This window comes from Faecalitalea cylindroides (genome assembly GCF_028321995.1).
Taxonomy (GTDB): Bacteria; Bacillota_I; Bacilli_A; order Erysipelotrichales; family Erysipelotrichaceae; genus Faecalitalea; species Faecalitalea cylindroides.
Window position 1 is genome coordinate 1 of the sequence record NZ_JAQLXG010000014.1, and the last position, 57,671, is coordinate 57,671.

Here is a 57,671-nt window from a genome sequence, read left to right on the forward strand (position 1 = left end):
GGATTCTATGGCTCACTCCAATGGATTGGCTGGCTCTCTCTATTGGACGAAGTGGCTCTCAACCATTGGAATACTCATTTTCTTGTATATCTTCTGTATTCTGTTTATTTTGAATATATGCTTCTATATTCTTTAACAATTTCTTTGCTCGCCTTTGTGCTCTTTTGTTATTCAATTTTTCCATCATTTTAGAACTTTTGCCTTCAACCGTAAATTCGCTGATAAAATCTTCTGAATATCTAACAGTGATCTTTTCGTCTTCTAACGATTCAATCTTATATGTCATGATATCGTATCCAGTCGATCCTTCAAATTTCACTTTATAAATCGAAGGAGCTTCAAATTCTTGGATAACTACTCTTGAATTTTCTTTCTTTCCAAAACTATTTTTGATTTTTTTGGAGTATGAAAAACCTTTCTTTAAATGGCTCTTTCGAATATTTTTTCCTGTTGCCTGACATGCATCATACACAACAGATTCAATAATCGTATCAAAGAAATCACTCGCACTCACATTCAACGTTTCACTAACTTCTACCATTTTTCCATCCTCCAACAGCATATATGACAAGTTTAATCCTTTCAATCTATCATTACAAGCTGATCCTTTTTAAATTCTATACTGAAAAGTCGAAGGATCACTTTTTGCAAATATTCAAGAGTATTTTTTTAAACTAAAATTTATAAATTAAGTTTCATATATATGGAAGTATCCATAGGACTATCATTATAACTGCTTATTTCATAAAATCCATATTTTTTATACATATGTATTGCACTTTTCAGGAACGGGAGTGTATCTAACAGCATGTACGAATACCCTATTTTCTTTGCATCATCTATGATTTTCTCAACTAACAGATTACCTATTTTTCGTCCTCTAAACTGAGGCCTTACATAGAGACGCTTCATTTCACAATTTTGACTGTCAATTTTTCTTAGCCCTATACAACCAGCTAATTTCTCATCACAATAAACCAAATATAATCTTCCATTAGGCAAACCATATTTGTTCTCCAAATGTTTCATTTCTTCACTATAATTTTGAATATCTAAATATTTTTGGAAAGAACTATCTTTTTCAATTAGCATAGCCGTATATTCTGTAAATAGTTTACTTACTTCTTCAGCTCGATTATAAGCATATACTATTTTTATTCCCACAACTACTTGTCCTCCTACATTGTTAATTCTAGTTATCAAAATCTTCCCTAGTCTCTTTTTTCATTGTGATACCTCCAACAAAAAATCCAATTTATAGAATTATTGTACTTTTATCCGTCTCTAATTACAGTATGAAACTTTTTAAAAAGATCACCCTTAAAAGGTGATCTTATTGAATTTGTGATTTTAGATAGGCAAAGATAAACTCGTCTAAGTCTCCATCCAATACGTTTTGTACCTGGCTTGTTTCACAACCTGTGCGAACATCCTTCACTAAACTATATGGATGCATGACATAACTTCGAATCTGGCTTCCCCACTCATTGGCTGCCTGAATGCCCTTAATTTCTGCCAGTTTCTTTTCTTGTTTTTCTATTTCTAATTGATAAAGTCTAGATTTTAAGATACGCATCGCTTCTTCGCGGTTTTCGTGCTGCGACCTTCCATTTTGGCAAGTTGAAACAATACCAGTTGGCTTATGTACGATACGAACAGCTGAGTCCGTTTTGTTAATATGCTGACCTCCAGCCCCAGATGCTCTTTTTGTCTCTATGATCAAATCTTCCGGCTTTACTTCAATTTCAATTTCATCATTGAACTGAGGCATTACATCCAAAGAAGCAAAAGAAGTATGTCTTCTCGCCCCAGAATCAAATGGTGAAATTCGTACTAAACGATGTACACCTTTTTCTCCTTTTAGATAACCGTATGCCTTATCCCCCTCAACCAGGAAAGTAACACTCTTGATTCCAGCTTCTTCACCTGGTTGATAATCTAAAACTGTAACTTTAAAGCCTTTCTTTTCCGCATATCGTGTATACATGCGATATAACATGCTGGCCCAATCACAAGATTCAGTTCCCCCAGCACCTGGATGCAATTCTAGGATTGCATTGTTTTGATCATATTCATGCGACAAAAGCACTTGAATTTCAAAATTCTCAAAGTCTTTTGCCATAGCATCATATTCTTCTTCTGCCAAAGCAATAAGCTCTTCATCGAATACTTCCTTAATGGCATCTGCCGTTTCATCCAAAGACTTTAAAGTATCATCTAAAGCCTGATAGCTGTCGACAATATTTTTTAGATTGTTACGTGTTCGAATTGCACTTTGAGCTTTCTTTTGATCGTTCCAAAATCCATCTTCCAAAGTTTTTTTGTCTAATTCTTCAATTTGATTTTTTTTATCAGCTAAGTCAAAGTGACTCACCTAGAGAATTTAACTTCTCCAGGTGAGTAGTCACTCCTTGTTTTAATTCATAAAGTTCCATTACGCTTTTGTCTCCCTACGAATTCTTACTTTTAATAAGAAGAAAGCAATTTCTCTATCGATACGTTTGTTCATATCTTCAAACATATCAAAACCTTCCTGTACATATTGCTGCAAAGGATTATTTTGTGCATAAGAACGTAAATAGATACCACTTCTTAATTTATCCATGCGGTCAATATGTTCGATCCAGTTTCTATCAATATTACGCAAGACAACAGTTTTTTCAAATGGCAAGAACTGCATCTTAACAGGTTCAATCTCTTTCTCATAATCATTCCAGATACGATCCAAACAATGAAGTTTGATTTCTTCATATTTCAAGCCTTCTAATTCCTGCGCATGAATAGCTCTATCTTCTGTTAAACCTGTCATCTCTAATGATTTACAAAGACCTGGAATATCCACTGTTTGTTTTTTCTCATCCAGAATATTTGCCTGTAATGTTTGATCCAATGTTTTTTCAAAAATCACATGTACCATTTCATGTACTTCTTCGCTTTCTAAGATGCGATTTCTTTGTGCATAGATGATTTCACGCTGACGACGTAATACATCATCATAATCTAACAATTGTTTACGCATATCAAAGTTATATCCTTCAACACGCTTTTGCGCCATTGTGATAGATTTCGTAACAGCTTTAGATTCGATTTGTTCATCCCCCATTTTTTCAAATAGTTTCTGAAGTTTTTCGCCACCAAAACGAACCATCAAGGAGTCTTCCAAAGAAACAAAGAATCGAGAGAAACCTGGATCACCCTGACGTCCGCTTCGTCCACGAAGCTGATTGTCGATACGACGTGATTCATGACGTTCACTACCAATTACCGCTAAACCACCCAATTTACGTGATTCTTCTGTCAATTTAATATCGGTACCACGACCAGCCATGTTGGTTGCGATCGTTACAGATTTTGGACGCCCTGCCATTGCGACGATTTCTGCTTCACGAGCATGGTTTTTCGCATTCAACACTTCATGTGGAATGCCTTCTTTTTTCAACATTTCACTGATCAATTCACTCGTTTCTACCGCAATCGTACCAACCAGAACAGGCTGCCCTTTTTCATAAAGTGCTTTAACTTCACGAACAAGTGCACGATATTTATCATCTTTATGGGCATAAATTTCATCTGGCAAGTCTTTACGAATTACTGGACGGTTTGTTGGAATGACAACAACACGCATATTGTATGTAGAAAGGAATTCTTCCTCTTCTGTTTTAGCTGTACCTGTCATACCTGCTAGTTTTTCATATAAACGGAAGAAGTTCTGATATGTAATAGTTGCCAAAGTAGATGTTTCTTCTTTGATTGGCACACCCTCTTTTGCCTCAATTGCCTGATGTAAACCATCTGAATAAGCACGTCCAGGCATCATACGACCTGTAAACTGGTCTACGATCACAATTTCCTGGTTGTCGCTAACTACGTATTCAACTTCTTTCATCATAATATAGTTAGCGCGCAAAGCTTGATTGATATGATGGACAAGTTGAGTATGGTTGATATCATACAAGTTATCTAATTTAAAATACTTTTCTGCTTTTTCCACACCAGCCTCACTTAACATGATCTGACGTGTTTTCTGATCAATATCATAATCACCTGAAATCAAAGTCTTTTCATGTGTAAATTTATCGGTTTCATATTCAGGAGCTTCTAAAGTCTTAACGAATTTATCGGCCTGGATATAAAGATTGGCAGTCTGTTTTTTACCCCCGGAAATGATCAATGGAGTACGTGATTCATCGATCAAAACAGAATCGACCTCATCAATAATTGCCATATGAAGACCACGCATTACACGATCTTTTACACTTGTTACCATATTATCACGAAGATAATCGAAACCTAATTCAGAGTTCGTTGTATATGTGATATCACATTCATAAGCTTCACGTTTTTCTCTTGCGTTTAATTCACGCTTATTTACACCTACTGTAAGCCCTAAAGCACGATAGATTCTCCCCATCCAGTCCGCGTCACGGCCAGCCAAGTATTCATTGACCGTAATAACATGAACACCTTTTCCAGCTAAGGCATTTAAATAAACACACATCGTTGCGGTCAAAGTTTTACCTTCACCGGTTTTCATTTCGGCAATATCACCTTTATGCATTGCGATTGCACCCATGATCTGTACTTTATATGGCTTTTCACCTAATTGACGATAAGCCATCTCACGAGCCGTTGCGAATGCTTCATATAAAATATCATCAATCGTTTCGCCATTTGCTAAACGTTCTTTATATTCTGTTGTTTTATCAGCTAATTCTTCATCACTTAATTTCTGCATCTCTGGTTCATAGGAAATGACTTTATCGGCCATTTTTTCTAAAGATGCCAATTCTCTTTGTTCTTCAGAGAACAACTTGCTAAATAATCCAGCCATAATTTTCCTCCCTTGAGTCTAAACTATTCTATATTCTATCACATAATTCAATTCAAAACTATCTCTGATACAGATTAACCATCGATTTTTACTTCATTTTAACAATATATTACCCTTTTATGACAATATTTTTCTATGATATACTTATCGATAGAGGAATTAAATATGAAGAAAAAAAGAATCATTATTTTTGCGATCATTTTGATCATTGCGACCACAGGATTTTTTTACTTAAAACCTAAACCTGAAACAACAGTCGACCAAGAGTGGTACACCATTGAAAATATTACGTTCGATCAAGAAAACAATAAAATATCAGGCACATCCATTTCCCCATACGAAGGAGAAATTGAAGTATATTTACCAGATGGTATCAATACATCAAAACTTAAAGATGGACAAAATGTTCAAGTCTTGGCTGGACCCGGTATGACCATGAGCCTGCCTCCTCAATTGATGAATTGTCAAAAAATAAAGATTATAGAATAAAAGAGCCAATTTTGGCTCTTTTTATCGTAAAAATATATGAATCAATTTATCATATAACTTGGAATATGGCTGATATCGAATTGGAAGATCCAGCCATGTTTTTTTATCTACGATGGATTTATAGTGCGTGAATGTTTTAAAACCTTCTTTGCCATGATATCCACCCATACCTGAATTGCCCACTCCACCAAAAGGCATATTGCTGGTGGCAAGATGAATGATCGTATCATTAATACATCCGCCTCCATATGGAACACTATGAGTTACCATATCAACTCTTGTTTTATTTGACGAGAACAAATACAAAGCTAAAGGAGATGGCTTTTCTTTTATAATATTGATACAGTCTTCAAAATTGGTAAACGTTAAGATTGGCATGATAGGCCCAAAGATTTCTTCCTGCATAACCGCATCATCCCATGAAACGTTATCCATTATCGTTGGTTCGATCTTCAATGTTTCACGATTTGTCTTTCCTCCATAAACGATCTTATTAGGATCTAAAAGTTTACTGATTCGATCAAAATGCTTCTCATTTATGATCTTGCCATAACTAGACAAATCTTGATATTGACGCTTAATTTCTTGAATTACTTCATGAATCAGTTTATCTTTAACAGAAGTATGAACATAAATATAATCTGGAGCTACGCAAGTCTGTCCAAGATTTAGATACTTACCAAAAACAATACGTCTTGCTGCCAGTTTTATATTAGCCGTCTCATCCACGATACAAGGTGACTTTCCACCTAACTCAAGAGTTACCGGTGTCAAATGCACACTTGCCTTGGACATCACCTCATGTCCTACATATGGAGAACCAGTAAAGAAAATGTAATCAAACTTTTCTTCTAATAAAGCCTGGTTTTCCTTTCTTCCTCCAAGTATTACACTCACATATTCTTTAGGAAAAACATTTGTCAGTATTTCCTCAATGATTTGAGAAGTATATGGAGAATATGCACTTGGTTTTACCATAACAGTATTGCCTGCCGCAATTGCATCAATAAGAGGATCAATGGTTAACATAAACGGATAGTTCCAAGGAGACATGACCAAAACAACTCCATAAGGGCATGGCATCTGATAACTAGAAGCATGAAACTGAGCAAGTGGAGTCATAACACGATGCTTACGGGCAAACTTTTTAGTATGGCGTATCATATATGATAATTCACTTAACACCATTCCAGTTTCACACATATAGCTCTCACTGGATGTTTTTCCAAGATCCTTATACAAGGCTTCATTGATTTGATCTTCTTTTTCTAAAATAACCCTTTTAAGTTTCTTTAAATATTCTATACGAGTATTTACATTTAAGGTCTTTCCGGAATTAAAGTAGTTTCTTTGGCTTTGAATGATTTCTTGGATCTGACTGGACTCCATACTACGCTCTCCTTCTTAACAATATCTAAATAAAATCTCTCCAGTTCTTTTTCATCAAAAAGTACAGGAACTGGATATAGAGGATTGGCTTCTTTAGAAGCATGATGGCATAATTCTGGAATATCTTCAACTTGAATTTCTTCGATCGATGAACCAATATCAAAGACATTGTTCATCTCTTCAATAGATTCAATCATACGTATAGCCGCAATTCGCTCATCGGTTGTTACATCTGCCAAACCCGCCGCTACTGCACAATCTTTTAAAGCTGGATACACTTTGGTTCCATATCCTCTCAACACAACAGGCAAAAGAATCGCATTGGCATAACCATGTGCAACACCATAACGTCCTCCCAGTGCATGCGCCAAAGCATGAACATAACCTACATACGATTTTGAGAAGGCCCATCCTGCAAGATACGCTGCATGTGCCATATTCTCGCGTGCCTTTAAATCATCCCCATGATGATAGGCCTCAAATAAATTTTCATAAATCAACGAAATCGCTTGAAGACTCGCTTCTCTTGTATCTTTGGTCGTAGACCTTCCAATATAAGCTTCAATAGCGTGGGTCAGCGCATCCATGCCTGTAGTTGCTGTTAAGAATGGTGGCAAAGACGTCGTCATTCTTGCATCTAACAAAGCATATTTAGGAATCAAGCAAAAATCTTCAATCGCATATTTAGTCTTATTTGCCGGATCACTGATCACAGCTGCAAGCGTACATTCGCTTCCTGTTCCTGCTGTTGTAGGAATAGCGATCAATACTGGTAATTTATGCAACACTTTTAAGACACCTTTCATCTTAGATAAAGGTGTGCGTTTTCTAACAACACGAATGCCTACGCCTTTTGCACAATCCATGCTGGAACCGCCACCTAGAGCAATGATCCCTTGACATCCATTTTCATGATAAAGCTTAACTGCTTCTTCCACATTTTCAACCGTAGGATTTACCTGTGTTTTATCATAAACACTGACTTGATACCCAGCATTGGTCAATGCTTCAATAATAGGCAAATGTAGACCAACTTTTATGATACCTGCATCCGTAACTAAAAGAACTCTTGAACATTGTTCTTTTTTTAAGACATCCGGTAATTTATCTAAAGACGAAATCGTTTCTGGTTTGCGATATGGCAAAACAGGAATTGCGATCTTAAAACAAGTTTGAAATACACGACAATATACTGACTTTAGTTTATTCATAACATGCCTCCTGTATGTTCACCAAGTAAACTGTTCACATTATAAACCTTTTGTCTTGCTTGTCAACAAAAAAGGTCTGTCTTAAAACAAACCTATAATGTATCTATCATTGAATGTGCCCATTCTTTTATGCGTTTTAAATCATCAAAGTCTGGATGACTCTTCGCTTTTTCAAAATTATCTAAACTAGCCAATATCCTTTCATCATTTGGATTCTTCTCTAACATCATAAGATATCGATTTTTTACAGAATCAGGCATTCTCCCCTGACAAAAATATGAACCCAGAAATTCATTTGATGAATCTATCAATTTCATCACCGTATCTAATAGACGTTTAAAATAAGCTTGAGATCCGCCAAATCCAGCCGTTTGGAAATAAGCAATCTTTTTATTCTTTAGACTTGAAAGTAAACTTTTAATTTCTTCACTACAGCATCCTTTATCTGTCCAAGAACCTACAAAATAAAGATCAGCATCAATGCCTTCCTGAAATTTTCCAAAATAAACTAAATCATTTTTCTGAACAACTTCTTTGATCCCTTGAGCAAGATATTCTGTATTTCCTGTATTACTTGAAAAAACGATGGCAATTTTCATAATACTCACCTCTTTAGATTAGATGATATCACAACAAGAATTAAATAGATACCTCAACAATCTTTTTTTCATGATCTGCAACTAAATTCGGACTTTGCAAGACCAGGGCAATTACAGACAAGACAACTTGAGTTGCTGGATAAGCACACCATACTCCAGTTAGTTGAAATAAAGATGAGAAAACGATCAAAAATACCGGTAATAATAAACAAGGTTCGATATAAACTAGAAATGTAGAATTTTTAGATCGGCCGGAGGCATAAAATACTGCTGAAGTAAGACGACTGATTCCAATAAAAGGAAAAGAAAGAGCTGTGATGATCAACGCCAGTTTTGTACCATCATATAGCGAATGAGAGACGCCAAATAATCCCGTTAAAGGTTCATTAAACAAATAAACACCCATAAATAAGATAACTGATACACCAAGAGAAACAAAGAAGGCTTTGCGATATAAATAATGGATCACATCTTTATTTCCTTTACCGTGATAATAGCTCAACAATGGCTGCACACCATCGCCGATACCCTGCAACAACAATTGAGCACTGGAAAGCACGTAAGAAATTACCGAATAAATTGTTAATGCATCGTTCCCACCATACATAATACATGTCCAATTGATCAAAACGATCATGATACATGGAATCATGGTTTGCCCAAAAGGTGAGATGCCTACAGTTACGATTCTTTTTATCAAAGATGCTGAGGGTACATAACAGTGCAATGAGATTTCTTTTAACTTTGATGCATATAAGAAAGCCAAACAACTTAGCGCAACAACTCCCTGTGCAATGATCGTTGCCAAAGCAGCTCCAGATAGTCCCATTTCCATCAGGAAGACAAAGATATAATCTAAAACAATATTAGTAACCAAACCACTGCTCATACAGATCGTCGCAACAATGGTTTTTCCATAATTACGAATCAAAGGACTTAACCCATTTCCTAAAACAGGTAAAAGGCCTCCACAAAGAATCACAAATATATAATCATAGGCATATTCATAAATAGTTCCAGAAGCTCCTAAAATCTCTAATAACGTTGGAGTCGCAAAAAATAAAACAATGGACAAAACAATACCGGCAACGATCAAAAGCGTAATTGTCGAACCTAAAGATCGATCTGCGCTCTTCGTTTCATCCCTGCCTGAAAAATAAGATAGCGCTACGGCTCCTCCAATTCCAATTCCAATTGCAGATGCATTTAAAATTACTTGGATTGGATAAACAAGATTGATAGCTGCTAAGGCATCATTCCCTACCGAATTTCCAACAAAAAGACCATCTACGATTGAATAAAAACCACTCAACAACATGGTGAACATAGATGGTAAAATATACTTCCAAAACTGTGAATTTAGATATTTACGCTCCATGATCATCCCTCCCAAATCAAGAGTATAAACATTGGAGCAACTCCAAGGTCAACTGTTTTTTATCGGCAAAAAAATTTCGGCATAATAGTGTTCATAATCTGTATAAAATGTAACCGGTATTTCACGAATAAGACAATGGTCCTTTAATTCAAGCCCATTTTCTTTGGCATATGCTTTCATCGGTTCAATATCTTCCTGACTTACCTTTCCATCTTTCATTCGTACAGCTCGATAGACACACTTTTGTTTATTGATCTTTGTTGAATTTTTCAATTCTTCTTTCATCTTCATTTTTTGAAGAAGCTGTGTTTCAATGCTGACAAAGGTTCGCTTTAGTTCCATCTGGTCTTTTTTTAATTCATAATGCGTGTAAAAAGCGCAAAGAACAAACTGATCCTGAGTCATATATTGAATATCATGAATAAAGAAATCTTCCTTGTCTTTTCCCTCAAATAATATAATCGATTCTTTAAAATCTTGAATAGAACATTCATTTTCATGATGTTCTATCATGTGAAACATCGATTTGATATGTGAAATCTTTTTTAATAACTGTTGTTCATAGTATATCTTTCGCTTGGTTTCTTCTTCCTTTTTCTCTATTAATTCAATTGTATAAGATGGTTTTAATGCCTTTGATAATTCATATATATCTGAAAGAGGAAAATCCAAATGACGATAATAAATAACATCTAATAATTCTAAGACATTCATCAATGTATACATGCGATAATTGTTTTCTGGATTCACATGAGGATGGACAAGTCCTTTTTTTTCGTAAAACCGAATTGTATCAGTACTTAAACCCAAAAGCTTGCTGATTTCACTAATCGTTGAATACTTTTTCATCTTCTGCTCTCTTTCTAGAAAACCATTTTTCTTTTCGAATACCCTGAACCACTCCTACGGCATCCGCTAAAAACCATCCAATTGGAATAGACCACCAAATCATGTGCTCGCCTAGAGTAGGCGCCAGTGCATAAGATAACAAAACTCTGGTTCCAAGAGATACGATCGTTAACACAACCGAAATGCCTGGCTTACCAACGCCTCTATAATATCCATACAACAAAAACAAAAGTCCGATTCCTAAATAACAAGCGCCTTCAATACGAAGATACTCCGCCCCTTTTAAGATGATTTCTGTCTGTTCCGGTTTAATGAATATCAACATCAATGTATCCGCAAAATTAAAAACAATAGTTGAAATCAAGAAACAAAATAAAGCTGCAACAATAACAGCTGATTTTGTTCCTTTACGTATACGTTCTTCTAATCCTGCGCCTTTATTTTGTGCAACAAAAGTTGAATAAGCATTTCCAAAATCCTGCACAGGCATATAGGCAAATGAATCTATTTTTACGGCTGCCGCAAAAGCCGACATAGTTACTAAACCAAAACTATTAACCAATCCCTGTATTAAAAGGATTCCAAAATTCATTACGGATTGTTGTACACACGTCAATAAAGAATAATCTTTGATTTTTTGAAATACACTTTTATCAAAATACCAATATTCTTTTTGTGGAAGTAAATCTCTCTGTTGAAAGAACACATACACAAAAAGCCCTATCGCACTTAAAGCTTGTGACATTGTTGTTGCGATAGCAGCACCTGCAACACCCATATGCAAACTAACAATAAAATAGATATCTAAGATTATGTTTCCAATTGCAGAAACACCTAAAAATAATAATGGTGTTCTCGAGTCCCCTAAAGCTCTTAAAAGTGAAGCAAAATAATTATACAAAAAAGTAAATAGAATGCCTAAAAATATATAAAATAGATAATCATGCGTGTCACTCCATATTTCTAAAGGAATCTGTAAAAAAGACAAAATAGGATCAATCAATAACAAGCATCCAGCCTCTAAAGCAACAGACAATAATCCTATACCAACAAAAGATATAAAGAACGCATTCTTCATCTTATCCATTTTTTTAGCTCCATATAACATGGAAAAAAGGACCCCACTTCCCATACAAAGACCTAAAATGATTGAATTCAAAAATGTCATCAGAGTAAAAGAGGAGCCAACTGCAGCTAATGCATTTGAACCTATAAATTGTCCAACAATAAAGGTATCTGCCACATTGTATAACTGTTGTAACATGTTCCCTAAAATCATAGGCAATGCGAATAACAATAATGATTTTGTCACTGATCCTTTAATCAAATTCTCATTCATGTTTAAAATTATACTAATATCAGCCTTCTTTTTAAAGAGCATAGAATCAAAGAACTATTCTAAAAAAATTTTTAAATTTTTTTGTCATTTTGGTCATTTCCGGTGTGATAGATAAGTGAGAGAGGATTGAAAAAACATAAATGCATGGTTCAATGACAATTCAAGTCTCTCATGATATATTGGAGGTGTGAAAAAATGATACAAAAAGAAAACAGCTTTGGTACGTTTGATCAGGAAATCAATACCTTCTTCAAGGATGCACATCACTTTGCCTGTCTGATCAATACCTGTCTCTATCAGGGTCAGGAGATCGTCAAACCAGAAAATCTGATGCTGGTGGATCCAAAGATACAGGCCTATACAAGAGATGTGCTGATGTTGTGGAATGGAAGATATGGTTCCTATTATCTGGGCATTGAAAATCAACTGATTGAGAACTATCCTATGCCGTATCGTATCCTACAGTATGACTGCCTGGTGTATAAGGATCAGATGGATATACTTGAAAAGGAACACAGGAAAAAGAAGGATCTAAGAAGCAGTGAGGAGTTTCTATCCGGGATCAAGGCAAGTGATAGATTGATTCCATGCATCACCATCGTGATCTATTATGGAACAAGACCATGGCAGACCAATTTCAGCATGAAAGATATGTTCGATGTGAAAGATGTAGAACACTTGAACGAATACAAGATGAATTTACTTGAAGTGCATAGTGATACGCATCGATATAAGGACAAGGAATTGGATCTGGTCTTTTCCATGACAAGAGATATATTGAATGCCAATTTTAATACGATAAGAAATAAATATAAACAAGGCATACCCAAGCAGGTAGCATTAGTTATTGCCAGCATGGCAAAAGATGAAGAACTGTATCAACAGATCAAGGAAGAAGAAAAGGAGGTTATTGTAATGTGTGAATCGTTAGACAGAATGAGAGAGGAAGCAAGAGCAGAGGGCAAAATCTTAGGTAAAACTGAGGGTAGAGAAGATGGTATTTTAATGATTTTAAAAAACTTATTAAGAAAAGGAATATCGGATTCTTATATCCTGGAGATCACCGGAGTTTCTTCGGAGTTATTGATGAAAGCTAAACAATCATTAAATTAGAATGTATAAAGAGGAAATTTTTAATTTATATCTTTCCTCTTTTTATTTATTTCCTTACTCAAACTGCAGCTAATGAGTATTTAATTACCTTAAAAACCAAAATCTAATAAACACCATCAAACATTAATTATGATTGATTAATTCGTATTTAATTGATTTAATATATTCTACAAAACATGTATAAATTATATAGGAAAGTTCAAATCATTCTTTAGAAGAATTCAGATGGTAACAAAACTGGCATTGTTGCGGTTTCGTTGTCTGCGCTGTTATGTTCTAGCAAAAAATCAGATGGTAACAAAACGATCGGTGTTAATGAAGTGTCTGATAAACGGTTATGTTCTAGCAAAAATTCAGATGGTAACAAAACATTTCGCTAGCTTTAAATTCATTTTCATAGGTTATGTTCTAGCAAAAATTCAGATGGTAACAAAACATATAAATTTTTCAAGTATCTCCAAAGGTAGTTATGTTCTAGCAAAAATTCAGATGGTAACAAAACGTTTACGTTTGTTATCTGCATTTAATGTACGTTATGTTCTAGCAAAAATTCAGATGGTAACAAAACGCTTTCAAGTTCGCTTTAGCTGCATTGATGGTTATGTTCTAGCAAAAATTCAGATGGTAACAAAACTTATTATAAGAATAGAAAAAAGAGGTGATCGTTATGTTCTAGCAAAAATTCAGATGGTAACAAAACGGGAAAGAGTCAAGAAAATAGAATTCGCTTGTTATGTTCTAGCAAAAATTCAGATGGTAACAAAACACGTCTTTTTTTCATATTTATTAGTAGCTTGTTATGTTCTAGCAAAAATTCAGATGGTAACAAAACCTCAAATAAATATTATCATAATTTGAGTATTTTTAAATATTAAGTTTATTTACTACCATATTTTATCAGTTCATCAATAATATCAATCTTTTTATAAGTGTATTTATCAATTATGTATTGTTTCATATATAACCTCACTTCCTCAATAGGTAGTATATTAGATGATTTTTGGTAGAAATATGCATAAACCTCTTCAATATTCGATAAATCAAAAACTTCATTCTCTATAATCGCGGCATCATCACTCATTTCTAAAACATAGTTTTTTGAGAAACAGATTACATAGCAATTCAATAAAGAATTTATTTGTTGAATTAAGTTTTGGGTAACTTCATCTAAATCAATAAAAACTATAATGTATTCATAAAAATTATTATTAAGAGAAATATATTTAATCAATTTGATTTGAAATAATAACAGTTCTTCAAAAGTTAAATCATATTCATCTTTCTGTAATTCATCAAAATAATATGGATTAATCAATTTCGATAAATGTTTATAATCCATTGCATCAAATAATGTATTCAACCCATTTTCATCTTTTAACTCTTCCGATAAAGATTCGAATAATAAGTTTATTGTATTAATCGTATCAAAGTACTCCATATCTTGTAATCTCAATTCTAAATACTTTAAGATCAAAGATTTTGAGTTCAGTTTACAATCTTCATTAATTGAAAAATCAGAATTAATTTCAACAAATAAAGTTCTTTTTACATCTAAATCCTTATCATTAAATAAAACTTTATTGGAATTGCCATTTTCTTTTCTAAATTCACTTTTGTTTTTAGAAAAATAGTTCCGAAACGATTGTTTAATTTTAAATTCATCTTGATTAGAAGAAAAAACATATTTGACTCTATTAATGGTAATATCATATTTATTATTTCCGTTTTTTATTGTAATTTTGTTCATATTTTAATAAATGAATCTCCATTTACCAGTTCTTCCTGTAGTGATTTTCCTCCAACAATAATTTCAATTTTAGAATATTGTTTTTCAGTTACTAAGAGTATTCTGATTTGACCAGATTTGGGTACATTCTTTCCCAAAACTCCAACATGTTTAACTGCGGCTTCTCTATTTGCAAAAATCTTGCAGTACACAGAATATTGCATCATAATATATCCATTTTTAATTAAGAACTTTCTAAACTGCGCATATATTTTTCTTTGCTCTTTTGTTACCACAGGAAGATCAAAAAATAAAATCAATCTCATAAAATCATAAGTCATATATTATAGGTAACGGAAATAAAACTCTATTCGTTTCACCATCCAAATAATTAAAAATTGAGTCTAAATATTGATTTATCGCATTCGCTATTGTTTGCTTTCGAGAATCTATAAGAATTTTCTTATTTGTCAATTGTATTAGCTTTTCTCGATGTTCTTGTTTAAACAATATTTCATCACGCATTGTATTATAAACAAAATCATCAACAATAGGGCGAAACACCTCAATAATATCATCGCTTAAATTAAACATATTTTGTTTTCCTTTATGAAATATTCCAATATTTGCAATATATCCTTTTGCTACAATGATAGAAGTTATTAATGATCTAAAAATACTATATCCATAGTTTAATCCTGCGTTGATCACATCATCATCAAATCGAATAAAGTCAGAACCAAACAATTCTCTAAAATACATTTTTGCAGCAAGACCCTCCCTATTTGTTCTATCATCTAACTCTATACTATCTACAAATTCATAAAGCTTTTTTATTACTTCATGACTCTTATTATTTTGTTTTAGAATTTCTATTTGATTTTCGATTTTGTATTTTACAATTATTGAATGTAACAGAGCTTTTCTTTCTTTTTCCCAAGAAATTTGTTTGTTTATATTTCCACTAGTTGCGAAATTTCCATTAATTGGAAGAATATAACTCTTAGGCAGATGATCTACTCCGCATATAATTGTGCATACATTATTCTCCGTCAATTTATTTATTAAAGGTACACTTATATTTGATTGATAATTATCGATAACTAATATCTGAATATCTGAAATTGGAAATAAGATATCATTGTCTTTAACCATTACTTTTAGATTATCTAAATACAATCTCAAATATTCACATTTTTCTACATATATAACTCTATGTCCCATAACAATTAAGGTAAAAGAAAAGGCTCCGAAGAGCCGAATCCGGGATAAACCCTTGTTTTGTTAGGTCATATGAATTTTTGCTAGAATATAACCATGAATATTATATCCTGTTAAAACTCCAATTTCAACTCGTTTTGTTTAACTTCATACAAGTTTCCTAAAACATCTGTTGCATATTTTTTAATATTTTTCACATTTAAAACCGATAACATTAATTGCTTTTTACAATACGTATATAAAGGTTTTACTTCAACAATTCCTTGAGAATCATTATTGGTTGCTGTAAATTTTAAAATTTCTGGTTTAACTCCATCATGATACCTAGGCTCTCCATGATTTTCTTTTGACTCATCATAGATAAATTTATCATTTTCTTTCTTTGTTATACCAATCAATTCATCATGATGCATAGAAAATAAAAATTCTGCTTTTTCATCAATTTTTTTATTTTTCTTTTCATTTTGATACCATTCTTTATCAATGCAATATTTGTCTATTGATTTTTGATAATGAACATCTTTATAACGTACTGTTACAAATCTAAATTTACCATCTATGCACTTGTAGAAATCTGTCCGATATGGACTGATCTGTTTCAGAATAACTTTTTTGTTTTTTGCACTATCTGGAGTAATATCAATATGATTTCCCAATTTTTCACTATCATATTTCATTGACATGATTACTGGTCCATTACCTTTCTTGGAGTACTTCTTAATAGGGCCGTTTTCTTCTTTGTACAGACTTAAAGGATTAATTCCGACAAGTTTTATTATTTCTTTTTCTTTTTTCTTTTCAATTTTATAATACTCTTTAGAATCTTTATAAGTATTATAATGATTAAAAATAATTTGTTTTAAAATATTAAATGTTTGTGGGTCGTTTTTTTCCATCAAATACTTATTCTTTTCTCCATTAAGAATATCTTCAGTAAGATTTTTAAACTTTGGATCATAAATATCACTATATTTTTCTATCAAATGATCTTCATTATCAATAATTCTTGTACTATAAATAGTTTCATCAGAAACTTTCCTATTTGGTTTAGTATCAATTTTATGAGAAATTTTAATCGGTTGATAGATCAATTCTTCTCTTTCTAAGATTCCTCGATAGTACATATTACTAGACTCATAAATAGTTTTAAGATTTAGTATATATCGAATATACTTATCATCAAAAAAAGCTTTATCTTCTGGTATCTCTTTAATTTCCCCTGTCATTTCATCATATAACGTTTCAAAACCATATTTTGCCAAATAACCATCTAACAATCTTAGCTTTTTAATTGATGCGACAATTAAAGCATCAATTGCATGATGTAAATAATCTTCATTTCGATCTTTTTTCAAGTTAATTCGTTTTCTAAACAAATCCGTTAATTTACCATTAACTGTATGCACTTTTGTATCAATTTCATTATCTTTAAAATAATCTGTTAAAGTATTCAAAACTACTCTATTGGCATAACTCGTATCGACTAAATTACGATTAATAAATTCTTGAATTACACTAAACTTGTTTATATCTCTTTCATCTAACAAATTATTCTTTTTCTTATGATTGTAATTCTTGTTTGCTAAAACATTTTCCTTGAATTTATTCCAAGTACAACCCATGCCGGCAAACCTTCCTGTATGAAATGCCATAAACGGAGTTAAGCTACCTTTTTGTTGATTTTCAGAATGTAATGCTAAAACTTTATTTGATTGAGAATCATCTAAAGAAATAGAAATAGGTATAATATGATCTATTTCAGTATATTTATCATCTTTAATAACTCTATGTAAATCTAATTCCTGTAAAGTATAAGCACTTTTCCCTTCCTGCATCATATATAAGCGTACTTTTTGTTTCGTCTTACCTTTCACTTTTTGAGGATCATAGCCTTTCTGTTGTAAAAGTTGATCAACCTCTTTATTCAAGCTTTCTAATGCCTTTTGCGAATCATTTATTCTTTTCTTTTGCTCCTGCGAATTCTTATCTCTAGTCATTTCAACAACAATAGAATCAAATTCACCATATTTTTTTCGCAAAGCGTTGATAACTTTAAAGGTTTCATTTTGTGCCCTTTTAGCAACTGGTGACAAAATAGCTTCTGGATCTGCCACAATATTTTTCTTACCTTTATAAGAAGGTCTATTTTTATCAAACATTTTCAACTCATGTAATAGCTGCATTTGATTTAAAGATGTTTTATACAATTCACTATCTAGTTCACGAATTGCCTTTAAAGATAAAGAATGATAGCCGACAATACCTGTTACCTCTGATAATGAATTGATAATATCATCAGATAAATCCCATTTAAGTTCTTTTAAAGCATCTTTTCTTTCATCGATACCTTTTTTCTTAGTAACAATTTCGATAATCTCATCTAACATTTCGTAATCTTCAAGACTAATCGACTGTCCATAATTTAAGAACAATTTCTTTAAAATTTTATATCCTTTAAACTCTGTGAAAAGAGCTTTCCCTTTTTTATCAATTCGATATCCCTTGATTTCATCTTCATTAACTTCTAATTTTTTTGATATTTGTCTTAAAGTAATGCTTCCTTTATCATTGATAATTTTTAAAAGATTCTTCTTATCTTCCTCTTGCAGCTTTTCTCCTTGGACGAGTAAATTATTAAAATCGTTCAAAATATTAAATAAATCTGCACTGATACTCATTTTAGGTGCTCTAAACTCATCAGGATACACACTACATTTACCACGCATTTTTTCTATCAAATCAATTTCCTGTACTTGACCATTAACTTCAATAAAACGTCCATAAGGAGTAGGAGAATTAAAGCTTCCAGGTCCTTCATAATAAGCTCTTCGTCTTTCAACAATTTGTATGATTTTATTTTTTACTTCTTCGCTTAAATTTTGGTGATTTAAAATTTCTTTTAGTTCTGCTACATAATCTTTTGTTTTAAAATTATTCTTATGATTACGAATTTTATTTTCAGTATTTAATCTTTCTAGTTGAATTTCACAAACAAATTTATTATTTGCTAATAAGAGTGCATTTTCATGCAGTGTTGATTTTAATTCACCTGTTTCTTTTGCTGTTGCCTCATCATCTTCGACGGTTTCAATAACACTTCCTCTATGTTTTGTGATATGTAAGATAGCCGCAGTCAATTCCTCATTTGTTAGTTCTTGTGTTAATCCTTTTTTTCTGATTTCGTATACATTTGGCAATGGACGATAACTTTCAGTCATTATTCCGGCTTCTTTTAAAACTTTCTGCATGTCCATTAAGCGCGTATGTTTTCTTGATAATAACCTTCTTCTGCTTCTGCTATTTCTTCTGTCTTCATTATTAGCTGCTGTTCCTTCTTTAAATAATCGAACCCCATAATCAATAAAATCATTCGTATCTAAATCTATAATTCCATAACCTACAGACGTTATACCAATATCTAATCCCAATACATAATGTGACATCTAAATCATCCTTTCTTAAAAATAAAACGCTTTCATTCTTTTAACATAATACATCACTGTACCTATATCATCAACCACTCATTTTACTTAAAGCTTAATCAAGTCCTATTTTTAGTACTTATAGATTCTCTTCACAGCTAAACCTCTATCTAATATTTGAACATTTAATCTACTATACTTGATTAGACAAACAAGTATAATGTTTTAAATATCAATAAACATCGCTTTTTCTCATCCCATTGCCACTCAAAATTATGTATAACGAACTTACTTATAATAGGATCCCTTTTAGAAGTACATTTTTTTAAACTAATCCATTAAAAATTACTAAAAAGTACAGGACACACATATGCTCATCTATGCTATAATGGGGTGCACAAAAAGGAGATTTAATATGGTCACTCAATTACCTGAAAGTTTTATCCAACAGATGAAAGAACTGCTAAAAGATGAATTTGAAGCATATATTCAAAGTTTTGAACACGAACGTTATTATGGACTTCGCGTAAACACAAATAAGATCAGTGTACAAGATTTTCTTAAAATATCTCCTTTCGATTTAACTCCTATTCCATGGACAGATAATGGATTTTATTATGAAGGAGATCAAAAGCCTGCTAAACATCCGTACTACTACGCCGGCCTTTATTACCTTCAAGAGCCTTCTGCCATGTTGCCGGCACAGGTTTTACCAATAGAAGAAAATGAACTTGTACTTGATACATGCGCAGCACCTGGAGGAAAAAGCACAGAACTTGCAGCCAAACTACATAATACAGGTCTATTATTATCCAATGATATCAGTACATCTCGCTGTCAAGGCTTGATCAAAAACCTGGAACTATCCGGCTCTTATAATGCCTGGGTATGCAGTGAAGACCTCATTGATCTTTCAAATAGATTTACACAAACCTTTGATAAAATTCTGGTTGATGCACCATGTAGTGGAGAAGGAATGTTTCGAAAAGAACCACATTTGATCAACAGTTGGATCCAAAGAGATGATACTTACTATCCACCTATTCAAAAAGAGATTCTTTCATCCGCAATTGATATGTTAAGACCTGGAGGTATGATCGTATATTCTACATGCACGTTCTCTGTAAAAGAAAATGAAGAGGTCATTCAAGATGCTTTAGATAGACATCCAGACATACATCTTGTTTCGATTCCTAAATGCCCGGGATTTTCTAGTGGTATAAATATGGAAGAATGCGTTCGACTTTATCCTCATAAAATTCATGGTGAAGGACATTTTGTGGCTTTACTACAAAAAGATGGAGATACCCCTCAAAAAAGATATCAAAATATAAAAACATCTTTACCTGAGTCATTTAAAGAATTTTTAAATCTTTGTACGTTTGATTTTTCTCAAGGGTCTTTTATCATTAAAAATGAAAAGGCCATCTGGAGTCCATTACAACTACCCGAACAGAAAAAATGGCGTTTACTACGCTCTGGTCTGATTTGTGGAGAATTCAAAAAGAATCATTTTGAACCAAGCCAAGCTTTAGCTCTAGCCCTAAAAAAAGAACAATTTAAAAATACAGTTGACTTATCCGTTGAAGATACAAGAGTTATCAAATATTTAAAAGGTGAAACGATTGATATTAAAGATCTAGATACAAAGACAAAAGGTTGGATCTTGATTTGTGTAAATGGATATCCTCTTGGCTTTGGAAAGATTGATAAAGGAATCATAAAGAATAAATATGCGAAAGGATGGCGATGGCAATGAGACTTGATAAATTTCTATCTCATATGGGATATGGAACCCGCAACGAAGTAAAAAACATCATCAAAAATGGGTGGGTCACGATTGAAGGAAAAACAATCAAGAAAGCTGATCATCAAGTAAAAGAAGACCAAATTGTCTATGTGGATGATACACCCGTTTCCTATATTCAATATGAATATTATATTTTAAACAAGCCTTCTGGCTATGTCAGTGCCACCGAAGATAATGTCCATCCAACAATCATGGAGTTAATTCCCAGCATAAGAAAAGATCTTTATCCTGTTGGACGTCTTGATATAGATACAGAAGGCTTGCTTCTTGTTTGTAATGATGGACAACTCACACATGATCTACTATCGCCAAAAAAACATGTACAAAAAAAGTATTATGTTGAATTTGAAGGTACTTTACCCGAAAATGCCGTTGAAATATACAATCAACCTATGGACCTGGATGACTTTATCGCTAAACCCTCTACATTAGAAATCCTAGATACAAATAAAGCATATCTAACGATCAGCGAAGGGAAATTCCATCAAGTAAAGCGAATGTTTCAAAAAGTTGGATGTGAAGTAACCTACTTACAAAGAGTTAGTTTTGGTCCACTTGAGCTAAAAAATCTAGAAATTGGACAGGCAAGGGCCCTAAGTCCAGATGAAATAGAATGTTTAAAAGCACACAGCCATTAAAACTGTGTGCTTTATTTTAATATCGTTAAATCATAGCCTTCGATTTCCAACAAGGCTATTTTTTTATCAATTCCTCCTGCATACCCAGTGATCTTATGATTAGCTCCGATTACTCTATGACATGGAACAATGATTGAAATTGGGTTACGTCCAACAGCTTGACCGACAGCTCTTGCAGAAGAAATCCCTAGTTTTTTTTGCGATATCCATATAAGTTATGGTCTTGCCATAAGGTATTTTTAGCAACTCATTCCATACTTTCTTTTGAAAGGGGGTTCCTTCAAAAGAAATTTCCGGGATAAAGTCTGGCTCTTTGTGATCAAAATAAACATCCAGCCATTCTTTCGTTCGCATTAAGACAGGCGTATCTTTTTCAATACATTCATTTTGAATCGTACTTTCAAAATATTTCTGGTTTTCAAACCAAAGACCAATCAGTGCCTTTTCATTACTGGCAAGATAGATTTTTCCCAAAGCTGAATCATATTCAGAAATATAAGTTAACATATCCATCTCTTTTCTACATCGATATGATGCCTAAAACAGAAGCAACAGAACTCAATAAGATGATGATCAAAAAGAACGATGCTAAGTACTTCATAAAAAACACATACATTTTTTCACGTTTAAATGGACTGGAAATCTTTACCTCATCAATGATCTTTTGAAACCCTACAACCTTAATAATTAAGATACAAGTAGCCAGTGCAGCAATTGGCATCATGATTGAATTTGTCAAGAAGTCATAGAAATCCAAGAATGCCATACCAAAAATTGAAATGAAATCCCAGACACCATAACCTAAACAAGAAGTTGTTCCAAAAGCCAACATCACAAATGCCATAATAACAATTGCCTTATTTCTTGAAATATGAAACTGCTGTGATAAAGATGAAACGCTTGTTTCCAATAAAGAAATAGCACTAGTCAAAGCCGCAAAGAATACAAGAAGGAAGAATAAAATTCCCGCTATCGTTCCAGCTCCCATGCTCGCAAAAACTTTTGGAAGTGTAATAAACATCAAAGATGGTCCTGCCTGTAAGCTTTCAGCTGCCTCTGTAGAAAAAGCGAAAACAGCTGGAATAACCATCAAACCAGCTAAAATTGCAATAGCTGTATCAAATAATTCAACTTGTTTAGTCGATTTTTCGATATCTACATCTTTTTCAAGATAAGATCCGTATGTATATAATATTCCCATTGCGATTGATAACGAATAAAACATCTGACCCATGGCAGCTACAATCGTCATGATTGAAAAATCCTCAAAATTAGGGATCAAGAAATATTTAACCCCTTCGATGGCGCCTGGTCTTGTTACCGAATAGATAACGACCATGATTGCCAAAACGACCAAGATTGGCATCATAATCTTACTAGATCGTTCAATTCCATTTTTTACACCACCTAGTATTGTAATAAACGCAAAAAGCGCAAAAATTATAAACCAAAACTCAACATTAAAAGAATCACTAATAAAATTATTAAAATAATTATCCTGAGCTAAAACATTCACATTTCCTTTAATATATTCCACAAAATACTTAATGACCCAGCCGCCAATCACAGAATAATATGGTACGATCAAGATTGGGATTATGGCATTGATCCATCCACCAATCTTATACCAGATTCCCTGGCCAAAACTTTTAAAAGCTCCAATTGGACTCTTTTGTGTCATTCTTCCTAATGCTGTTTCAGAAACAATCAAAACATAGCCAAAGCTTACTGTTAAGATCAAATAAACAAGAAGGAAGATTCCTCCTCCATATTTAGCTGCCAAGTATGGAAATCGCCATATGTTCCCTAGCCCTACGGCAGAACCTGCCACTGCTAAAACATAGCCTAAACGACTTGAAAACTTCGAATTTTTTGCCTTTTTATCCATCAAATCTCTCCCTATATTCTAGGCAAATGCATTGCATATCTTAATAACAAAACGCATTGTCCTGTATAATTCCTTAAAACTTTCTTTTGTGATTTCAACTGTACAGTTGTCCACTTTTTTTACTTCTTCCATTCGGCTTACAAAATCAGCATTTCGAATATAGTGAAAACGAATACGCATTGTATGCGATGTTTTTTCTTTTTTTATTGATTCCTGATTCATCCCTTTTTGAATAGCCTTCTCATATTGACTTACTAAAGTATCCCAGCTGCAGCAAAGTGCAGTCTGTGAATTAATTGCTTTCTTTGCTTCTACAAAGTTTGTCTTGTACCCAATATCTTCTTCATACTGTACATGAAGTTTATCATCTCCGCTAATCAAAACAATTGGAACTCCATATTCATGGGCCAAGATTGCATTAATTCCTGTTTCTCCCAACTCTTTACCATCCACTTCAATATGTTCGATCATTGATCCCCATATTGTATGAGCCATGATCCCTGGTGTATTTGATCTAGTATGATATCCAATCAGACAAACACCATCAAAAGAATCATCCAATCCCTCCATCATACCAAATTCTTTGTACGCTCCATTAGCACTTACAAAAGAAACTCTTTTATCGATTCTAGAAGGCAAAAGATTATCCATGTTTCCATGGCCATCATTTACAATAATTTCTTTAGCTCCATATTTAAAAAGAAGATCAATGACCAAATTAACTTCATTGATCATATTGAGACGATATTCTTCATACAATTCACTTCCAGCCATGGTATATGCCGGATTCGCATTTCCCCATATTCCTTCGATATCGGCTGAAATATAGATTTTTTTCATTGTCTTTGCTCCCATCTGCCTTTAAAGAATAGCATTCATACATATATTCTTCAATGTTAATTTTTTACAGAAATAAAAAACCTGTGCCAAAAACACAGGTTATTTCCATAAGAAATCAAAATATATCTTATTTTCCTTTTCCCAGGAAGATTCATCGTGTTTACCATCTTCAATCACATTCAACATACTTGTTGCCCCTATGTCTTTAAAATAATTTGAGAAAACCATATTATCATAGAGTCTTTGTTGGTGAAGATAATTAGAATTTGCTTCCTTTTTACCTAAACTTAGATACACTCTAGTATCGGTGTTGATCTTGGTATTATGAAGATCATGAAGAAGTTGATCTTTTCCCGCAAAGATTGCCGAAGATAAGCAGGCAGCTTTAGAAAAGAAACGATTATATTTGATTACCGCATACAAAGCCATCAAACCTCCCATAGAACTTCCTCCAATACCGGTACACTCGCGAAATGGCATGGTTCTATATGTGGAATCAATCATAGGTTTCAATTCATACACGATCCATTCCATAAGTTCTGCCCCTTTTCCTTTGATCATTCCCCAATAATGAGTTGAATATGTATAAGGGCTGAATTCAACGATTCTTTGATTGCCTTCATGATTACACTCTAGTCCAACCACAATAAATTTCTTATCATATTGATCTAAAAACTCTTTTAATCCCCAAGATTTCCCATACGTTGCATCTTCATCATAGAAAAGATTATGCCCATCAAACATATACATGACAGGATAGGTTTCCTTACTTTGATAATAGTCATCAGGAAGATAAATATGCAATCTTCTTTGTAAGCCAAGTGGAGTAATCGTTACATCTTTTTTCTCAATCATGGTAATACCTCCTGAAGATCAATGATTTGCCACTTCAACGCGAACTGATTTATTCTTGATCTTCTTATTTTGTAACACTTCTAATACGATCTTGCCTTTGCCATTTAAAATATCGACATAAGATTGATGTTCCTGGATCTGTATGATACCAATATCATCAAATTCGATTTCATCTATGCTCATGATAGCTCCAACAAGATCTTTAGCTCGTATCTTTTTGCTCTTACCCGCATTGATATAGAGCTTTGTAATATCTTTTCTGAGTTTCTTTGTTTTATCCTCAAGTTGTCTTTCTGGTTTTGATAGACAGGAAAGATCATATTCATTCTGTAGCTCAATTGTTTTGAGATCCTCTGGAAGATTAAGTTTATCTATGATTTCTAAATATTTTTCTTTTTCCTGATCGGATACGAGCGTAATTGCCTTCCCTTTATTTTTCATTCTTCCACTTCGTCCAATACGATGGATATAGATCCAGAAAGTATTTGGAACTTCATAATTTATGATCAAATCTACTTTTTGAATATCAATGCCTCGAGCTGCCACATCTGTACTGACTAAAATACGAAACTCTCCTTGTTTAAAAGCATTCATTTGCCGCAGACGATCTTCCTGCAACATACCTCCATGAATTTTATTGACACTAATTTGTCTAGATTGCAGTTGTTCATATATTTCATCTACCATCTGTCGCGTGTTCGCAAACACAATACAGCTTTCCGGTTTCTCTTTGACTAAAAGATGAAGTAAATAGGATACTTTCTCTTCCATTTTTGTATAGTAAAAGCTTTGATCAATTTGATCAGCTTGATCATTATTTATGATCCAGACTGGATTATTTAAAATATCTTTAGAAAGACTCTCTATTGAGTCATTGATCGTTGCCGATAACAAACAATTAATTCGTGAATCGGATAGATATTCTATGATTTGTAAAATATCTTGATAAAAATTCAAGCCCAGCATTTCATCTGCTTCATCCAATATTAAATATTGAATCTTTGTTGAATCAAATGTATGCTCCTTTAGATGTTCTAAAAGTCTACCAGGTGTTGCGATTATAACATGACAACGCTGAGATAGATCCTCTTTTTGAAAGGCAAAAGGCTGTTTTCCAAAAACAGCTACTGTTTTGATTTTCTTATACACACCCAAATGATCAAATGCTTCTTGAATTTGTAACACAAGTTCTCTAGTTGGCGCCAAAATTAAAGCCTGTGGTTCTTTTTGATCAATTATTATCTTTTCTAATATAGGTAAAGCATAAGCTGCCGTTTTACCACTTCCGGTCTTTGACTGAACGATACAGTCCTTATTATCTAGTAAGACAGGAATCGTATTTTGTTGGACAGATGTTAAATCGTGAAATCCCAACGCATCTAAAGCTTTTAGAATTCTTACATCATGGATAAATGTATTAAATTTCATAAGATCATTCCTTATAATCATTATAGCACGATATGAAAACAATAATATTAAGATTGTTTAATATCTCTATAAACAATCTGTAAACTTGAAGTCATGTCGAGAATATGCTATTTTATGACAGATGAACAAGGAGTCTATCATGTCACATAACAATCAAAAAAAAATAGCGGTCATCAATGATTTTTCCGGATTTGGTCGCTGCTCAATTGCAGTCGCTTTACCAATTATATCAACTCTTAAAATACAATGTTGTCCCTTACCTACATCTATATTTTCCAATCATACAGGTTTTGACAGTTTCTTCTTTGACGACTATACGGATAAAATGCCTCTATATATCAATGAATGGAAAAAATTAGGACTCCAATTTGATGGCATAACATCCGGTTTTCTAGGCTCCAAAAAACAAATCGAAATCGTTACACAATTTTTTAAAGACTTTAAGACAAAAGAGAATATAATAATTGTAGATCCTGTTATGGGTGATTATGGAAAGATATATGCCACATACACAAAAGAAATGTGTGAAGAAATGAAAAAACTTGTTCAATATGCAGATATTATCACACCAAACATAACAGAATTATGTATTTTGACCGATACACCATACCAGGAAAAATGGAAAATCAGCGAGCTGGAAAAAATGACCGAAGAACTTGCTGAAAAAGGACCAGAAAAAATCGTTGTCACAGGTATCGTGCAAAAAGAATTCATTGCAAACTTCTGTTATGAAAAAGGAAAATCCCCTAAAATCTTACGCTGTCATCGTGTTGGAACACAACGCTCAGGAACCGGAGATGTATTCTCGTCTATCATAGCTGCCGATGCCGTTAATCAAGTACCATTTGATAAATCGGTCAAGAAAGCATCTAACTTTATCAAGAAATGTATCTTGAAATCCATTGAAATGGATATACCCGTAACGGATGGCGTGTGTTTTGAAGAGCTGCTGCAAACACTAAAAGTATAAAAAGAAAAGAGGTAAGATAACATGACAATTCTCTACAAAGTTTATAACAATCTTTATGTAAATTTGACCAACCGTTGTCCTTGTGCCTGCACTTTCTGTTTAAGACAGACACGTGATCATATGGATGATTCAGGAACTTTATGGTTAAAGAAAGAACCAACAGTCGAAGAAGTTATCGATGAATTTAAAAAATACGATCTCTCTCAATATAAAGAAATCGTATTCTGCGGTTTTGGCGAGCCAACCGAAGCGCTTGATGTATTGCTTCCGGTAGCTAAATACTTAAAAGCGCATTACCCAAATCCAATTCGAATCAATACAAACGGATTAGGCAATCTTATTCATGATCGTGATATTACACCTGAATTTGAAGGACTTATTGATACAATTTCAATCAGTTTAAATACCCCAGATGCCAAGGAATATCATAAGATCGTTCGCAGTAAGTTTGGTGAAAAAGCATTTGATTCAATGCTAGATTTTGCTGAAAAATGTACAAAACACATTCCTAATGTAGTCATGACCACAGTTGCAACAACAATTACACCACAGGAAGAAGAACAATGCCAAAAAATTTGCAGTGATTTAAACGTCACTTATCGCATACGCCCATTTGAAGACTAAACAGTCTTCTTTTTTTATCGTTTGAATAAATCTAATATTTCTTCTTTTGACATTTTAGATAAAGAGCCATCATTGCCTTCCACAAAACTATCGGCAAGGTTTGCCTTTCTTTCCTGCATCTTCAATATCTTTTCTTCGATCGAATCTTTCATGATCATCCGATATACCTGTACATTCGCATTTTGACCGATACGATGTGCTCGATCTGTTGCCTGATTTTGAGCAGAAAGATTCCACCATGGATCGATATGGATCACTGCTTCCGCACTCGTTAAATTAAGACCAGTGCCACCTGCTTTTAATGAAATCAAAAATACTCTTGTATCATCTTCATTAAAATTGTTTACAAGTTTTCTTCTTTCTTCCTTATTTGTGCTGCCCGTCAACATATAATAAGAAATCTGCTCCTTATCCAGTTGATTGCTGACTAAATCTAATAATGAAGTAAATGCTGAAAATAATAAGATCTTTTTGTTGTTTTCTGTCAATGTTTTGATCAAACTGATCGTTGCATTGATCTTAGTAGAAGGTTCTTTGATATTATCATAGACTAATCGTGCATCGCAGCAAATTTGTCTTAGCTTTGTCAACATCGCCAAAATGGCAATACGATCAAAATGTACCTCTTTCATCTTTGCCTGCATTTCTTTGTTGACCATCGCAAGATTAGCTAGATATAACTTCTTTTCTGAAGCACTAAATTCTAACATATACTTGTGATCAACTTTATCTGGCAATTCTTTTAATACTTCTTTTTTCGTTCTTCTTAGAATAAAAGGATTTACCAAATTTCTAAGTCTCTTTGTTGTTTTTTCATCTTCATCAAGCGTAATAGGAATTTCATATTCCTGCTTAAAATAATGATATGAATATAAATAACCGGGCATCAAAAAATCAAAAATTGACCATAATTCAGCCAAAGAGTTCTCAATAGGTGTTCCACTTAAGGCAATTCTATGATTTGCCTTTAACCTTTTCACAAACTGGGCATTCTTTGTCTTTTGATTTTTAATATTCTGAGCTTCATCTAAGATAATACATTCAAATTCATGATCCTGATATAAATCTACATCCCTTCTTAAATAATCATACGATGTAATCAAAAGATCATAATCTCGATAATTTTGAATTCCTAATGTTCTTTTTGCTTTTGCTCCTGTGATACTGATACAGTTCAGTGTTTTTGAGAATTTGGCAATCTCATCTTCCCAGTTATAAATCAAAGAAGCTGGGCATACCACCAAACTTGTCTTATTTTTATCTCGTATAGAATCCAGCATGGCAATAACCTGCAACGTTTTACCTAAGCCCATCTCATCCGCTAAGATGCCATTCAGATTATAACTGTATAAAGTCAACAACCATCTTGTTCCCACCTTTTGATAAGGTCTTAACACATCATTATATTGATCATCAATTTCAACCTGATTGGACATATTTTCAAACCCTTTGATGTATTGACTCAAAGAATCGTCTTTAGTAATTTTGATAAAATTCATCTGATCTAATCGTTTATCTAAACTTAAAGCTCGATAATTATCCATGACCAGTTTCCCATCATGAAAGTCTTTGGATTTCAGATCATATTCCTGCATAAAACTATCTAATTCATCAAGTTCATTGCTTTCAAGATGAATCATCAATCCACTTTTCAAACGAAAATACTTTTTCTTTTTATGATATGCCTTTAAGATGGCATCCACTTCATTGACATCAAAATCTTCACTTTCAAGATTTACTTCCAATAAATCATTTTCAAAACTTACACCAACGTGCAAATTATATTTTGTACTTTTTCCTAATTTCTTTAATTCTTCAGATACAAACACTTCACAATACTGTGACAAAATCTTTGTACCTTCTAAGATTAGTTCAAAAGTTTCTGGTCTATCTAAATTAAAATATGCTTTGTGCTCTTCAATATAATCTGCTTCATTTTCCAAAATCGTTTTGATCAAATCACTTTGAAGGCTAGGTTGAAAATGATCATTTTTTATGATTTCTACTTCCTGATCTTCATCTATTCCTACTGCATGAAACACAACAGTATCATCATCAAACAAATCACCATATACTTTAAATGATTTAGGAATAAATACAGAAACAAGCTTTTTCTCTCTTTCATCTTTTATATCCAAATACTTTTTATTTGGGCTTAAGACATAATGTTCAAAAGATGTAAAATCATCTTTATCAACATATAATGGTTCTAAAGAAATGGCCGAAATAAATTCTTTTAAATTGCTGTAATTTTCAACAGGGTATCGAACAATTTGATCATACGATATCAAATAATAGGCGTCTTTCCCTTCAATTAGATCAAGACTATCTTGTTTAGATATAATATAACTATACTCATTCTCTGATATCTTTATTGGATAAGTAAATTCTTCTTCTAAAAAGGTTAGATCGATCTCTTTTTCATCTTTAAAAAGATCAAAGAATTTATGGACGTTTTCATTATCAATCTTTAAATATCGATTAGAATCATAATACCCTTCATACATTCGTGTATAGTAAAGACTAGTTTGAGGTCTATGCTCAGTTTTAATCAATTCGATCCATTTTTTAGTTAATTCATCAAAACTATTGATATCATGATAGACTTCAAGAAACTTCCCATATCGCACTGTTTCATGATTATCTAAATTATCGATAAATGTATATAGATTTTTTATAATATATGGTTTATTCCGTGCAATTTGAAAACCAATCAGAAGCCTGTCTTCATCAAAGATAAAATTAGGAATCAAATGATAAGATTCTTTTTTTACTATAAAGTTTAATCGTTCCTGATAACTTCTTTGAAATTGATCGATCATTTTCCTAGATTCATTCTTTCTTCTTTTCATGATCACCTTTTGTCTAAGAAGTTCTGCTTCTTTTCTTTTTTCTTCTTTATCTAACAAATATTTTTGAAGCGTACTAGTCGTTTTCTGATAATGGTAAGGGAATGCATCAAATGTCATTAATGAAATCATATGGATTACAGCCCCTATATGAGCACAGATGCCATAACTTCCCCAAGGACAATCACATTGTTCATTTTCAATCTCCATATAATCATTGATGCGAAAAGAACATTCATTCAAATGCCCATGAACTTCTAATACAGCTGAGACATCATGATATACACCATACGGATCTTCCACTTCTTCAATATGCAACAATTGAATGGCTCCACTCTCAAAGTATCGTTTTGATAAATTAATCGTACGAATATCCAAACCAATAAAATCAAGTTCATTCCTATGTAAAAGTCGCATGGTCTCACCTCTTATCGATTGCTTATAATATTCTACCACTATTCATATCAATTTGACGGAATAACACAATCATACTTTACAAAAATCAAACAATCTTTCAATTTGAATGTGATAAAATACAATTGTTGAAAGGAGAAGATTATGGACTTTTTTGGATATTATACAATTGACGATCCGGCTAAGCATCCATTTATGATGTTCTCAACAACCCATCTATTATTTATCATCTTGATTATTTGTTGCCTCTATCTAGGGCTTAAAGTATCTAAAGATTATCCTGAAGAAAAAATCAAAAAAATTGAAAAGATCGTATCTGCCAGTTTAATCTTTGGTGAATTCATCTATTACATCTGGAACATTTTCAAATGCCCATACCCTATCTTTACAGAGATTCTTCCTTTGCATTTGTGTTCTATCTGTATCTGGACATCCTTTCTGGCATTCTGGCTGGATAATGAAAAACTGCGACATTTTATTGCAGTCAATAATATGCTTGGCGCATTAATTGCCTTATGTTATCCGGCAACCGTTGCCTCAATCAATCAAACATTCTCTTATCGCGTCATTTATTTCTTCATCTCTCATGGAACAATTACGTTTATGGGAGTCATGCAGTTAAGACAACTTAAATCTTTAAGTTTTCAAGATTTAAAATTTAATATCCCTTTATTAGCTTTCTTAACAACAATTGCGATGGTAGTGAATTATTTTCTTCATTCTGATTATCTTTTTGTGGGTTTTCCTTCATCCATTCCTATTATTCAAATGATTTATAATCTTGTTGGAATATTATTTTATTTACCCGTTGCCATTCTCATATTCTCTATCCTGGAAATTCTCATGTTATTCATATTAAAAAATATTCTTCAATTTATATATCATAGACAACGCAATATTATTCTTAATTAATCTTGACTCTCTAATTCTATAATATCCTGTGTTCTATCTACATATTAAGCGTTAAAAGCAAATAAAAAGCCTTTAAATAAAGGCTTAATAGACAGATGGTAGCGCGTACGGGACTCGAACCCGTGATACAGCCTTGAGAGGGCTGTGGCTTAACCGCTTGCCGAACGCGCCATATGTGCTTAATTATTTTAACAGTTTTTAGATAAAAATTAAAGATAAAGAATGAGGAATTCGTTTGAATTCCTCATTTTATATATTATAAATCTTCACCATTTGTTTCAATTACGTGTTTGTACCAATAGAAAGAATCCTTTTTTAGACGTTTTCCACTTCCCTTGCCAAAATCATCTAAATCAACATAGATGTATCCATATCGTTTAGACATTTCAGCACTGGAGCTAGATACGATATCAATTGGTCCCCAGCTCAAATATCCGATAACATCTACACCATCTTTAATGCATTCTTTTAATTGTTTGATATGTTCACGTAAATATTCAATACGATACTCATCATGGATACTTCCATCTTCTTCAATTTTATCTAAAGCACCCAAACCATTCTCTGCAATCATTAATGGAACTTGATAACGATCCCAATATTGAGATAAAGAATTATATAAACCTAATGGATCTGCACGCCATTCCCATGGTGTTGGTTTTAGATATGGATTTTGTGATCCATCAAATGCTTTAATGGTATTTTTAGTACTGTCTACAATTTTGGTGTAATAATAAGAAATTGCTAAAAACTGCATTGGATTCTCTTTTAAAAGCTCTTCATCGCCTTCTTCCATCTGGATCGAGATATTATTTTCTTTAAAATAACGCAGTGCATAAACAGGATATTCTCCTCTTAACTGTACATCCGTGAAATAATACTGCATACGATTTTTCTTCATCGTTAATACAACATCTTCTGGATTACATGTAGCCGGATACATCGTACCATCGGCAACCATTGTTCCCATGATCGCATTTGGATCTATTTCTTTGGCAAGTTTTACAACTTTAGCTCCAGCAACAAACTGATTATGTACAGCTTGATACATCAATTCTTCCATATTTTCTGCCTGGTCATCATAAATACCAAGAGAACCAAACTGAACTGTTGGAACAAGGTTCACCTGATTACAAACGATCCAGTATTTGACTTTGCCTTTGAAACGTTCTAACAATGTTGTAGCATAGCGAACAAAGAAATCAATCATTTTTCGATTTGCAAACCCACCATATTCCGTAACTAAATGAAGAGGGATATCATAATGAGACACCGTAATAACTGGTTCCATACCATCTTTAATGATTTCATCGATCAAATGATCATAGAACTCCAATCCTTTTTCATTTGGAGTTTCCTCATCTCCATTTGGATAAATTCTAGACCAGGAAATACTGGTTCTTAAAGCTTTGAATCCCATTTCCTTCATCAAAGCCAAATCTGACTTATACGTATGGTAAAAATCAATTCCATAACGTTTTGGAAAATAACTTTCTTTGTCTTCAACTGCTGCTTTGATTCCAGCTAAGGTCCCTCCGCCTTCTTTTTCAATATGAGCACGATCCATATTCTTATCATACGCATGGATATCCGATGTTGATAGACCTCTTCCATCTACATCATATGCTCCTTCAATCTGGCAGGCTGCTACAGCTCCACCCCATAAAAAATCCTTAGGGAATCCCTTTGGAACTTCTTTCATGCTTTTTTATCTCTCAATTCAAAATAGTTTTCTAAAAATTCAGCTACTCCGTCTTCCTGACAAGAGCGCGCAATATATTTTGTATTTACTTTAAAATCATTATTTGGATTTTTGACCAAAACAGAATGTTTAAATGCTTCCAACATAGAACGATCGTTCTCACTATCGCCAAAAACCATAACTTCATCTTCATTTATTTCTTCGTATCTGACATATTCCTGCAATGCGCTTGCCTTATTGATATAATCTGGTGTAATCTCCAAATTAAAATTCATTGAACTCACTACATCAATACCCGTTACATCTTTCAATGCTTCTCGAACCTGGTCAACCAAAGATATATCCTCAAACAAAGCCTCAATCTTTAATGTTTCCTCATAGTTAAAATCTGTTTCTTCAACGGATACTAGACTATCGATCAAGCCATGCATTTCCAATTCTGAATCTGGCAAATAAATGCCTAATACTTGACCATATGTTTGCTTTGAACTTTGATATACGACATTTTTATCTTTTGTAAAACACACAAAAGGAACATCAAATTGTTGAAGAATCTTGCAGACAGCTTCTACTAGATCACTAGACATATAATGGGCAAAAATCTTACTATCCTTTTCATCTCTAACCATTGCCCCATTCAACAAAACTGTTGCAGGAAAAAAATCATTCTTCTTTTTCAAAGGATATAGATCTTCATACGGTCTTCCTGTTGCTAAAACCAACTTCAACCCTTTCTTCTCAAGCTGATCGAAAATAGCTCTTAATCTCGGTGTAATCTCATTATTACCTGCCGTAATCGTACCATCAACATCAAATGCCAACATCTTGATCATAGTAATACTCTCCTTCAATTTGTCTAACTCGTCTTATCTGTTTCTGTTCCTAAAATTTTTAAGAAAAAGTCGATCAATATTCCTGTGGTACTCATCGCAATAACCGATCCAATTCCAATGACACCACCTAATAACCAGCCAATGACCAATAATACAACATCAGCTCCTGTTCGAATCCATTTAAAAGAAATGTTTGTCTTATTTACGATTGCATAAGCTATCGCATCGATTTGATTCATACCTTTACGATATTTTATCAATAAGGCATATGTCAACCCAAAACAAATCTGTCCTAAACAAGCAACAAGAAGTCGAATCAAGATATTCATATTTACGATATTTAATGGAGCTAATAATACTTCAAAAAAATCCATCGCAAAGCCTACAGTCAATGCATATATGATCGTTGCCCATCCAATATTTTTAAAAGATACAATCAAGGCAATGATCAACATAATAATATTGTAGATTCTGGAAGCTGTACCATAACTAACATTCAATGTACGATGCAAACCATCCACAAAAACAGTAATTGTATCACTTCCCAAATTGGCATGTACAAACAAGGCAACACCTAAACCTGTTAATAAAATTGCTGATGTAATAGCTAAAACAGTTTGTACAGCTTTTTTCATAAATCTAAATTTTCTCCATTAGATTCAATAACTCGTTTATACCAGTCATAACTATCTTTTTTAATTCGTTTTCCTGTACCTTTTCCATAATCATCTAGATCCACATAGATGAATCCATAACGTTTTGACATTTCGCTGGATGAACAAGATACGATATCAATTGGACCCCAGGCATAATATCCACGAAGATCTACACCATCTTTAATTGCTTCTTTCATCTGTTCAATATGATTGCGATAGAATTCTACACGATATGGATCATGTACTTTTCCATCTTCCAATTTATCGTAGTATCCACTACCATTTTCTGTGATGTAAATTGGTTTTTGATAACGATCCCAGAAAGTATTTAATGAAATACGCAATCCAATTGGATCAAATGTCCAACCCCACTCATTAGCTGGAAGTTCTTTATTACGAATAGCTTCATTGCCATTTTCATAGCTCTCTTTAGTAACTATACGTGTGTAGTAATATGAGAAAGAGAAGAAATCACAAGTGTTTTTCAAATCTTCTTCATCATGTTCTCCAAACTCTACATGAATTCCCTTATCTTCAAAGAAACGGAATGCATATCCTGGATAATATCCTCGCAACAACACATCTGAATAAAAGAATTCCATCTGATTGTGCTTTAATGCAGCAAGCTGATCTTCTGGTTTACATGTAGCTGCATAATTATAGCCCCCGCATAGCATCATACCAATCTGCATTTCAGGATAATGTTCATGGGCATATTTTGTAGCTCTTGCACAAGATACCATTTCATTATGAACCGCCTGATATTTTGCACTTTGAAGATCGTCTACTTTATCTTCGGCAATTCCTAAATGATTGAAGGATTCATGTCCAATTAAATTAATTTGATTGACAATGATCCAATATTTTACTTTACCCGCGTATCGATTGAAAACTGTTCTACAATATTTTTCAAAAAACTCGATCAATTCTCGTGAATACCATCCTTTATATTTCAAAGTTAGATTCAAAGGCATCTCATAATGAGAAATTGTAATCATCGGTTCCATACCATTCTTAATGATTTCATCAATTAATTCATCATAGAATTTCAATCCTGCTTCATTTGGTGTTTCATCATCCCCGTTTGGGAAAATTCTTGCCCAGTTGATACTAGTTCTAAATGTTTTTAAACCTAATCCTGCCAAAAGCTTTAAATCTTCTTTATATGTATGATAGAAATCGATTCCCCATCTTTTTGGGAATATTCTTCCATCACCATGGCCAGCATTCATTGCCTCAACAACAAATTTAGTATCCAATTCTTCATTGTATTTTTTAGTAATATCTACATCATCTCTAAATTCATTGATATCTGCAACGCACATTCCTTTACCATCAATATCATAAGCTCCTTCAAGCTGATTAGCGGCGACAGCGCCACCCCACAAAAAATCTTTTGGAAATCCTGTTGGTACTCTACTCATTTTATTTTTCCTCCTATTTATAAAGAAAGGATTTCATTGCCTGAAATCCTTTACGTTCCTATTTTTCTAATGCAGCAATGCGTGTTTCGTATGCTTTAAAAATTTTCAACAATTGTTTAGCAATGTTAATTTCGCTGTAAATTGTCATTAATGTATCTTGCGCATGTGCAAACAAGAGTGAATATTCACTTTTTTCACCACGTGTTTCATCTTGAATCGCATCAGTCTGTACTTTATGAGCTACAGTGATCTTTTCATGACATACTTTTAACTTTTCTTCTGCTGTTTCATAGTCGAAAGCCGCAATTGCATCCAATGCTTCTTTACACGCTACACGTGCATCGCCTGCATTTAGGATAATGGTCATAGCAGACTGTACTACTTCTTCATTCATACCAATCTATCCTCCTGATAATTAACCGTTATTTGCTTCTTCTTCAATACACTGTTTTTCGTAAGCTTTAAAGAATGGATACCAAATTAAAGCTGCAACAACCAAACAAATCAAAGCTAATACAATTGCAGCGATAGAACCTTGTGTTGCTATCCATGTAGAAATGCCGAATGGACAATACCATAAATCAAACTGTATTGTAGTAATTGGAGCAAAAGCTAGTACTTTACATCCGATCCACACAATTGATGGTAATACAATACCAATAATCCACATTGGAAGCATCATAATTGGGTTCCATACGATACAACCAAATACAACTGGTTCATTGATATTAAAGATAGCAGGACCTAAACATGCTCTCCCTAAAGCTTTTAATTTCTTTGATTTTGACATTACTAGAAAACCAACTAGAGGAAGTGTACACGCAATCCCTCCCCACCATAAATAAGTGCTAAAAATCATAGAGTCTGTAAACATATTTAAATTAGCTGCTGTTGCAGTTCCAGCTGCTGCTAGCGCAATATTAGCTGTAATACTTGCTAATCTAACGGGTTGAGTTACTGGCGTTAACACCCAAGAAGCAATACCCATTGAGTAAATAAAACAATAGAAGAAATTCATTAAGATAAATCCATACCACGTATTTAATACACCTTGTAAAGGCATGAAAATACTCACAGAAATTGCATATAAATCTACATTAAATACTTGTACTAACAAAAATCCACAAAAAATAACTAAACCAATTGGTAATAAAGCATCAAACCACTGACGAACAAAATCCGGAATTGCACTGTCTTCTTTAAAAAATGAGAATTTTCCAAATAAATTAAATACAATACATGTGATTATACCTGTAATCATAGCACAGAACATACCACCAGCTCCAAAAGCGTCAGATCCAAATCCAGGATTACCCTCAATCATGATTTGAGGTGTAATCGAAATAAAAAATAAGATTAATCCAGTTGAACCAGCAATAATTCTGTTTTTTCGCAAACGCTTTTTTTCACAGAAATTAAACGGAATTAGAAAAGCTATAAGTACAGATACCATCCCCATAGTCCATCCAAAAGGTGTCCAGAACGAAAATGGTAAACTAATCCATTCTTCAACAACAGCCCCAACACAGAAAATAGATCCTAATAGTATAAATGGTAATATTTGTAGCATAGAGTCTTTTAACGTCACAACCCAAATATTGTGATTAATTTTATTCATTTTTGGTTGAAAACTTGTTTCTAGCCAATTAATTAATTTTTGCATAATTATGTTTCCTTTCTTTAATTTTTATTCCCTAATTTTATTTTTTCATTTCTTCTAATAAATGATCGATAGCTTTAGCTCCATCTAAAGTTGAATAATATTCAGGTTTCATTAGAATCACTTTAACATCTCTTCCGTTTTTATATTCTTCAACTTCATCAAGAATATAAGCCAAATGCGGTCCTACCATTAATGCATCGATATCATCAATGTAGTTTTCAATTTCAGATTCACTACGTGCTTTGATATCGATATCCAACCCTTTCGCCTTTGCAGCTTTACGCATGTTTGCTGCCATGAATCCAGAACTTGCTCCAGATCCACAAACAAGTAATACACTTAATTTTTTCATTTTGATCTTCCTTTCTTAACAGTGTGATAACTTTTACACTGTCATTATGATAAAAAATGAAAGCGTTCTCCACTCATCTTTTGCCTGCCTTAGGGGCAAATAATTAATTGCATTCAGAGGGTGCAAAAGTCTGTTGGATTTATACAGACGCAGACATTATGATATTCCTAGCGAAAAATCGTTTATTTTTTTGTGTGTCGTTTCAGGGAAAGGGGTATAATATGAAGCCTAAGCTAAAAAAGCTCATCCAGCTGTTACTTGAAGCTCAACCTAGAACTTCTGCCAACTTGGCTGAAAGATTGGATGTATCTGTACGTAGCATCAAAAATTATGTAAGAGAAATAAATGAAGAATTCCCTAACACGATACAATCATCATATGAAGGCTATAGAATTGACTCAAAAGTGGGTGTAACAATATTAGCTGATAATACCAATCATATCCCTCAAACTTCTGATGAAAGAGTTTCCTATATCATAAATAAACTTATTAACCATAATTCTCATGTTACCCTGGATACTTATGATCTTTGTGATGAACTTTTTATTTCTATGTCCACACTTAAAAATGAACTGACCAAAGTGAAACATCGTCTACAAAAATTTGATTTGCAACTGATCACAAAAGGTGATTTTATCGAATGTTCTGGACTAGAGAAAAATAAACGAAAGATGCTAAGTACGATTCTGTATGATGAAAGCAACGTTAACTTTGTAAATATCGAATCTTTACAGCATGCATTCATGGATATCGATATTGATTTTATTCGTAGAACGATCTTAGAAGTTTTTGATAAATATCACTATTTTATCAATGATTATTCTTTGATCAACTTAGTTTTACATGTCACAATTGCAGTCGATCGAATCATTAATGATAATATCAATAAACAAAATGTGGATTCTTTACCTGGGGTTAGATTACATGAATATGCTCTAGCACAGGAAATAGCTGAAAAGTTGAATAAACACTTCAATATTGAATTCAGCAATGCTGAAATCTATGAGATGACTCTGCTTATTATTTCTCGTGCTACAACGATCGACTATAAAAGCATAACTGTTGGAAACTTGGAAGAGTTTGTCGGAAAAGATTGCTTAGATCTTGTAAAGATATTGATTGAAAATGTAAATGCTTTCTATTATATCGATTTAAGTGAACCTGAGTTTTTGATTCGTTTTGCTTTGCATATTCGAAATCTTCTTGTTCGTTCTAAAAATGATTACTTTTCTAAAAATCCATTAACAGAAAGCATTAAATCATCCTGTCCTTTGATTTATGATCTATCTGTGAACCTTGCTGGAGAAATCAAAGAGTATACCGGTATAACGATCAATGATGATGAAATCGCATATATCGCATTTCATTTAGGTAGTACGATTGAAGCTCAAAAAAGCTTGACCACAAAGATCACAGCTGCTTTATATTGCCCTAATTATTATGATATCAATCAAAAAGTAACCGATACTTTAAATCAGTATTTCTCCAACGATTTATTGGTCAAATATATTGTTACAGATGAAAGTGAACTAGAAGCCATTCAAAATATTGATTTAATTATTTCCACAATTCCTTTATCCAGACCTCAAATAATACCTTCTGTTTTAATCAATATCTTTGTTACTAAAAGAGATCAGAATATCCTTAAACAAAAAATTGATGAACTTCATAAAGAAAAAGACAAAAAAGAATTCAACCAATATCTAAGAGAAATGATATTACCTGAATTCTTTGAAAGAAAAAATGATCTTCACACACAAATAGAATGCATTGATTATATGTATCAAAAATTTAAAAATAAAGGATATGTCAACACATCATTTAAAGAAGAAGTTTTAGAACGAGAACGAATCTCTTCAACTGCTTTTGGTAATTTTGCGATTCCACACGCAATGAAAATGTATGCTAATAAAACTGGCATTAATATTATCATCAGTGACCAGCCAATTCAATGGAGCGATAAATCCGTAAATCTTGTCATCATGATGTGCTTTAACAAAAATGAGCGATATATGTTTAATGAGATTTATGAACCTATTACCATGATTCTTTCCGAAAGTGAAAATGTTAAAAAAATCCTTACTTCAAAAGATTATGATGAATTTATTCAAAACCTAGTCAATTTACTATAAAAGCTCTTCGGAGCTTTTTTCTTTCATTAAAAAAAGACATGTCTTAATGACATGTCTGATTTGATTATAAGATAGGGATGAATTTTGTTTCTTCTTCAACTTTCTTAGTTTCTGTAGGAATTGAGATAATCAATTCTCCATTGTCAAAGTTTGCCTTAACATCTTCCTGTTTGATTCCTTCTCCTACATAGAAGCTACGAGAGCTGCTTCCAGAATAACGTTCTTGACGAATAATGCGTCCTTTTTCATCTTTATCTTCTTTAGAACTGTTTCTAGAAGCTGTAACTTTCAAATAACCATCTTTCAATTCAATTTGAATATCTTCTTTTTTAACACCTGGAGCTTCCATGCTCAAAACATAATATCCATCTTTTTCATGAATATCTGTCTTTAAAACATTAGCCGTTTTTGTTGTCGCATCTGAGAAGAAATCATCAAATAAATCAAATCTATTAAATCCTGGATAGTATTTCATAATATCGCCTCCTTATTTTTCTATGAAATTCTATCAGTTAGCACTCTATTTATCTAACTGCTAATATCATAACACATTTTTTGGCAGAATCAAGTCTTAAGTGCTAAAAAAATAAAAAAAAGAAGGAAGTACTATTTCAGCACTTCCTTATACACTCTTAATGCATTTCTATAGAATATTTTCTCTATTTCTTCTTCGCTAAATCCCTCTTCTTTTAAAGCCTGTGCTAATTTTGACATTTGCGAAGCATCTTTTATTTCCAATTCTGAATTGATTCCATCAAAATCCGTTCCCAAACCAATAACATCGATACCTGCTAAGTTTTTAATATATTTGATTTGTTCTATCATATCTGAAATTCGACTTGGACCATTTTCTTGATCATGCAAAGCTAGAAAATCACCACAGAAATTAATCCCCATGACACCACCACGTTTGGCCAGTTCTAAAATCATGTCATCTGACATATTACGTGCAACCGGACAAATACTTCTTGCATTCGAATGCGAAGCCACAAAAGGTTTAGTTGTATAATCCAATACATCATAAAAACCTGCATCATTTAAATGGGAAACATCAATGATCATTCCTAAATGTTCCATTTCACGAATATAGTCGATTCCAAAATCTGTCAAGCCATTGACTGTATCCACCCTCTGAAAGAAATTAACCTGCTTATAATCTGTTCCCATATCATTAATAGATAAATTAGGAAAGCCTATTCCATTTTCATAATTCCATGTCAAAGCTATCATTCTTACACCCAGTCGATAATAGTTTCTTAACATTGCCAAATCATCAAAGACAACACCACCATCTTCTAAAGTTAACATGGCAGATAACTTGCCATCTTTAGCATTTCGTTCTATATCATCATAGCGCAATACAGGTGCAATATATTCTTGATTTTCTTCTAACATTCGATAATACATGTCCATCAATTTCATAGTTTGATGTTCAGGTATTTCTAAAGTTTTCTGGTCGGTAAATAAAGCAAAATTTTGAATCAGATAATCTCCAGCTTTTAATTTTTGAATATCAACACAAAGATCATTGGCATAAAGAGAAACATCTTGATATTTTTGTTCTTTCTCTAGCAATCCTAAGATCGTATCACAGTGCATATCTATGATTTTCATCTAAGATCCTCCAAAATTCTATCCAGCCACATAATACATCCATCATCATAACAAGATGGCACGATCATATCAGCTGCATCTTTGCAAGCTTCACTACCATTTTCCAAAGTTACACCAAGACCTGCTTTTTGAATACATCCAAGATCTGAGTTCGTATCTCCGATAACACTGATATCGCTCCATTTAATATTCAACTTATTTAACAAGCGATCCACAGCTATAGTTTTATCTACCTTATTATCAATGATATCAACCATTGTTGGTGTGCTACGTATGACTTTTAAATCACAATATGATTCAATTTCACTTTTTACATCTTCAAAGCAAGCATCTAATTGTTCTTTTGTATCTGATATACAACATTTCCAGATAGGACCTTCTATATACTGTTTTGGAATTCTTGTTAATAAATAATCCACTTCACAATTATTGCGATCCAACTGATATCCAATCGCAAAATCCTCTGCCAACATATACTCTGGTTGAGAAATCCCAGGTTTTAAGCCATGTTTCATGCAAATTTGCCAGATAAACAAAGCATCCTTTTTCGATATCTGATATTCGAATACAGTCTCATTGGTCTTAACATTCATTACATGACATCCATTGCAGGAAATAACATATCCTCCAAAATCATCCATTTGAATTTGTTTTGCTAAAGGGTATACCCCTTGAATGATCCTGGCTGAATTTAAAATAACCATGATTCCATGTTTTTGAATTTCAATTAATTTTTCTTTTACTTTTTCACTGACATATAGTCCACTGCTTGGTGGCATCAAAGAACCATCCAAATCACAAATTATAGCTTTCATACAAAACCTCCGATGATATATAAATTATACACGATATATCTAAGAATTAAAAAAAAGACCTCCGAAGAGGTCAATTTTTACAAGGCTTATTTGTATAAGTTGTAGAAAGATTTTTTACCTAAGTATTTAGCAACGTGAGCTTCACCACGCTGATTCAATTCATCTTCGATACGCATCAAACGGTTGTATTTAGCGATACGGTCTGTACGAGACATTGAACCAGTTTTAATCTGTCCAGCGTTGAATGCAACAGCGATATCAGCGATTGTTGAATCTTCTGTTTCTCCTGAACGGTGAGATACTACGCAAGTGTAGTTATGTTTCTTAGCTAATTCCATAGCATCGAAAGTTTCAGTCAAAGTACCAATCTGGTTAACTTTGATAAGGATAGCGTTTGCGATACCTTTTTCGATACCTTCTTGAAGGATAGCTGGGTTAGTAACGAATAAGTCATCACCTACTAACTGAACTTTGTCACCTAAACGATCAGTAAGTTTTTTCCATCCGTCCCAGTCACGTTCTCCAAGACCATCTTCGATAGATACGATTGGATATTTTTCGATCCATTCTGCATACATATCGATCATTTCGTCGCTTGTTTTATTTCCTTGTCCTGATTTTTTCAATTCATATAAACCAGTTTCATGGTTATGGAATTCGCTGGCAGCAACGTCCATAGCGATTGTCATATCTTCACCTGGTTTGTAACCAGCAGCTTTCATAGCTTCAACCAACAATTCAAGTGGTTCTTCGTTTCCGTTTACACAACTTGGAGCGAATCCACCTTCGTCACCAACGTTAGTGTTATATCCACGTTTTTTCAATACTGTTTTTAAAGCATGGAAAGTTTCAGCACCCATACGGATTGCTTCTTTGATTGATTTAGCACCAACTGGCTGAATCATGAATTCCTGGAAGTCTACTGTAGAGTCAGCATGGCTACCACCATTGATAACGTTCATCATTGGAACTGGCAATGTGTTAGCGTTGAATCCACCAAAGTAGTTATATAATGGCATACCATAGAAATCAGCAGCAGCGATTGCACAAGCCATTGATACACCTAATGTAGCGTTTGCACCTAAGTTTTTCTTGAATGGAGTTCCATCAAGTTCTAACATTGTATGGTCGATAAGGTTCTGGTTACGAACATCCATACCGATGATTTTTGGAGCAATGATGTTGTTTACATTATCAACTGCTTTAGTAGTTCCTTTTCCTGAGTAACGAGTTTTATCGCCGTCACGAAGCTCTAATGCTTCTCTTTCTCCTGTACTAGCTCCACTTGGAACCATAGCGCGTCCATAAGCACCAGATTCAGTAGTTACTTCAACTTCAACTGTTGGATTACCACGAGAATCTAATACTTCACGTGCATATACATCAACAATAATAGGCATAATAAAATTTCCTCCTTTAAGCCTTATAAGCTATTAAAATGATAGCACTAAATAAGCCTAGTTTCAATAAAAAAACTAGGCTTTTAAGCTTTGAATTCGATTTATTACGCTCTGTATTTCACGCAAAGACTCATTTAAAAATACAGCTTTAAAATTTTTAATTCCCATTGTTTTTAAAGATGCAATTTGTGCAATATCATCACTCAAAATCTCATCATATAAACGCAAATGACAATCTCTATCGCCAAGGCAAATCACTGATTTTTTATCCTTACCTTTTAGCTTAAATTCATGTTGATGACATAAAGAACAGTTCTTTCTCTTTCCATCTTTTAAAGCTGTATTGATTACACAATGATTCATTGTCATCAAACGGCGATGTTGATATATACACACCAAAACTGGTGCATCAAATCCGTATCTTTCCTTAAATGAATTCATAATATTTGAAATATTCTCAAGCTTATTTTCATCACTGAGCACAACTTGCTGATATCCCATTTCCAATAAGGCTGCAATAGCCCATGAATTTGTTACGTTCATTCCATCTATGATCTGTGTCTTCCCTAGATGAGGCAATACATCTCCTTTTAAAGAAGTTATATTTCCTTTAGATTGATCCATCTCACACACCCATAGATCTTTAGTATCCATCTTTTTATCCGGCGTCATAACTTCATAAATGTTTCGATCAGTCTTTGAAACAGGCGGTTTATATACATAATCTATTTCTTTGATTGGTCGTTTCTTTAATTTCTTTGATTTGAACATTTCTAAAGCATTACGTCTTAATTCATTGATACTGGAAATCGTAAAGAAAATATTTGATGGAATATCCATATTGATTGAGGCAAACGAGGCAAAACTATCTTTTGTCTTGTTGAATTGTTTCTTGATCGTCACTTCATCCAAGGCACGATTTTGTGCTTGGCTGGCCACATCCTTTGAAATCACCTCAACCTTGATATTTTGATCATATATCTTGCAGATCAATGGTGAGCCAACACCGTCACAAACAATAGATGCATTCAATTGAATTTGGCGATTCGTTCCCTTAATTCTTTTTTCAACTTTCTCATTTACCAAGACAGAAGTTGTTTTCAAAATCGTATCCCCTACTTTAGCTTGTTTAGGGCCTTTGATCTCACAAACCGAACCTGCAGGTATATGGCTCGTCAGTTTGCCTTTTTTATCGTATAAATAATTGACATGACAGCCAAGATCTTTTCCAATTCGAATACCATCATTTTGATTCAATTCATGTTTAAGCTGTAGAACCAGTCTGCCATTTCTCTTACCTATCACTTTTCCAATATTGATTCCTTGATGATTACAGCTCTGTGGATTCATAAGATCATATCCACTCATCTTATATGCATGGCCTTTTGTATAACCGCGGTTAAAAGTCACCATCAAATCTTCTATATCTTGTTTAGAACGAAACTTATTATCTAACACGCTCTTGGTCTGCATCACACTTTCATAAACATAAGCAGCACTCTTCATTCGTCCTTCTATCTTTAAAGAAACAACTCCCATTTCTTCAAGTTCTTTTACCTGGTCGATCAAAGAAAGATCTTTTGGGCTTAAATAATAAAGCTCTTTGCCTACAAGTGCATTATCTTGATACAGAGTATATGGCATACGACATGGTTGAGCACACATACCACGATTTCCACTTCGATCGTAGCGAACACTTGAAAAATAACATTGTCCAGAATAACAAATACAAATGGCACCATGAATAAAAACTTCAATTTCCATTCCAGTTTCAACACATGCCCGTATCTCATCCATCGTGCATTCTCTAGCCAGAACCACGCGTTGGACCCCTAATTGTTTTAGTTTTTCAATCATATTTGGTTTAGAAACACTTAATTGTGTAGACGCATGTAATACTAAATCAGGTAAACGGTGATGCAAAAGATGCAATAATCCTAAATCTTGGATGATCAAGGCATCTACATCCATCTCATGCAAACGTTTTGCCAATACATAAGCTTCTTCCATTTCATCTTCAAAGATTACTGTATTCATCGTAATATACACCTTTATATTTAAAAGGTGACATTTTTTAATAATTTCTTCTGTTTCCTCTAAACTAAAGTTTTTGGCATAAGCTCTTGCCCCAAAAACCGGCAATCCAAAATATACGGCATCACAGCCTGCCGCAATCGCTGCTTCTAAAGCTTCTCTATTTCCCACGGGAGCTAATATTTCTGGTCTCATATTTATCTTTTCTCTTTCCAAAAAAAAGCACTCTACTGTGCTTCTTTTTCTTCATAGTATTTTTGAATCGCATCAAATGTTTCCTGAGATATCACATGTTCAATATGACATGCATCTTCTTGTGCTATATCTTTAGGAACTCCGATGTTTTCCAACATTTCGGTAAAGAAACAATGTCTTCTATACGTTTCCTCTGCGATTTTCTTTCCGGTTTCAGTTAATGTCAAAAACTTGTTATCATCCAGATGAATATGCCCCTGCTGTGCTAATAGTTTGACCGCATGTGAAACACTAGGTTTAGAAAAGCCAAGATAACTTGCCACATCGACGCTTCGAACATGATCTAAACATTTTGATAAAACTAAAATTGATTCTAAATAATCTTCCAATGATTCACCTAACTGCATAAGCTGATCTTCTCTCTTTCGTATTTCTAATTTTATTAAAGACTGAAACAGTTGTCAAATATTGCGCTCATTTCTAGAAAAAAAGCTCTGATCTCACATCAGAGCCTAATTATGTTTCTTTTTTCTTTTTAAAGAATAGTCCAAACAAGCCAACAGACAAGCCCATCAATGCACCATACAATCCGGCATTACTTTGTGTTGCGGTATTGATTGATCCTCCGGCCACTGTCTGACTAACACCATTGAACTGAATCGTTTGTGCTTCTTTCAATAGAGTCTGATAAGTTTTACCTACTCTTGTCTTCAAGATTGCGTTAACATCACTGCGAGTCGCAGCCGTAAACTTGTTCCATGTAGACAAACCATTCAAAATATTTCTATAGTTTAAGCTATTTGCCTGCGTATAAACATTCCCTGCAGAACTTGTTAAATATGTGTCAATAAAGTTTTGAGCTTCCGTAGATGTTGTAGTTGTTTGCGTTGGAAGCATTGTTGACACTGTTTCAAGATTTACCGTTTCCTGCTTAGATTCCGTTGCAGGTGTTTCAACTACAACCGTTGGTTTTTCTAGAGCAGCTAAAATAGAAACTGGCTCTTCCACGCTCTTCTTTTCTGTTTCTTTTTTACCAGGTGTCAAGCCAACGATTGGATATGCAGCCTCACTATTTTCATCTTTGGATTCATCAACAGGATCTTCTGTTTCTTCATCTGTAAAAGAATCTTCTTTATCTTCAACTGGATCTTTGGTTTCATCATCCGTTGTTGATTCACTATTGTTGTTGTCTTCATTCTTATCTGTCTGATTATCGTTATCTTTAGAATCATCCTCGACGTCCGTTTTATCATTTTGACTATCATCCGTTAAACTATTATCTGTCCCCGTTTCTCCTTGTCCCGGGTTACTCGTATCATCTACTTCATCTGAAGGATTTTCTGTATTTTCATTATTTGAATCATCTTGTGCTGAATATTTTTCAGGATATAATTCCATATCAATTTTTAGAGCAGCTGCTGCCATTTCAGGAAAACTTTTATAAAGTGGCTGCATCTTTAACTTTAACGCTTCTGCTTGCAACTGTTCACTCAATAATGTATCGATTTCAGCCTGCATTTCTTTGGAAAGAGTATCATAAACGACTTTCCCTGAAAGAACACCTTGATAATTCTTCTGAGTCAAAGCCGTGATTAATACTTTTTCATTCGTAATATTCCCCTTGGAATCTATTTTGCTTAAGCTGCAATAAGTATCAATAAAGTCCTGCGCGGTTTTAATTTCAACAGGTTTATTCGTGCTTTGTGATACATCTTGGGCAACGCTTTTGGCACTAACTGGCATTGATACGATTTGTACAGCACCTGTTACAGCCATAGTCGCTGCTAAAGTATAAATAATTTTCTTTTTCATGGCTCTCACTCCATTTCTCTTACAGTCTTTATTTATTTTACTACGAATAAAAGTTTTAGTCTAGTGAATGCGCACTTTGTGCAAAGGATAAAACTGCTTTTCGAGCCATTTTATCGCTGTTTTCCAGCTGTTCTAAACTAGGAGTGGCAATATATTCAACAGTATTGATCGCATATTGAATTGCCTCTTCAATGGATAAAAAAGATATCTTTTTTTCTAAGAATAATTCCACAGCCTGTTCATCCGCACCATTGAACACAGCACCAAGATTTCCTTCTTTTCGACCAATTTCATATGCAAGTTTCAACATTGGATATCGTACAAAATCCATTTCTTTAAAATCTAGTTGTAATGTTTTTGTCATATCCAAAGGTTTATCCTCCTTTAGGCATAAACGATCAGGATACATTAAAGCATATTGGATAGGTAAACGCATATCAGCTGAACCCAACTGTGCCATGATCGCATTATCATTATATTCAACCATAGAATGAACAATGCTTTGTTTATGCAAGACAACATCTATTTGATCATACGGCAGATCAAAAAGATAATGCGCTTCAATTACTTCAAAGCCCTTATTGACCATAGTCGCACTATCTACTGTAATACGTTTTCCCATAGACCAGTTTGGATGATTCAAGGTTTGTTCTACTGTTACATGAGTCAGTTCATCTCGACTCTTGTCTCGAAAGCTTCCTCCTGATGCCGTAATGATCAATCGTTTTATATCTTCTTTGCGATTGCCTTGAAGACATTGAAAAATTGCAGAATGCTCTGAGTCAATTGGGTAGAGTTTTGTATTTGTTCTCTTTAAGGCTTCTCTTACCAACACACCTCCGGCAACCAGGCTTTCTTTATTTGCCAAAGCTACATCAATGCCCTTATTCAAGGATTCTAAAGTTGGCTTCAGGCCGCGAAATCCTACGACCGCATTGACCAATAAATCATAATCTAGATCCTGGATCATTTTACACATGGCATCTTCACCACTATATACCTTAATAGAGTCAAAGATTTCAGCTTTTGAAACATCTGAAATTCCAACTGCCTGGATAGTATTGTGTGTATCTAATATTTGCTTAAGCTCTTTAGCCTTATGACCTGCTGCAATTCCCACCAATTCAAACAGATCTGAATGTTGGTCAATCACATTGATTGTCTGTAATCCAATCGATCCAGTTGCACCTAATAATAATATTCTTTTCTTCATAATCCTGCTCCTCTTATCTCAAGTATAACATAGAAAAAGGGCATATAGCCCTTTCTTATTAATCTTCAAAACTAATTGGTGTTAAATGCCAGATTTCATCTGCATATTCTTTGATTGTTCTATCACTTGAGAAGTATCCTGATTTGGCAATATTTATCAACATTGTACGAGCCCAACGTCCACGATTGCGATAACGTTGTTCTACTTGAGATTGAGCATATACATAAGAATCAAAATCTGCCAACACAAAGAATTCATCATTACGTAACATCAAATCATTATAGATCAAACGGAATTCGTCATGATTACTAGACCACGTTCCATTTGCCAATGAATCAACGATACGACGAACATTATAATTTGAATTGTAAAAATCCCATACATTATAAGAATTCTGATGTTTTAATTCATTGATATCTTCGACATGAAGACCAAAGATCTGCGCATTTTCCTGTCCTACACGTTCAACAATTTCTACGTTTGCACCATCTAAAGTACCAAGTGTCAAGGCTCCATTCATCATATATTTCATATTACCTGTACCACTTGCCTCTTTACCAGCCGTAGAGATTTGCTCACTAACATCTGCTGCATTCAATAAGATTTCGGCAACAGAAACAGAGTAGTTAGGGATGAATACCACTTTTAAGAATGAATTGGTTTCTGGATCATTATTAACTTTTTCCGCAACAAAGTTAATTAATTTGATGATTTCTTTTGCCAATTCGTAGCTTGGAGCTGCTTTGGCAGAGAAGAAGAATGTTCTTGGATAAATTCTAAAATTAGGCTCACTCTTCATACGAAGGTATAAATGCATAACACAGAAAATATTCAACAACTGTCTCTTATATGCATGAAGACGTTTTGCCTGGCAGTCAAAGATAGAATTTACATCAACATCAATATCTAAAGTTTTCTTTACATAATCGGCCAAGATCTGCTTTCTTTGATGTTTAACTTCCATAAAACGATTCTGAATAATTGGATCGTCTACGTAATCCATCAATTTTTCTAGATCTTCTGGGTTTGTTTTAAAACTATCTCCGATTGTATCTTCTAATAAAGAAGTCAATTGTGGATTGGAATACAATAACCAGCGTCGATGTGTAATACCATTTGTCTTGTTATTGAAACGTTCTGGATATAACACAGCGAATTCTTTCATTACATCATCAACCAAGATCTGAGAATGTAGTTTTGCAACACCATTGACACTGTGACTACCTACGATAGCTAAATGCGCCATATGTACCTGACCTTCTTTGATGATCGCAACATTGTTCCAAATATGCAACAAGCCTTTGTGATCTACTTCAAATTGGAAACGGCGATTAATTTCTTCAATGATCATATTGATACGTGGCAATAATGAACGAACTGTATCTTGAGGCCATTTTTCTAAAGCTTCAGCCATAACTGTATGGTTTGTATAAGCTACAGTACCTGTCACAATGCGCCATGCATCATCCCATTCATAATTATAATCATCCATTAAAACACGCATCAATTCAGGAATTACAAGAACTGGGTGCGTATCATTTAACTGGATCGCAACTTTTTCTGGTAAATTATCCAAAGTTGGATACACCTGTAAATGTGAACGTATGATTTGATCGATTCCTGCACATACGAAGAAATATTCTTGTTTCAAGCGCAATTTCTTTCCTTCAGCCGTAGAATCATCTGGATATACGTTGGCAGTGATTGCCATAACATCATTCAAATATTTGTTTAACTGTCCTGAGTTTACGCTCGCTTCATCAATTTCTGCATCCCATAAGCGTAATGTGTTTGTTGTCTTTGTATGATATCCAACGATTGGCTCATCATACGGAACCGCTCTTACAACAAAATCAGGATTATGATTTGTATGGAATTTTCCCATGTGATCCATGTAAAGATCCACAGATCCTCCAAATTTAACCTCTACAGAATGTTGTGGTTTCCATACTTCCCAAACATTTCCGTACTTTAGCCAGCAATCAGGAAGCTCCACCTGACGTTTGTTTTCAATTTTCTGTTTGAACAAACCATAACGATAACGAATACAGTTACCATGACCCGCTAAATTCAAAGAGGCAAGAGAATCCATAAAACAAGCGGCTAAACGTCCTAGACCACCATTTCCTAATCCTGCATCGGATTCCATTTCTTCCATTTCATTGATATCCATACCAAGATCTTCAAGGCCTTCTTTTACAACATCATACAACCCTAAATTCATCAAGTTGTTTGTGAAAAGACGTCCCATCAAAAATTCCATGGAGAAATAATATAACTGCTTTGTCTCTTTCTTTTTGATCGCATTTTTAGTTTCACGCCAATTGATACCTACATAATCACGAATCATATGTCCTAAAACCTGATATCGCTCAATAGAAGATGTTTCTTCAAAATTGCGACCATACATTTCTGATACTTCTAGTTTAAAACGCTCTTTAAAAACTTCTTTTGAATCAAATCGATTTGACATACTCTTTCTTTCCTTTCGCATCGTTCTTATTTTATACATTTCATGCGTACATTTCAAGTTTTTTAGCGTTTCTAAAGGCGTTCAAGACTATCGAATCTTGTGATTCCACTTATATCCCAGTTTGTGATATGTCTTAATATATCCCATTCCTTTATAAGTTCCTAAAGCTTTTCTTAAGCGTGAAATATAAACAGAAAGAGTGTTATCACCGATTCCTTTTTTAGAGATACTTTCAAACATTGAGATAATCTGTTCTCTAGATAAGATCCGATTAGCATTTCTAACAAATATTTCCAATAAGAACTGTTCAATATAGGATAAATTTAGCTTTTCTTCGTTACGAAAAAATTCGCCAGTTTCAAAATTCATGACCAAATCTCCTGATCGAAAAGTTTCTCGAATCGTAATGAAAGACCTTTGAGGATCAAGTACAACTAGGTTTTTTCCATAAACGATCCTGCCTTCATGGATCATGTAATCATCCTTTTCAATAGGATCCTTAAGATAGTATGTCTGGTCATCCTCATTAAGATCTTGACCATCAAAATCATCAGAATCATTAGCTATCAATTCACTTGCAATTGTCTCATCGACTTTGATGACCAATTTTTTGTAATTCTTCATATCATCCCCTCCATCCATAAGCATGACATAAATTTCTTACAAAAAAATGACAAAGCCGAAAAAGTATCAAAAAAGAGCTGTTTTGACAATTAAATGTCCTAAACAGCTCTTATCAATTACTACATACGAATTCTTGTACTTTAGTAATTTTTTTATCTTTATCAAACGTAAATATCGTTACCTTATCCATATCTTCCATGGTCCACAACAGTGCAATCATATCATTGTTTTTCAAATGTGTCTGAATCATATACTTTTTAGTATTGTATTTTGGAATCTGTAGATATGATGTGTACACTTTTTTGTATGCGTCAATCATGATAAAACCTGGGGCAAACATCTCTTTACTAAAATCCAGCCCTTCATTTTGACGCTGAATAAACGCTTTTGCCAGCATCAAAGCCTTAGCTGGTTCCTGCTTTGGTTTTTCTTTTGTGTCTCTTTCTAAAAAAGAAAAAAGACCAGAAGTGCGCTTAGTAGGAAAATCGTTAAGCTTTTGCATCTGCTTTTGCCACAATTCATAGCTTTCGATAATCTCCATTGGTGTATCTTCTTTAAAAAGAATCTTACCATTTTCTTCGGTATAATATTCTTTCTTTTGTTTCCAAAGATACATCTTATACTTCTGATCTGTCTGCATATTATTCTTCACTCTCTTCATCTTCTGAACTAGGAAATTTAAACACTTGCTCCCCTTCTTTTGTTACCAGGTACTTTCCTCTAGCGATATACTCGATATAATCCGGATTTGTCAGCTTTTGTTTTGTTTCTTCCAAATCACTTTTCTCTTCCTCTAATTCCTGAGTTTTCTTTTTATTCTGCTGGATACTCAAGCGAATCTCAGCTGTTGTTTTAAGATCCTGAATTCCGCTCCAAGTTAAAAAACAAGTCATACCTAAAAGCAATGCACATATGATAAACCGGGTCATATTTGATATCTTTCTTGTTTTTTTTCTATGTTTCATATAGATGTCCCCTTTACACTATATTATAACATCTTTCGCTTATTTTTTCATTTTCATCGCCAATAAGGCAATATCACTTGGATTGATACCTGAAATACGGCTTGCCTGTCCAAGTGTAGCAGGTCGAATTTGGTCTAATTTTTGTCTAGCTTCTAAAGATAAATTATCCATATGTAGATAATCTAGATCTTCACACAATGCCACTTTCTCCATTTGTTCTAGATGCTTTGCATCACGTTTGGCCTTTTCAATATACCCTTGATATTTAACTTGAATTTCTACTTGTTGGGCAATAACCGGTGGATAATCTACATTAGTAATCGAACTTAAACCATGAATCGTTACTTTTGGACGTTTTAATAAATCCAATTCACTGCATCCATGTGCTAAAGGATCAAAACCTAAATATTGAAGATATTCATCAACACTGCTCCCTGGTTTTATATGAACCTGAGCTAATTCCTCTTTTGCACGTTCAATTTGCTCCATTTTTAAGACGAAAGCATCATATCTTTCCTTAGATACTAGACCCAGATGATAGGCTTTTTCCAATAATCTTTGATCTGCATTATCATGGCGAAGTAACAAGCGATATTCAGCTCTTGATGTCAACAAGCGATATGGTTCCTTGGTTCCTTTTGTCACAAGATCATCGATCATAACACCGATATAAGCTTCATCTCTTCTTAAAATGAATGGATCTTTTCCATCAATTTTCAGACAGGCATTGATTCCAGCCATGATTCCCTGACCGGCTGCTTCTTCATATCCGCTTGTTCCATTGACCTGACCAGCTGTAAATAGATTTTCTACGATCTTATTTTCCAAGGACGGTTTCATCTGTAAAGGATCGATCGCATCATATTCAATCGCATATGCATATTTTTTGATGATACAGTTTTCAAGTCCAGGCAAAGAATGAACCATTTCTTCCTGTACATCAACTGGCATAGAAGTTGAAAAACCTTGAATATAAATCGTATCTAATGATCTAGATTCCGGTTCTAAAAATAATTGATGCCTTTCTTTATCCGCAAAACGAACAAGCTTATCCTCAATACTTGGACAATAACGAGGTCCTACACCTTTAACCAATCCTGAATACATCGCCGAATCATGTAGATGATCATTGATAATCTGATGTGTCGTTGGTGTCGTATAGATCAAATGACAAACTTCCTGTTGATCAAATGGAAGCACATCTTCTTCTTTGGTCGTAGTTGAAAAGCTTAAAAACTCATTCGTTCCCGGTTGAACTTCCGCTTTCGAAAAATCAATCGAATCTTTTAAGACACGACAAGGTGTCCCTGTTTTTAAACGGAATGTTTTTATACCCGCCTTACGAAGGCTTTCAGACAAAGTATTTACTGTAGGTTGATCTTCCGGTCCACTGCTTGTTGCGGTATGACCTCTTAAGATCGTACTTGTCATATAAGTTCCTGTTGTCAAGATAACTGTCTTAGCTTCAATGATTCTTCCGTCTTCTAATCGAACTCCTGTTGCTTTACCATCTTCAATGATAACAGAATGGCAGGCAGCCTCAATCACTGTTAATCCTTCTGTATTTAAAAGGATTTCTTTCATCATCTTTTTATAAGCTTCTTTATCACTTTGTACACGTAATGACCAGACACCTGGCCCTTTTGTTGTATTCAACATTTTAAACTGCAAAGCTGTTTTATCCGCTACAATAGGCATTATGCCCCCTAAGGCATCAATTTCACGCACAACGATTCCTTTTGCGGGACCACCAACACTTGGATTACATGGCATAGACCCGGCCATATCAATATTCAAAGTTATCAATGCAGTCTTTTTTTTCATCCTTACACTAGCCATACATGCTTCAATACCAGCATGTCCAGCTCCTATCACAAGAACATCAAACAAGTTTATTCTCCTCTTCTCTTTAATTTATTCAAGATCCCTGTAAAACGAATATGGAAAACGCTCTGAGGAACCTTTAAATACGCTGTTATTAAAAAATATACAACTACACAGATCAAACCATTCGCAGCCATCTTCACAAAGGAAATTAATTTTCCCCCTTCAACTCCACCTAGACCAATCTGTGTCAACAATAATGAAGTGATCCATAATCCGACAATTCCAATACAAACACGAACAATGATAATGCCTGTTTTATGATAGTTAATCCCATACACTTTATGGATTTCTTTAAAGTTATAGTAAAGAAGATACAGATATCCCAGAGTTGAACTAATGACTGCTCCAGGAAATCCTAATATCCATACTAAAGGAACCATTGTTAAACCTTTGATCAAAGTACAGACTAACAAACGTTTTAATACATTTCGCTTTAACTCCAAAGCCATCATAATATTTGTAACCACAGGTGTTAAAGTCCCAAAAAATCCTTCAATCGACAACCATTGAGTTACATACGTACAAAGCTGAAGATCTTCATTATGAAACAAAGTGAAGAATAAAGGTTCAGCATATGCAAAAATACAGAAAGATACTGGTAATGCGATATAAAAGATAATATTTAAACAATCCAACACATTCTTTTTAGCTAATTTATAATTCTTTTGAGCCAAAGCACTGGAAATATGTGGAATCAAAGCGGCTGTAAAACCAGGCGCCAAGATCATCGGAATAGCCGTTAATTTCACTCCAACATATGTTGTTGCGGAAATGATCGTTGTAATTTGATCAGAGGTATAATTATGCAGACGTAAACCCGTAGGCAATAATACCGCATTGTAAATTGAATCACTGTATCCTAAAATTGCAACAATTAAATATGGAATTGCCAAGACAAAAAATTCTTTTAATAACTTTTTTGAATCGACCGGTTTTTCTTTTTGAACAGCTGCCTGTTCAATGATCGGCTTACAGTGAGTTCGATCAAAATGAACAATTTGAGCAATTGCCGCAATGGCAGCCACTGAGGTCGATAAAACAGAAGCATATAAAGCCCATTTTCTCTCCCAACCAAAAACATA

Annotated in this window: 50 protein-coding genes, 1 tRNA gene and 1 CRISPR repeat array (1 of these 52 running past the window's edge); of the genes, 8 read left to right on the forward strand and 43 right to left on the reverse strand. The window is 33.7% G+C overall.

Annotation, left to right across the window (positions count from 1 at the left end):
- Positions 1-58: 58 nt before the first annotated feature.
- From PND65_RS07765 to secA, 4 genes are all read right to left on the reverse strand, one after another.
- Entirely contained in the window at positions 59-541 is a 483-nt protein-coding gene (locus PND65_RS07765; RefSeq protein WP_271991791.1) for a DUF3284 domain-containing protein, read from the reverse strand.
- Between the two features lie 140 nt (positions 542-681).
- The gene (locus PND65_RS07770) at positions 682-1,164 is read right to left on the reverse strand and encodes a GNAT family N-acetyltransferase (RefSeq protein ID WP_271991788.1); all 483 of its coding nucleotides are present in this window, start codon (positions 1,162-1,164) and stop codon (positions 682-684) included.
- Between the two features lie 169 nt (positions 1,165-1,333).
- Positions 1,334-2,435, reverse strand: a protein-coding gene (gene prfB, locus PND65_RS07775; RefSeq protein WP_271991786.1) for a peptide chain release factor 2 whose coding sequence is annotated in 2 segments (ribosomal slippage) — positions 1,334-2,362 and positions 2,364-2,435 — 1,101 coding nt in all. Because the reading frame shifts where the segments join, the coding sequence is not laid out codon by codon here.
- On the reverse strand, positions 2,435-4,831 hold the full coding sequence (gene secA, locus PND65_RS07780) for a preprotein translocase subunit SecA (protein ID WP_087159205.1): 2,397 nt from the start codon (positions 4,829-4,831) through the stop codon (positions 2,435-2,437). The genes prfB and secA overlap by 1 nt, the downstream gene beginning before the upstream one ends.
- Positions 4,832-4,996: 165 nt before the next feature.
- On the opposite strand from secA, the gene PND65_RS07785 reads away from it, so the two are divergent.
- The gene (locus tag PND65_RS07785; RefSeq protein WP_087159206.1) at positions 4,997-5,320 is read left to right on the forward strand and encodes a hypothetical protein; all 324 of its coding nucleotides are present in this window, start codon (positions 4,997-4,999) and stop codon (positions 5,318-5,320) included.
- A 21-nt stretch (positions 5,321-5,341) separates the two neighbouring features.
- Here the strand turns inward: PND65_RS07785 and PND65_RS07790 are convergent, their stop codons facing one another.
- From PND65_RS07790 to PND65_RS07815, 6 genes are all read right to left on the reverse strand, one after another.
- Complete coding sequence (locus tag PND65_RS07790) at positions 5,342-6,709, reverse strand: aldehyde dehydrogenase (RefSeq protein WP_271991784.1); 1,368 nt, start codon at positions 6,707-6,709, stop codon at positions 5,342-5,344.
- Complete coding sequence (locus PND65_RS07795) at positions 6,640-7,920, reverse strand: iron-containing alcohol dehydrogenase (protein WP_015535354.1); 1,281 nt, start codon at positions 7,918-7,920, stop codon at positions 6,640-6,642. Before PND65_RS07795 ends, PND65_RS07790 begins: the two co-directional genes overlap by 70 nt.
- 92 nt (positions 7,921-8,012) lie before the next feature.
- Complete coding sequence (bilS, locus tag PND65_RS07800) at positions 8,013-8,519, reverse strand: flavodoxin family protein BilS (protein WP_022355768.1); 507 nt, start codon at positions 8,517-8,519, stop codon at positions 8,013-8,015.
- 40 nt (positions 8,520-8,559) lie between these two features.
- The gene (locus PND65_RS07805; protein WP_271991782.1) at positions 8,560-9,897 is read right to left on the reverse strand and encodes an MATE family efflux transporter; all 1,338 of its coding nucleotides are present in this window, start codon (positions 9,895-9,897) and stop codon (positions 8,560-8,562) included.
- A gap of 48 nt (positions 9,898-9,945) precedes the next feature.
- Positions 9,946-10,746, reverse strand: coding sequence for a MerR family transcriptional regulator (locus tag PND65_RS07810; protein WP_271991779.1), 801 nt, complete (start codon positions 10,744-10,746; stop codon positions 9,946-9,948).
- Positions 10,724-12,085, reverse strand: coding sequence for an MATE family efflux transporter (locus PND65_RS07815; protein ID WP_195191096.1), 1,362 nt, complete (start codon positions 12,083-12,085; stop codon positions 10,724-10,726). The genes PND65_RS07810 and PND65_RS07815 overlap by 23 nt, the downstream gene beginning before the upstream one ends.
- A gap of 195 nt (positions 12,086-12,280) precedes the next feature.
- Here PND65_RS07815 and PND65_RS07820 point away from each other — a divergent pair, with 195 nt between their 5' ends.
- Positions 12,281-13,198: an Rpn family recombination-promoting nuclease/putative transposase gene (locus PND65_RS07820; RefSeq protein ID WP_271992459.1), complete on the forward strand. Its 918-nt coding sequence runs from the start codon at positions 12,281-12,283 to the stop codon at positions 13,196-13,198.
- Positions 13,199-13,466: 268 nt separating this feature from the next.
- Positions 13,467-14,030: a CRISPR direct-repeat array (repeat unit 36 nt; unit sequence GTTATGTTCTAGCAAAAATTCAGATGGTAACAAAAC).
- Positions 14,031-14,075: 45 nt separating this feature from the next.
- Here the strand turns inward: PND65_RS07820 and PND65_RS07825 are convergent.
- From PND65_RS07825 to cas9, 4 genes are all read right to left on the reverse strand, one after another.
- Complete coding sequence (locus PND65_RS07825; protein ID WP_271991486.1) at positions 14,076-14,945, reverse strand: hypothetical protein; 870 nt, start codon at positions 14,943-14,945, stop codon at positions 14,076-14,078.
- Positions 14,942-15,250, reverse strand: a complete 309-nt coding sequence (cas2, locus tag PND65_RS07830; RefSeq protein ID WP_239455846.1) for a CRISPR-associated endonuclease Cas2 — start codon at positions 15,248-15,250, stop codon at positions 14,942-14,944. Before cas2 ends, PND65_RS07825 begins: the two co-directional genes overlap by 4 nt.
- Before the next feature lie 4 nt (positions 15,251-15,254).
- Positions 15,255-16,148, reverse strand: a complete 894-nt coding sequence (gene cas1, locus PND65_RS07835; protein ID WP_271991483.1) for a type II CRISPR-associated endonuclease Cas1 — start codon at positions 16,146-16,148, stop codon at positions 15,255-15,257.
- A 110-nt stretch (positions 16,149-16,258) separates the two neighbouring features.
- Positions 16,259-19,588 carry a type II CRISPR RNA-guided endonuclease Cas9 gene (gene cas9 / locus PND65_RS07840; protein ID WP_271991480.1) on the reverse strand — a complete coding sequence of 1,110 codons (3,330 nt, stop codon included), beginning with the start codon at positions 19,586-19,588 and terminating at the stop codon, positions 16,259-16,261.
- 394 nt (positions 19,589-19,982) lie between these two features.
- Between cas9 and PND65_RS07845 the strand changes: the two genes are divergently transcribed.
- Complete coding sequence (locus PND65_RS07845) at positions 19,983-21,326, forward strand: RsmB/NOP family class I SAM-dependent RNA methyltransferase (protein WP_271991478.1); 1,344 nt, start codon at positions 19,983-19,985, stop codon at positions 21,324-21,326.
- Positions 21,323-22,015: a pseudouridine synthase gene (locus PND65_RS07850; protein ID WP_271991475.1), complete on the forward strand. Its 693-nt coding sequence runs from the start codon at positions 21,323-21,325 to the stop codon at positions 22,013-22,015. The genes PND65_RS07845 and PND65_RS07850 overlap by 4 nt, the downstream gene beginning before the upstream one ends.
- 11 nt (positions 22,016-22,026) lie before the next feature.
- Here PND65_RS07850 and PND65_RS09625 read toward each other — a convergent pair whose 3' ends face one another.
- The 6 genes from PND65_RS09625 to PND65_RS07875 form a co-directional block, all read right to left on the reverse strand.
- Positions 22,027-22,227: a methylated-DNA--[protein]-cysteine S-methyltransferase gene (locus tag PND65_RS09625; RefSeq protein WP_334259014.1), complete on the reverse strand. Its 201-nt coding sequence runs from the start codon at positions 22,225-22,227 to the stop codon at positions 22,027-22,029.
- Entirely contained in the window at positions 22,160-22,522 is a 363-nt protein-coding gene (locus tag PND65_RS07855) for a methylated-DNA--[protein]-cysteine S-methyltransferase (protein ID WP_334258961.1), read from the reverse strand. Before PND65_RS07855 ends, PND65_RS09625 begins: the two co-directional genes overlap by 68 nt.
- 13 nt (positions 22,523-22,535) lie before the next feature.
- The gene (locus tag PND65_RS07860) at positions 22,536-23,903 is read right to left on the reverse strand and encodes a sodium-dependent transporter (RefSeq protein ID WP_195295184.1); all 1,368 of its coding nucleotides are present in this window, start codon (positions 23,901-23,903) and stop codon (positions 22,536-22,538) included.
- Positions 23,904-23,921: 18 nt separating this feature from the next.
- The gene (locus PND65_RS07865; RefSeq protein WP_271991472.1) at positions 23,922-24,743 is read right to left on the reverse strand and encodes a M55 family metallopeptidase; all 822 of its coding nucleotides are present in this window, start codon (positions 24,741-24,743) and stop codon (positions 23,922-23,924) included.
- 99 nt (positions 24,744-24,842) lie between these two features.
- Positions 24,843-25,598: an alpha/beta hydrolase gene (locus PND65_RS07870; RefSeq protein ID WP_271991469.1), complete on the reverse strand. Its 756-nt coding sequence runs from the start codon at positions 25,596-25,598 to the stop codon at positions 24,843-24,845.
- Between the two features lie 18 nt (positions 25,599-25,616).
- Positions 25,617-27,026 (reverse strand): DEAD/DEAH box helicase, encoded by a 1,410-nt coding sequence (locus tag PND65_RS07875; RefSeq protein WP_271991467.1) that lies wholly within the window; start codon positions 27,024-27,026, stop codon positions 25,617-25,619.
- A 139-nt stretch (positions 27,027-27,165) separates the two neighbouring features.
- Here PND65_RS07875 and PND65_RS07880 point away from each other — a divergent pair, with 139 nt between their 5' ends.
- Positions 27,166-27,996, forward strand: coding sequence for a pyridoxamine kinase (locus tag PND65_RS07880; protein WP_087158929.1), 831 nt, complete (start codon positions 27,166-27,168; stop codon positions 27,994-27,996).
- A 21-nt stretch (positions 27,997-28,017) separates the two neighbouring features.
- On the forward strand, positions 28,018-28,620 hold the full coding sequence (locus tag PND65_RS07885; protein WP_081683625.1) for a TIGR04100 family radical SAM protein: 603 nt from the start codon (positions 28,018-28,020) through the stop codon (positions 28,618-28,620).
- Positions 28,621-28,634: 14 nt separating this feature from the next.
- On the opposite strand, the gene PND65_RS07890 is transcribed toward PND65_RS07885, so the two are convergent.
- Positions 28,635-31,886 (reverse strand): DEAD/DEAH box helicase, encoded by a 3,252-nt coding sequence (locus PND65_RS07890; protein ID WP_271991464.1) that lies wholly within the window; start codon positions 31,884-31,886, stop codon positions 28,635-28,637.
- A 141-nt stretch (positions 31,887-32,027) separates the two neighbouring features.
- Here PND65_RS07890 and PND65_RS07895 point away from each other — a divergent pair, with 141 nt between their 5' ends.
- A complete protein-coding gene (locus tag PND65_RS07895; protein WP_271991462.1) occupies positions 32,028-32,795 on the forward strand; it encodes a TMEM164 family acyltransferase in 768 nt (255 codons plus the stop codon).
- A 96-nt stretch (positions 32,796-32,891) separates the two neighbouring features.
- Here the strand turns inward: PND65_RS07895 and PND65_RS07900 are convergent.
- The 8 genes from PND65_RS07900 to PND65_RS07935 form a co-directional block, all read right to left on the reverse strand.
- Positions 32,892-32,966, reverse strand: a tRNA-Glu gene (locus tag PND65_RS07900).
- A gap of 85 nt (positions 32,967-33,051) precedes the next feature.
- Positions 33,052-34,497, reverse strand: a complete 1,446-nt coding sequence (locus PND65_RS07905; RefSeq protein ID WP_271991460.1) for a glycoside hydrolase family 1 protein — start codon at positions 34,495-34,497, stop codon at positions 33,052-33,054.
- Positions 34,494-35,330, reverse strand: coding sequence for an HAD family hydrolase (locus PND65_RS07910; protein WP_271991458.1), 837 nt, complete (start codon positions 35,328-35,330; stop codon positions 34,494-34,496). The genes PND65_RS07905 and PND65_RS07910 overlap by 4 nt, the downstream gene beginning before the upstream one ends.
- 23 nt (positions 35,331-35,353) lie before the next feature.
- Positions 35,354-35,965, reverse strand: a complete 612-nt coding sequence (locus PND65_RS07915; protein ID WP_271991456.1) for a YczE/YyaS/YitT family protein — start codon at positions 35,963-35,965, stop codon at positions 35,354-35,356.
- On the reverse strand, positions 35,962-37,410 hold the full coding sequence (locus tag PND65_RS07920; RefSeq protein ID WP_271991454.1) for a glycoside hydrolase family 1 protein: 1,449 nt from the start codon (positions 37,408-37,410) through the stop codon (positions 35,962-35,964). Before PND65_RS07920 ends, PND65_RS07915 begins: the two co-directional genes overlap by 4 nt.
- 58 nt (positions 37,411-37,468) lie before the next feature.
- Positions 37,469-37,804 carry a PTS lactose/cellobiose transporter subunit IIA gene (locus PND65_RS07925; RefSeq protein ID WP_035401358.1) on the reverse strand — a complete coding sequence of 112 codons (336 nt, stop codon included), beginning with the start codon at positions 37,802-37,804 and terminating at the stop codon, positions 37,469-37,471.
- A 21-nt stretch (positions 37,805-37,825) separates the two neighbouring features.
- A complete protein-coding gene (locus tag PND65_RS07930; protein ID WP_271991451.1) occupies positions 37,826-39,073 on the reverse strand; it encodes a PTS sugar transporter subunit IIC in 1,248 nt (415 codons plus the stop codon).
- A 37-nt stretch (positions 39,074-39,110) separates the two neighbouring features.
- Positions 39,111-39,425 (reverse strand): PTS sugar transporter subunit IIB, encoded by a 315-nt coding sequence (locus PND65_RS07935; RefSeq protein ID WP_035401353.1) that lies wholly within the window; start codon positions 39,423-39,425, stop codon positions 39,111-39,113.
- Positions 39,426-39,646: 221 nt separating this feature from the next.
- On the opposite strand from PND65_RS07935, the gene PND65_RS07940 reads away from it, so the two are divergent.
- Complete coding sequence (locus PND65_RS07940) at positions 39,647-41,557, forward strand: BglG family transcription antiterminator (RefSeq protein ID WP_271991448.1); 1,911 nt, start codon at positions 39,647-39,649, stop codon at positions 41,555-41,557.
- Between the two features lie 64 nt (positions 41,558-41,621).
- On the opposite strand, the gene PND65_RS07945 is transcribed toward PND65_RS07940, so the two are convergent.
- The 14 genes from PND65_RS07945 to PND65_RS08010 all read right to left on the reverse strand — a co-directional run.
- Positions 41,622-42,032 (reverse strand): Hsp20/alpha crystallin family protein, encoded by a 411-nt coding sequence (locus tag PND65_RS07945; RefSeq protein WP_015536417.1) that lies wholly within the window; start codon positions 42,030-42,032, stop codon positions 41,622-41,624.
- Between the two features lie 131 nt (positions 42,033-42,163).
- The gene (locus PND65_RS07950; protein ID WP_271991445.1) at positions 42,164-43,171 is read right to left on the reverse strand and encodes a dipeptidase; all 1,008 of its coding nucleotides are present in this window, start codon (positions 43,169-43,171) and stop codon (positions 42,164-42,166) included.
- The gene (locus PND65_RS07955; RefSeq protein WP_087158918.1) at positions 43,168-43,986 is read right to left on the reverse strand and encodes an HAD-IIB family hydrolase; all 819 of its coding nucleotides are present in this window, start codon (positions 43,984-43,986) and stop codon (positions 43,168-43,170) included. The genes PND65_RS07950 and PND65_RS07955 overlap by 4 nt, the downstream gene beginning before the upstream one ends.
- An 86-nt stretch (positions 43,987-44,072) precedes the next feature.
- Positions 44,073-45,386: a phosphopyruvate hydratase gene (eno, locus tag PND65_RS07960; RefSeq protein WP_022356317.1), complete on the reverse strand. Its 1,314-nt coding sequence runs from the start codon at positions 45,384-45,386 to the stop codon at positions 44,073-44,075.
- A 75-nt stretch (positions 45,387-45,461) separates the two neighbouring features.
- Positions 45,462-47,615: a U32 family peptidase gene (locus tag PND65_RS07965; RefSeq protein ID WP_271991443.1), complete on the reverse strand. Its 2,154-nt coding sequence runs from the start codon at positions 47,613-47,615 to the stop codon at positions 45,462-45,464.
- Between the two features lie 32 nt (positions 47,616-47,647).
- Positions 47,648-48,022, reverse strand: coding sequence for a metal-dependent transcriptional regulator (locus PND65_RS07970; protein ID WP_035401348.1), 375 nt, complete (start codon positions 48,020-48,022; stop codon positions 47,648-47,650).
- Positions 48,023-48,131: 109 nt separating this feature from the next.
- On the reverse strand, positions 48,132-49,427 hold the full coding sequence (locus tag PND65_RS07975; protein WP_271991441.1) for a midas domain-containing protein: 1,296 nt from the start codon (positions 49,425-49,427) through the stop codon (positions 48,132-48,134).
- A 55-nt stretch (positions 49,428-49,482) separates the two neighbouring features.
- Positions 49,483-50,640 (reverse strand): 1-deoxy-D-xylulose-5-phosphate reductoisomerase, encoded by a 1,158-nt coding sequence (dxr, locus tag PND65_RS07980; protein WP_035401343.1) that lies wholly within the window; start codon positions 50,638-50,640, stop codon positions 49,483-49,485.
- 58 nt (positions 50,641-50,698) lie between these two features.
- Positions 50,699-53,113 (reverse strand): glycogen/starch/alpha-glucan phosphorylase, encoded by a 2,415-nt coding sequence (locus PND65_RS07985; RefSeq protein ID WP_271991439.1) that lies wholly within the window; start codon positions 53,111-53,113, stop codon positions 50,699-50,701.
- 87 nt (positions 53,114-53,200) lie between these two features.
- Positions 53,201-53,737: a winged helix-turn-helix domain-containing protein gene (locus PND65_RS07990; RefSeq protein ID WP_051335164.1), complete on the reverse strand. Its 537-nt coding sequence runs from the start codon at positions 53,735-53,737 to the stop codon at positions 53,201-53,203.
- A 112-nt stretch (positions 53,738-53,849) separates the two neighbouring features.
- Entirely contained in the window at positions 53,850-54,377 is a 528-nt protein-coding gene (locus tag PND65_RS07995; RefSeq protein ID WP_035401339.1) for a hypothetical protein, read from the reverse strand.
- 1 nt (position 54,378) lies between these two features.
- Positions 54,379-54,702, reverse strand: a complete 324-nt coding sequence (locus PND65_RS08000) for an FtsB family cell division protein (protein WP_015536424.1) — start codon at positions 54,700-54,702, stop codon at positions 54,379-54,381.
- A 39-nt stretch (positions 54,703-54,741) separates the two neighbouring features.
- Positions 54,742-56,592 carry a tRNA uridine-5-carboxymethylaminomethyl(34) synthesis enzyme MnmG gene (mnmG, locus tag PND65_RS08005; protein WP_204714805.1) on the reverse strand — a complete coding sequence of 617 codons (1,851 nt, stop codon included), beginning with the start codon at positions 56,590-56,592 and terminating at the stop codon, positions 54,742-54,744.
- Positions 56,593-56,594: 2 nt separating this feature from the next.
- Positions 56,595-57,671: the 3' portion of an oligosaccharide flippase family protein gene (locus PND65_RS08010; RefSeq protein WP_271991437.1), read on the reverse strand. The gene runs 552 nt beyond the window's last position; the window shows 1,077 of its 1,629 coding nt (coding positions 553-1,629); its start codon lies beyond the right edge, outside the window; it ends in the stop codon at positions 56,595-56,597.

Coding starts and splice junctions, on each gene's coding strand:
- PND65_RS07935 (WP_035401353.1), bottom strand. CDS start 39,425: ATGAAAAAATTAAGTGTATTACTTGTTTGTGGATCTGGAGCAAGTTCT.
- PND65_RS07785 (WP_087159206.1), top strand. CDS start 4,997: ATGAAGAAAAAAAGAATCATTATTTTTGCGATCATTTTGATCATTGCG.
- PND65_RS07815 (WP_195191096.1), bottom strand. CDS start 12,085: ATGAATGAGAATTTGATTAAAGGATCAGTGACAAAATCATTATTGTTA.
- secA (WP_087159205.1), bottom strand. CDS start 4,831: ATGGCTGGATTATTTAGCAAGTTGTTCTCTGAAGAACAAAGAGAATTG.
- PND65_RS07850 (WP_271991475.1), top strand. CDS start 21,323: ATGAGACTTGATAAATTTCTATCTCATATGGGATATGGAACCCGCAAC.
- bilS (WP_022355768.1), bottom strand. CDS start 8,519: ATGAAAATTGCCATCGTTTTTTCAAGTAATACAGGAAATACAGAATAT.
- PND65_RS08000 (WP_015536424.1), bottom strand. CDS start 54,702: ATGAAACATAGAAAAAAAACAAGAAAGATATCAAATATGACCCGGTTT.
- PND65_RS07965 (WP_271991443.1), bottom strand. CDS start 47,615: ATGAGACCAGAAATATTAGCTCCCGTGGGAAATAGAGAAGCTTTAGAA.
- PND65_RS07860 (WP_195295184.1), bottom strand. CDS start 23,903: ATGGATAAAAAGGCAAAAAATTCGAAGTTTTCAAGTCGTTTAGGCTAT.
- PND65_RS07920 (WP_271991454.1), bottom strand. CDS start 37,410: ATGAGTAGAGTACCAACAGGATTTCCAAAAGATTTTTTGTGGGGTGGC.
- PND65_RS07895 (WP_271991462.1), top strand. CDS start 32,028: ATGGACTTTTTTGGATATTATACAATTGACGATCCGGCTAAGCATCCA.
- PND65_RS07925 (WP_035401358.1), bottom strand. CDS start 37,804: ATGAATGAAGAAGTAGTACAGTCTGCTATGACCATTATCCTAAATGCA.
- PND65_RS07880 (WP_087158929.1), top strand. CDS start 27,166: ATGTCACATAACAATCAAAAAAAAATAGCGGTCATCAATGATTTTTCC.
- PND65_RS07865 (WP_271991472.1), bottom strand. CDS start 24,743: ATGAAAAAAATCTATATTTCAGCCGATATCGAAGGAATATGGGGAAAT.
- cas9 (WP_271991480.1), bottom strand. CDS start 19,588: ATGTCACATTATGTATTGGGATTAGATATTGGTATAACGTCTGTAGGT.
- cas2 (WP_239455846.1), bottom strand. CDS start 15,250: ATGAGATTGATTTTATTTTTTGATCTTCCTGTGGTAACAAAAGAGCAA.
- PND65_RS07940 (WP_271991448.1), top strand. CDS start 39,647: ATGAAGCCTAAGCTAAAAAAGCTCATCCAGCTGTTACTTGAAGCTCAA.
- PND65_RS07970 (WP_035401348.1), bottom strand. CDS start 48,022: ATGCAGTTAGGTGAATCATTGGAAGATTATTTAGAATCAATTTTAGTT.
- cas1 (WP_271991483.1), bottom strand. CDS start 16,148: ATGGGACATAGAGTTATATATGTAGAAAAATGTGAATATTTGAGATTG.
- PND65_RS07805 (WP_271991782.1), bottom strand. CDS start 9,897: ATGGAGCGTAAATATCTAAATTCACAGTTTTGGAAGTATATTTTACCA.
- PND65_RS07875 (WP_271991467.1), bottom strand. CDS start 27,026: ATGAAATTTAATACATTTATCCATGATGTAAGAATTCTAAAAGCTTTA.
- PND65_RS07985 (WP_271991439.1), bottom strand. CDS start 53,113: ATGTCAAATCGATTTGATTCAAAAGAAGTTTTTAAAGAGCGTTTTAAA.
- eno (WP_022356317.1), bottom strand. CDS start 45,386: ATGCCTATTATTGTTGATGTATATGCACGTGAAGTATTAGATTCTCGT.
- PND65_RS07990 (WP_051335164.1), bottom strand. CDS start 53,737: ATGAAGAATTACAAAAAATTGGTCATCAAAGTCGATGAGACAATTGCA.
- dxr (WP_035401343.1), bottom strand. CDS start 50,640: ATGAAGAAAAGAATATTATTATTAGGTGCAACTGGATCGATTGGATTA.
- PND65_RS07795 (WP_015535354.1), bottom strand. CDS start 7,920: ATGAATAAACTAAAGTCAGTATATTGTCGTGTATTTCAAACTTGTTTT.
- PND65_RS07905 (WP_271991460.1), bottom strand. CDS start 34,497: ATGAAAGAAGTTCCAAAGGGATTCCCTAAGGATTTTTTATGGGGTGGA.
- PND65_RS07915 (WP_271991456.1), bottom strand. CDS start 35,965: ATGAAAAAAGCTGTACAAACTGTTTTAGCTATTACATCAGCAATTTTA.
- PND65_RS07945 (WP_015536417.1), bottom strand. CDS start 42,032: ATGAAATACTATCCAGGATTTAATAGATTTGATTTATTTGATGATTTC.
- PND65_RS07855 (WP_334258961.1), bottom strand. CDS start 22,522: ATGTTAACTTATATTTCTGAATATGATTCAGCTTTGGGAAAAATCTAT.
- PND65_RS07790 (WP_271991784.1), bottom strand. CDS start 6,709: ATGGAGTCCAGTCAGATCCAAGAAATCATTCAAAGCCAAAGAAACTAC.
- PND65_RS07845 (WP_271991478.1), top strand. CDS start 19,983: ATGGTCACTCAATTACCTGAAAGTTTTATCCAACAGATGAAAGAACTG.
- PND65_RS07890 (WP_271991464.1), bottom strand. CDS start 31,886: ATGCGACTTTTACATAGGAATGAACTTGATTTTATTGGTTTGGATATT.
- PND65_RS07995 (WP_035401339.1), bottom strand. CDS start 54,377: ATGCAGACAGATCAGAAGTATAAGATGTATCTTTGGAAACAAAAGAAA.
- PND65_RS07885 (WP_081683625.1), top strand. CDS start 28,018: ATGACAATTCTCTACAAAGTTTATAACAATCTTTATGTAAATTTGACC.
- PND65_RS07975 (WP_271991441.1), bottom strand. CDS start 49,427: ATGAAAAAGAAAATTATTTATACTTTAGCAGCGACTATGGCTGTAACA.
- PND65_RS07810 (WP_271991779.1), bottom strand. CDS start 10,746: ATGAAAAAGTATTCAACGATTAGTGAAATCAGCAAGCTTTTGGGTTTA.
- PND65_RS07950 (WP_271991445.1), bottom strand. CDS start 43,171: ATGAAAATCATAGATATGCACTGTGATACGATCTTAGGATTGCTAGAG.
- PND65_RS07870 (WP_271991469.1), bottom strand. CDS start 25,598: ATGATTGAGAAAAAAGATGTAACGATTACTCCACTTGGCTTACAAAGA.
- PND65_RS07930 (WP_271991451.1), bottom strand. CDS start 39,073: ATGCAAAAATTAATTAATTGGCTAGAAACAAGTTTTCAACCAAAAATG.
- PND65_RS07820 (WP_271992459.1), top strand. CDS start 12,281: ATGATACAAAAAGAAAACAGCTTTGGTACGTTTGATCAGGAAATCAAT.
- PND65_RS07910 (WP_271991458.1), bottom strand. CDS start 35,330: ATGATCAAGATGTTGGCATTTGATGTTGATGGTACGATTACGGCAGGT.
- PND65_RS07765 (WP_271991791.1), bottom strand. CDS start 541: ATGGTAGAAGTTAGTGAAACGTTGAATGTGAGTGCGAGTGATTTCTTT.
- PND65_RS07955 (WP_087158918.1), bottom strand. CDS start 43,986: ATGAAAGCTATAATTTGTGATTTGGATGGTTCTTTGATGCCACCAAGC.
- PND65_RS07825 (WP_271991486.1), bottom strand. CDS start 14,945: ATGAACAAAATTACAATAAAAAACGGAAATAATAAATATGATATTACC.